The 57,671-nt window shown below is 67.1% G+C and carries 41 protein-coding genes (2 of these 41 running past the window's edge); 28 read left to right on the top strand and 13 right to left on the bottom strand.

What is annotated here, in order from left to right; all coding sequences use genetic code 11:
• The 8 genes from oxc to F3H57_RS15230 form a co-directional block, all read left to right on the top strand.
• On the top strand, window positions 1-672 hold the end of the coding sequence (gene oxc / locus F3H57_RS15265; RefSeq protein WP_149756783.1) for an oxalyl-CoA decarboxylase. The gene continues 1,104 nt to the left of window position 1, outside the view; only the last 672 of its 1,776 coding nucleotides appear in the window; its start codon lies off the left edge, out of view; its stop codon occupies window positions 670-672.
• A gap of 20 nt (window positions 673-692) precedes the next feature.
• Window positions 693-1,967 (top strand): formyl-CoA transferase, encoded by a 1,275-nt coding sequence (frc, locus tag F3H57_RS15260; RefSeq protein ID WP_149756782.1) that lies wholly within the window; start codon window positions 693-695, stop codon window positions 1,965-1,967.
• Between the two features lie 65 nt (window positions 1,968-2,032).
• The gene (locus F3H57_RS15255) at window positions 2,033-2,953 is read left to right on the top strand and encodes a methionyl-tRNA formyltransferase (RefSeq protein WP_223163093.1); all 921 of its coding nucleotides are present in this window, start codon (window positions 2,033-2,035) and stop codon (window positions 2,951-2,953) included.
• Window positions 2,954-2,981: 28 nt separating this feature from the next.
• Complete coding sequence (locus F3H57_RS15250; protein ID WP_149756781.1) at window positions 2,982-4,649, top strand: formate--tetrahydrofolate ligase; 1,668 nt, start codon at window positions 2,982-2,984, stop codon at window positions 4,647-4,649.
• A 2-nt stretch (window positions 4,650-4,651) separates the two neighbouring features.
• Window positions 4,652-5,515 (top strand): universal stress protein, encoded by an 864-nt coding sequence (locus tag F3H57_RS15245; RefSeq protein WP_149756780.1) that lies wholly within the window; start codon window positions 4,652-4,654, stop codon window positions 5,513-5,515.
• Window positions 5,516-5,663: 148 nt separating this feature from the next.
• Complete coding sequence (locus F3H57_RS15240; RefSeq protein ID WP_149756779.1) at window positions 5,664-6,647, top strand: Bug family tripartite tricarboxylate transporter substrate binding protein; 984 nt, start codon at window positions 5,664-5,666, stop codon at window positions 6,645-6,647.
• Between the two features lie 191 nt (window positions 6,648-6,838).
• Complete coding sequence (locus F3H57_RS15235) at window positions 6,839-7,327, top strand: tripartite tricarboxylate transporter TctB family protein (RefSeq protein WP_188129707.1); 489 nt, start codon at window positions 6,839-6,841, stop codon at window positions 7,325-7,327.
• A 42-nt stretch (window positions 7,328-7,369) separates the two neighbouring features.
• On the top strand, window positions 7,370-8,890 hold the full coding sequence (locus F3H57_RS15230; RefSeq protein ID WP_149756777.1) for a tripartite tricarboxylate transporter permease: 1,521 nt from the start codon (window positions 7,370-7,372) through the stop codon (window positions 8,888-8,890).
• A gap of 54 nt (window positions 8,891-8,944) precedes the next feature.
• Here the strand turns inward: F3H57_RS15230 and F3H57_RS15225 are convergent, their stop codons facing one another.
• Window positions 8,945-10,351: a helix-turn-helix domain-containing protein gene (locus tag F3H57_RS15225; RefSeq protein ID WP_149756776.1), complete on the bottom strand. Its 1,407-nt coding sequence runs from the start codon at window positions 10,349-10,351 to the stop codon at window positions 8,945-8,947.
• A 144-nt stretch (window positions 10,352-10,495) separates the two neighbouring features.
• On the opposite strand from F3H57_RS15225, the gene F3H57_RS15220 reads away from it, so the two are divergent.
• The 4 genes from F3H57_RS15220 (at window position 10,496) to F3H57_RS15205 (ending at window position 15,133) form a co-directional block, all read left to right on the top strand.
• Complete coding sequence (locus tag F3H57_RS15220) at window positions 10,496-11,548, top strand: ketopantoate reductase family protein (protein ID WP_149756775.1); 1,053 nt, start codon at window positions 10,496-10,498, stop codon at window positions 11,546-11,548.
• Window positions 11,549-11,583: 35 nt separating this feature from the next.
• A complete protein-coding gene (gene glyA / locus F3H57_RS15215) occupies window positions 11,584-12,900 on the top strand; it encodes a serine hydroxymethyltransferase (RefSeq protein ID WP_149756774.1) in 1,317 nt (438 codons plus the stop codon).
• 23 nt (window positions 12,901-12,923) lie between these two features.
• Window positions 12,924-14,114 carry an aminotransferase class V-fold PLP-dependent enzyme gene (locus F3H57_RS15210; protein ID WP_149756773.1) on the top strand — a complete coding sequence of 397 codons (1,191 nt, stop codon included), beginning with the start codon at window positions 12,924-12,926 and terminating at the stop codon, window positions 14,112-14,114.
• A 65-nt stretch (window positions 14,115-14,179) separates the two neighbouring features.
• Window positions 14,180-15,133: a D-2-hydroxyacid dehydrogenase gene (locus F3H57_RS15205; protein WP_149756772.1), complete on the top strand. Its 954-nt coding sequence runs from the start codon at window positions 14,180-14,182 to the stop codon at window positions 15,131-15,133.
• A 63-nt stretch (window positions 15,134-15,196) separates the two neighbouring features.
• Here the strand turns inward: F3H57_RS15205 and F3H57_RS15200 are convergent, their stop codons facing one another.
• Window positions 15,197-15,418, bottom strand: coding sequence for a hypothetical protein (locus F3H57_RS15200; protein WP_149756771.1), 222 nt, complete (start codon window positions 15,416-15,418; stop codon window positions 15,197-15,199).
• A 230-nt stretch (window positions 15,419-15,648) separates the two neighbouring features.
• On the opposite strand from F3H57_RS15200, the gene folD reads away from it, so the two are divergent.
• Complete coding sequence (gene folD / locus F3H57_RS15195) at window positions 15,649-16,542, top strand: bifunctional methylenetetrahydrofolate dehydrogenase/methenyltetrahydrofolate cyclohydrolase FolD (protein WP_149756770.1); 894 nt, start codon at window positions 15,649-15,651, stop codon at window positions 16,540-16,542.
• Between the two features lie 33 nt (window positions 16,543-16,575).
• Here the strand turns inward: folD and F3H57_RS15190 are convergent, their stop codons facing one another.
• The 5 genes from F3H57_RS15190 to F3H57_RS15170 all read right to left on the bottom strand — a co-directional run bounded on the left by F3H57_RS15190 (window position 16,576) and on the right by F3H57_RS15170 (window position 21,086).
• On the bottom strand, window positions 16,576-17,052 hold the full coding sequence (locus tag F3H57_RS15190) for a dihydrofolate reductase (protein WP_149756769.1): 477 nt from the start codon (window positions 17,050-17,052) through the stop codon (window positions 16,576-16,578).
• Complete coding sequence (locus F3H57_RS15185) at window positions 17,049-17,924, bottom strand: dihydroneopterin aldolase (protein ID WP_149756768.1); 876 nt, start codon at window positions 17,922-17,924, stop codon at window positions 17,049-17,051. Before F3H57_RS15185 ends, F3H57_RS15190 begins: the two co-directional genes overlap by 4 nt.
• Window positions 17,925-18,031: 107 nt before the next feature.
• Window positions 18,032-19,027: an NAD(P)H-quinone oxidoreductase gene (locus F3H57_RS15180; RefSeq protein WP_223163092.1), complete on the bottom strand. Its 996-nt coding sequence runs from the start codon at window positions 19,025-19,027 to the stop codon at window positions 18,032-18,034.
• Window positions 19,028-19,041: 14 nt separating this feature from the next.
• A complete protein-coding gene (sucD, locus tag F3H57_RS15175) occupies window positions 19,042-19,920 on the bottom strand; it encodes a succinate--CoA ligase subunit alpha (RefSeq protein WP_149756767.1) in 879 nt (292 codons plus the stop codon).
• Window positions 19,921-19,931: 11 nt separating this feature from the next.
• Complete coding sequence (locus tag F3H57_RS15170) at window positions 19,932-21,086, bottom strand: succinate--CoA ligase subunit beta (protein ID WP_149756766.1); 1,155 nt, start codon at window positions 21,084-21,086, stop codon at window positions 19,932-19,934.
• A gap of 167 nt (window positions 21,087-21,253) precedes the next feature.
• Here F3H57_RS15170 and F3H57_RS15165 point away from each other — a divergent pair, with 167 nt between their 5' ends.
• From F3H57_RS15165 to F3H57_RS15150, 4 genes are all read left to right on the top strand, one after another.
• A complete protein-coding gene (locus F3H57_RS15165) occupies window positions 21,254-22,141 on the top strand; it encodes a LysR family transcriptional regulator (protein ID WP_149756765.1) in 888 nt (295 codons plus the stop codon).
• Window positions 22,142-22,224: 83 nt separating this feature from the next.
• Complete coding sequence (locus tag F3H57_RS15160; protein ID WP_149756764.1) at window positions 22,225-23,916, top strand: NAD(P)H-dependent oxidoreductase subunit E; 1,692 nt, start codon at window positions 22,225-22,227, stop codon at window positions 23,914-23,916.
• A 1-nt stretch (window position 23,917) separates the two neighbouring features.
• The gene (gene fdhF / locus F3H57_RS15155; RefSeq protein WP_149756763.1) at window positions 23,918-26,692 is read left to right on the top strand and encodes a formate dehydrogenase subunit alpha; all 2,775 of its coding nucleotides are present in this window, start codon (window positions 23,918-23,920) and stop codon (window positions 26,690-26,692) included.
• A gap of 153 nt (window positions 26,693-26,845) precedes the next feature.
• Window positions 26,846-27,475, top strand: a complete 630-nt coding sequence (locus F3H57_RS15150) for a nucleoside/nucleotide kinase family protein (RefSeq protein ID WP_149756762.1) — start codon at window positions 26,846-26,848, stop codon at window positions 27,473-27,475.
• Here F3H57_RS15150 and F3H57_RS15145 read toward each other — a convergent pair.
• Complete coding sequence (locus tag F3H57_RS15145; protein ID WP_149756761.1) at window positions 27,472-28,500, bottom strand: histone deacetylase family protein; 1,029 nt, start codon at window positions 28,498-28,500, stop codon at window positions 27,472-27,474. The genes F3H57_RS15150 and F3H57_RS15145 overlap by 4 nt on opposite strands.
• Window positions 28,501-28,640: 140 nt before the next feature.
• Here F3H57_RS15145 and gfa point away from each other — a divergent pair, with 140 nt between their 5' ends.
• A complete protein-coding gene (gene gfa, locus F3H57_RS15140) occupies window positions 28,641-29,264 on the top strand; it encodes an S-(hydroxymethyl)glutathione synthase (RefSeq protein WP_149756760.1) in 624 nt (207 codons plus the stop codon).
• Between the two features lie 10 nt (window positions 29,265-29,274).
• On the opposite strand, the gene F3H57_RS15135 is transcribed toward gfa, so the two are convergent.
• Window positions 29,275-30,669 (bottom strand): phosphomannomutase, encoded by a 1,395-nt coding sequence (locus F3H57_RS15135; protein WP_149756759.1) that lies wholly within the window; start codon window positions 30,667-30,669, stop codon window positions 29,275-29,277.
• A gap of 138 nt (window positions 30,670-30,807) precedes the next feature.
• On the opposite strand from F3H57_RS15135, the gene F3H57_RS15130 reads away from it, so the two are divergent.
• The 8 genes from F3H57_RS15130 (at window position 30,808) to F3H57_RS15095 (ending at window position 50,829) form a co-directional block, all read left to right on the top strand.
• Window positions 30,808-31,779: a KpsF/GutQ family sugar-phosphate isomerase gene (locus F3H57_RS15130; protein ID WP_149756758.1), complete on the top strand. Its 972-nt coding sequence runs from the start codon at window positions 30,808-30,810 to the stop codon at window positions 31,777-31,779.
• Window positions 31,776-32,003: a hypothetical protein gene (locus tag F3H57_RS15125; RefSeq protein ID WP_149756757.1), complete on the top strand. Its 228-nt coding sequence runs from the start codon at window positions 31,776-31,778 to the stop codon at window positions 32,001-32,003. The genes F3H57_RS15130 and F3H57_RS15125 overlap by 4 nt, the downstream gene beginning before the upstream one ends.
• Before the next feature lie 130 nt (window positions 32,004-32,133).
• Complete coding sequence (locus F3H57_RS15120; RefSeq protein ID WP_188129706.1) at window positions 32,134-34,620, top strand: calcium-binding protein; 2,487 nt, start codon at window positions 32,134-32,136, stop codon at window positions 34,618-34,620.
• A 152-nt stretch (window positions 34,621-34,772) separates the two neighbouring features.
• Entirely contained in the window at window positions 34,773-37,487 is a 2,715-nt protein-coding gene (locus F3H57_RS22810) for a M10 family metallopeptidase (protein ID WP_149756755.1), read from the top strand.
• Between the two features lie 186 nt (window positions 37,488-37,673).
• On the top strand, window positions 37,674-40,916 hold the full coding sequence (locus F3H57_RS15110; RefSeq protein WP_149756754.1) for a choice-of-anchor L domain-containing protein: 3,243 nt from the start codon (window positions 37,674-37,676) through the stop codon (window positions 40,914-40,916).
• A 527-nt stretch (window positions 40,917-41,443) separates the two neighbouring features.
• Window positions 41,444-43,714: a VWD domain-containing protein gene (locus F3H57_RS22805; RefSeq protein ID WP_262504518.1), complete on the top strand. Its 2,271-nt coding sequence runs from the start codon at window positions 41,444-41,446 to the stop codon at window positions 43,712-43,714.
• 184 nt (window positions 43,715-43,898) lie between these two features.
• Window positions 43,899-47,348 (top strand): calcium-binding protein, encoded by a 3,450-nt coding sequence (locus F3H57_RS15100; protein WP_149756753.1) that lies wholly within the window; start codon window positions 43,899-43,901, stop codon window positions 47,346-47,348.
• A 577-nt stretch (window positions 47,349-47,925) separates the two neighbouring features.
• A complete protein-coding gene (locus F3H57_RS15095; protein WP_149756752.1) occupies window positions 47,926-50,829 on the top strand; it encodes an ELWxxDGT repeat protein in 2,904 nt (967 codons plus the stop codon).
• Between the two features lie 106 nt (window positions 50,830-50,935).
• Here the strand turns inward: F3H57_RS15095 and F3H57_RS15090 are convergent, their stop codons facing one another.
• Complete coding sequence (locus F3H57_RS15090; RefSeq protein WP_149756751.1) at window positions 50,936-51,817, bottom strand: sulfotransferase family 2 domain-containing protein; 882 nt, start codon at window positions 51,815-51,817, stop codon at window positions 50,936-50,938.
• Between the two features lie 61 nt (window positions 51,818-51,878).
• Window positions 51,879-52,697, bottom strand: a complete 819-nt coding sequence (locus F3H57_RS15085; protein WP_149756750.1) for an ABC transporter permease — start codon at window positions 52,695-52,697, stop codon at window positions 51,879-51,881.
• 198 nt (window positions 52,698-52,895) lie between these two features.
• On the opposite strand from F3H57_RS15085, the gene F3H57_RS15080 reads away from it, so the two are divergent.
• On the top strand, window positions 52,896-54,140 hold the full coding sequence (locus F3H57_RS15080; protein ID WP_223163091.1) for a sugar transporter: 1,245 nt from the start codon (window positions 52,896-52,898) through the stop codon (window positions 54,138-54,140).
• Between the two features lie 32 nt (window positions 54,141-54,172).
• On the top strand, window positions 54,173-54,838 hold the full coding sequence (locus tag F3H57_RS15075) for an ABC transporter ATP-binding protein (RefSeq protein ID WP_149756749.1): 666 nt from the start codon (window positions 54,173-54,175) through the stop codon (window positions 54,836-54,838).
• Here F3H57_RS15075 and F3H57_RS15070 read toward each other — a convergent pair.
• Together F3H57_RS15070 and F3H57_RS15065 are read right to left on the bottom strand one after the other, a co-directional pair.
• Window positions 54,835-55,680 (bottom strand): hypothetical protein, encoded by an 846-nt coding sequence (locus F3H57_RS15070; RefSeq protein ID WP_149756748.1) that lies wholly within the window; start codon window positions 55,678-55,680, stop codon window positions 54,835-54,837. The genes F3H57_RS15075 and F3H57_RS15070 overlap by 4 nt on opposite strands.
• On the bottom strand, window positions 55,677-57,671 hold the 3' portion of the coding sequence (locus tag F3H57_RS15065) for a rhamnosyltransferase WsaF family glycosyltransferase (RefSeq protein ID WP_223163090.1). 324 nt of this gene lie beyond the right edge of the window; only the last 1,995 of its 2,319 coding nucleotides appear in the window; the start codon falls outside the window, past its right edge — the gene reads right to left on this strand; the stop codon is at window positions 55,677-55,679. Before F3H57_RS15065 ends, F3H57_RS15070 begins: the two co-directional genes overlap by 4 nt.

The raw sequence follows: 57,671 nt of genomic DNA, 5'->3' as shown, positions 1-57,671 counted from the left end.
GTCCAGGGCAACATCGAGAAGATGGCGCCGCGGCTGAAGAACAACAATTCGCCGATGGACTACCAGGGCTCGCTCGGCGTCATCAAGGACCTGATGGCCGAGAACCCGGACGTCGTTCTGGTCAACGAAGGCGCCAACGCGCTCGACCAGTGCCGGTCGATCGTCGACCTGCACAAGCCGCGCAAGCGTCTTGACGTGGGCACCTGGGGCATCATGGGTGTCGGCATGGGCAACGCCGTGGCCGCCGCGGTCGAGACCGGCAACCAGGTCCTCGCCGTGGAGGGTGACAGCGCCTTCGGGTTCTGCGGCATGGAGGTCGAGACCGTCTGCCGCTACAACCTGCCGGTGTGCATCGTCATCATGAACAACAACGGCATCTACCGCGGTGACGGCGAGAACTGGGGCAACACCGACGATCCGTCGACCACGGTCTTCGTCAAGGACAGCAAGTACGAGCTGATGATGCAGGCCTTCGGCGGCGTCGGCGTGCGGGCCGACAGCCCGGACGCACTGCGCCAGGCGATCAACGAAGCATTCGCCAGCCGCAAACCCACGCTGATCAACGCGATCATCGCCGAAGATGCCGGCAAGGAAAGCGGCAATATCGGCAACCTGAACCCGTCCTCGGTCGTGGCGCAGCAGCGCTACCCGCAGGCACAGAAAATCAAGTGACTGGGGAGGCACTTAGTCAGATGAAGGCACTCGAAGGCGTCAAGATCCTCGATTTCACCCACGTGCAATCAGGACCGACCTGCACGCAGCTCCTCGCCTGGTTCGGCGCGGACGTGATCAAGGTGGAACGGCCGGGGGTCGGCGACGCGACGCGCCAGCAGCTGGTGGATGTTCCGGGGGCGGACTCGCTCTACTTCACCATGCTGAACCACAACAAGCGGTCGATCGAGCTCAACTCGAAGAACGAGACGGGCAAGGAAGTCCTCACCCGCCTGATCGAAACCTGCGACGTCATGGTCGAGAACTTCGCGCCCGGCGCGCTCGACCGGATGGGCTTCACCTGGGAACGCATCCAGGAGATCAACCCGAAGATGATCCTGGCCTCGGTCAAGGGCTTCGGCCCGGGCAACTACGAGGACTGCAAGGTCTACGAGAACGTCGCCCAGTGCGCGGGCGGCGCGGCCTCGACCACCGGTTTCCGGGACGGTCCGCCGCTGGTGACCGGTGCGCAGATCGGCGATTCCGGCACCGGCCTGCACCTCGCGCTCGGCATCGTCACGGCGCTCTATCAGGCGCAGCGCAGCGGCCAGGGCCAGAAGGTTCTCGCGCCGATGCAGGACGGGGTCATCAACCTCTGCCGTGTCAAGCTGCGCGACCAGCAGCGTCTGAAGGCGGGTCCGCTCAAGGAATACTCGCAGTACGGCGAGGGTATCGAGTTCGGCGAGGCGACCCCGCGCGCCGGCAACGATTCCGGCGGCGGTCAGCCGGGCCGGATCCTGAAGTGCAAGGGCTGGGAGGACGATCCCAACGCCTACACCTACTTCATCACCCAGGCCGCGGTCTGGGAGAAGATCTGCGACCTGATCGGCGAGCCCGAGTGGAAGACCAAGGAAGGCTACGCGACGCCGCCCGAGCGGCTCGACAAGCTGAACGAGATCTTCACGCGGATCGAGGACTGGACCAAGACCAAGACCAAGTTCGAGGTCATGGACATCTGCAACCCGCTCGGCATCCCGGTCGGCCCGATCCTGTCGACCAAGGAGATCATCGAGGACGACGGGCTGCGCAAGACCGGCACGATCGTCGAAGTCGATCACCCCAAGCGCGGGAAGTATGTCAGCGTCGGCTGCCCGATCAAGCTCTCGGGGAGCCCGGTGGAGGTCACCCGTTCGCCGCTTCTGGGCGAGCACACGGTGGAGATCCTGCGCGAGGTGCTCGGCTATGACGGGGAGGCTCTGGCCAAGGTCGTCGAGTCCGGTGCCGTCGGCGACGTGAACAAACAGGCAGCTGAATAGAAGACCACACATGGGGGGTGAGACCGACGCAAGAAGCGGACACCCCTCGTCCTGGGAGGACATTGATGCGACTGATCGTGATGGGTCAGCAGGCGTTCGGCAAGGACGCCCTGGCTAAACTTTTGGACACCGGAACCGACGAAGTCGTGGCCGTCTACTGCGAGCCCGACAAGGAGGGCAAGCCGGTCGACCCGATCAAGGAATTCGCGCTGGAAAAGGGCCTGCCCGTCGAGCAGCCGGCGAATTTCGATGACCAGGCGACAATCGACAAGCTCGCCAGCTACAACGCCGACCTGATGGTCATGGCCTTCGTGAACGTATTCGTTCCCGAGGCGGCGCGCGACACACCCACCCACGGCTCGATCTGCTTCCACCCGTCGCTTCTGCCGCTGCACCGCGGCCCTTCGGCGGTGAACTGGCCGATCATCATGGGCTCGACCAAATCCGGATACAGCTGGTTCTACCCGTCCGACGGGCTCGACGAAGGCGACAGCCTGCTGCAGTGGGAATGCGAGATCGGCCCCGACGACACGGTGATCGACCTCTACTTCAAGAAGATCTACCCCCATGCGGTCGACAGCGTGCTGACCGTCGTCGATCACTTCCGCGACGGCAATCCGCCGCGTATCGTGCCCGACGAGAGCCAGGCGACCTACGAGCGCCGCTGCAACAAGAACCACGCGCGGATCGACTGGCACAAGCCGGTCGGCCAGGTCTACAACCTGATCCGCGGCACCAACCCGGCCCCGGGTGCCTGGACCACCTACAACGGTGACGAGCTCGGCATCTTCGACAGCGAGCGGGTGCCCGGCGACGGCATCTCGGGCCGGATCCGGGAAATCACCGATGCCGGCATCTCCGTTCAGGCCGTGGGCGGACGTGTCCTGATCAAGCGCGTGCGGCCCGCGGGCGAGGCCAAGAAGGTCGCTGCCAGCGAATGGGCCTCTTCCGTCGGGCTCGCGCCTGGCGATTCTTTCGGCAAATGATCCAACGAAAACTTCGGGAAGCAGTTCTATGAGCGACATCGAAATCGCCCGCGCAGCGAAAAAGAAACCGATCCAGGAGATCGGTGAAAAGCTCGGCATTCCGTGGGAGCATCTGCTGCCGTTCGGACATGACAAGGCCAAGGTCTCCGAGGACTTCATCAAGTCCCTCAGCGACCGCAAGGACGGGCACCTCGTGCTCGTGACCGCGATCAACCCGACGCCGGCTGGCGAGGGCAAGACCACCACGACCGTCGGTCTGGGCGACGGCCTGAACGCCATAGGCAAGACCGCGGCGGTCTGCATCCGCGAAGCCTCGCTCGGCCCGTGCTTCGGCATGAAGGGCGGCGCGGCCGGCGGCGGCTACGCGCAGGTGGTCCCGATGGAGGACATGAACCTCCACTTCACCGGCGACTTCCACGCGATCACCAGCGCCCACAACCTGCTGGCCGCGATGCTCGACAACCACATCTACTGGGGTAACGAGCAGCAGGTGGACATCCGCCGCATCGCCTACCGCCGCGTGATGGACATGAACGACCGGGCCCTGCGCCAGATCGTCTGCAACCTCGGCGGCGTCGCCAACGGCTTCCCGCGCGAGGCCGGCTTCGACATTACCGTGGCGTCGGAAGTGATGGCGATCCTCTGCCTCGCCACCGACCTGGCCGACCTTGAGCGTCGCCTCGGCGACATCATCGTGGCTTACCGCCGCGACAAGACCCCGGTCTTCTGCCGCGACATCAAGGCCGACGGCGCGATGACCGTGCTTCTGCAGCAGGCGATGCAGCCCAACCTCGTGCAGACGCTGGAGAACAACCCGGCCTTCGTGCACGGCGGGCCCTTCGCCAACATCGCGCACGGCTGTAACTCGGTCGTCGCCACCACCACGGCGCTCAAGCTCGCCGATTACGTGGTCACCGAAGCCGGCTTCGGCGCGGACCTCGGCGCCGAGAAGTTCATGGACATCAAGTGCCGCAAGGCCGGCCTGAACCCCGAGGCGGTCGTGATCGTCGCGACGGTGCGGGCGATGAAGATGAACGGCGGCGTCGCCAAGGCGGACCTCGGCGCCGAGAACGTCGAGGCGGTGAAGGCCGGCTGCGAGAACCTCGGCCGTCACATCGACAACGTGAAGAAGTTCGGCGTGCCCGCCGTGGTCGCCATCAACCACTTCGTCACCGACACCGATGCCGAAGTGAAGGCCGTCCAGGAATACGTCGCCACGCAGGGGACCGAGGCCGTGCTCTGCAAGCACTGGGCCGAGGGCTCCAAGGGCACCGAGGACCTGGCCAACAAGGTCGTGGAGATCGTCGAGAGCGGCAAGGCGTCTTACAAGCCGCTCTATCCCGACGAGATGCCGCTCTTCGAGAAGATCGAGACCATCGCCAAGGAAATCTACCACGCCGACGAGGTGGTCGCTGACAGCAAGGTCCGTGCCCAGCTCAAGGAGTGGGAAGACCAGGGTTACGGCAACCTGCCGGTCTGCATGGCCAAGACGCAGTATTCGTTCACGACCGATCCCAGCCGGCGCGGTGCTCCGACGGGTCACAGCCTGCCGGTGCGCGAAGTGCGCCTGTCGGCCGGGGCCGGGTTCGTCGTGGTCGTCTGCGGCGAGATCATGACCATGCCGGGCCTGCCCAAGGTGCCGTCCGCAGAGTCGATCTGCATCAACGACGACGGCCTCATCGACGGTCTGTTCTGATCATGGCGCAGAGCAGCCTGCATACGATCATGATGCCGGTTCGGGGCGATGGCAAAGGGCCCAAGCTCTTTGCCCACGCCTCGGCGCTGGCCAAGCGCTTCGGTGCACATGTGAAAGTCGTGCACTGCCACCCGAAGATGGAAGACCTTATGCCCATGGGCGTGGTCATTCCCAGCTTCCTGCGCAAACAATTGCAGGAGGCCTCGGAAACGAGTGCCTCCAGCGAAGAGGACTTCCTGCACGAGAAGTTCAGCGCTGACGCCGTGAAACACGGTGTCAGCGAACAGGACCCGGAAACGGGCAAGCCGACGGCGAAATTTTACGAATACGTCGGCAAACAGGTGGAGGCGGTTCGCCACTTCGGCCGGCTGTCGGACCTGATCTGCGTCGCCAAGCCGTCCAAGACCGAGAACCTCGGCTTCAACACGCTGAAGGAGGCGCTGTTCTCCTCTGGCCGGCCGGTGATGATCTGCACCGAAAGCGATGCGACGGACATGCAGATCGGCCGCCATGTCTCCATCGGCTGGAACGGATCGCTGGAAGCCACCCGCGCGGTGGCTCTCACGATGCCGCTTATCGAGACGGCGGAAAAGGTGACGATCCTCACGGGAGGAGGGTCCGAGCATTCCGCCACGGCGACCGAGTTCCAGGAATATCTGGCAAACCGCAGCGTAACCGCGGATATTGTTCAGTTCGACGTCCGCGGAAACGCAGGGCGTCAGCTTCTTAAGAAGTCAGGCGAGGTAGGGGCCGATCTGCTGATCATGGGCGCCTATCACGAGAGCTATGAACGCGAGACACTGCTGGGTGGAAACTCGGCGGCGGTCGTCGAGGAGGCGACGATCCCCGTGGTCATGGTGCACTGACACGACGTTTCTAGGGAGGACAGGAAAGGAGGAAACGGAAAGACGGACGACGACATATCGGGGCGCAAGATAAACCAACAAGCGTCGATCCCGACGGGAGAGACAGCGAATTCGCTCCGACACAGTTCCAATCAAGGGAGGAAGACCAATGAAATTCTTGAAAACTCTGACGATGAGTGCCGCTGCGCTCGCCATCACCGCGCCCGCGGCGCTTGCCGAATGGCAGCCGCGCAAGCCGGTCGAGTTCATCATCATGGCCGGCACCGGCGGCGGCGCGGACCAGATCGCGCGCCTTCTGCAGGGTCTCATTCAGTCCAAGGGCATGAGCCCGCGCCCGTTCATTCCGATCAACAAGCCGGGCGGCTCCGGTGCGGAAGCGCTGTCCTACATGGCGGGCAAGGAGGGCGATAACCATACGCTCCTCGTGGCGCTGAACAGCTTCTACACCACGCCGATCATCCAGGAAGACCTGGCGATCGACATCACCGAGCTGGCGCCGATCGGCCGGATGGCGATGGACACGTTCCTGCTCTGGGTGAACTCGGAGCGCGACGACATCACCGACCTCGACAGCTACGTCGAGAAGGTGAAGGAAGCGGACAGCGCATGGCGCGTCGGCGGCACCGGCTCGGGCCAGGAGGACTCCATCCTCACCGCGATGATGGAGAAGGAAATGGACTACGAGGTCACCTACATCCCGTTCCCGGGTGGTGGCACCGTGGCCAAGAACCTCGTCGGCAACCAGGTCGATTCGACGGTGAACAACCCGGCCGAGCAGATGGAGTTCTGGCGCGCCGGCAACACCAAGCCGATCGTGCAGTTCAACGAAGAGCGCGAGCCGCCCTACGAGGACGTGCCGACGGCTCAGGAGCTGGGTGTGGACATCGTCTACTACATGCAGCGCTCCATCGCCGGTACCAAGGGAATGGATCCCGAGGCGATCGAGTGGTACCAGAACCTCTTCCACGAACTGTTCCAGTCCGAGGAATGGCAGAACTACTGCGAGACCGACGGTTTGACCTGTGACGAGTGGCTGACCGGCGACGATCTCGCGGCGTTCCACGAGTCGCAGATGCAGCGTCACCGGGAGCTGATCGAAGAGGTCGGCGCCGAAAGCATCACTAACAAGTAACCAAGCCTAAAATTGCCGGGCCGCCCCGCGTGGCCCGGCAATCATCAGACAACAACCCGCAGCAACCGATCCAGCCCGAGTGTCCGACGGACACGACGTGGGGAGAAGACAGGGCGCGAGAGTCGTGGGCCGTGCGGGAGTGGAGGAACTAAATGTCTGTTCGTACGGCTGAATTGCTTATGGCGTTGGCCATGCTTCTAGCGTCTATCGGCCTGATGGCGGATGTCTATTTCGGCGACCTGGTGGTCGGATGGGTGCCCGGACGCGGACCCGGCTCCGGGATGTGGCCGTTCTGGCTTTCCCTCGGAATGGCGCTTGCGTCGGTCTGGACGCTCTGGCGCTGGTATACCGGGGTCACCCCGGAATCGCGGAATAACAATCCATACATCGACCCCGAAACGGTGTTCATGGTCGGTGTCACTGTTGCGGCGCTCTTCTTCCTGCTGCTGCTCAGCAACTACATCGGGCTCTACTTCTCGATGATCCTGTTCCTGCTGTTCTACGTGAAGGGGATCGGGCGTCACGGATGGGGTGTCACCATCGGTGTCACGCTCGGTGTGCCGATCGGGATCTACCTCCTGTTCGAGGCCGCGTTGAACAAGTACCTGCCCCGCGGCCTGCCGTTCTTCGAGAACATTATCCTGTATATCGACGATTTCCGCTACTCGATCATGTATTGAGGGCGGTCCTCGCCAAGCAGCCTTCCAACAGTGGACACGACAATGGACACAATTCTCAGCTTGCTCGGCGCGGGGCTCCTTCAAGCCTTCGAGCCGCTAAACTTCGCGATGATCTTCCTCGGCTGTCTGGCCGGTCTGTTCATCGGTGCAATGCCCGGCCTGGGGTCAGTCAACGGGGTGGCGATCCTGCTTCCCGTAACGTTCCTGGTGCCGCCGACGGCCGCCATCATCTTCCTTGCCGCGCTGTACTACGGCGCAATGTATGGCGGGGCGGTCTCGTCGATCACGCTCGGTATTCCGGGCTCATCCACCGCCGTTGCGACGGTCTTCGACGGTCGGCCAATGGCGCAATCCGGCAGGGCCGACCAGGCGCTGATGGCCGCGGCCATCGCGTCTTTCATCGGTGGGACGATCTCGGTCATCCTGTTCACCGGTTTCGCGCCACCGCTCGCCGCCTTCGCGCTGAAATTCGGCCCGCAGGAGGAATTCGCGCTGATGCTTGTGGCCTTCGCCACCTTCATCGGCCTCGGCGGTGACGACATACCCAAGACGATCTTCTCGATCCTGATCGGTCTCGTGCTTGCGGCCGTCGGCTTCGACATCATCTCCGGCAATCCGCGCCTGATCTTCTTCGACATGGTCGAGTTCCAGCGCGGTATCGAATTCCTCGTGCTTGCCATCGGCATCTACGGCATCGGTGAGATGATCTGGACGCTCGAGCATACCAAGGGCGCGGTGCAGATGCACAAGGTGCAGATCACGCTCAAGCGGGTCTGGGACAACTTCAAGCAGATCAAAGAGTACTTGCCGACCACCGCCATGGGCTCCGTTGTCGGCTTCTTCGTCGGCACTCTGCCGGCGGCCGGCGCGACGCCCGCGTCGCTGATGTCTTATGGCCTGGCGAAGTCGTTCTCCAAGGACGGTGACAGCTTCGGCAAGGGCAACGTGGCCGGCGTCGCGGCGCCGGAGGCGGGCAACAACGCGGCCTCCACCGGCTCCATGCTGCCGATGCTGACGCTGGGCATTCCCGGCTCGCCGACCACGGCGATCCTGCTCGGCGGCATGATCATCTGGGGTCTGCGCCCGGGGCCGCTGCTGTTCTCGGAAAGCCCGGACTTCGTGTGGGGCCTGATCGGGTCCATGTACGTCGCGAACTTCGTGACGGTGGCACTGAACATCGCGCTGATCCCGGTCTTCATCCGGGTGCTGGCGATGCCCTTCACCATCCTCGCTCCGATCATCTTCGTGCTCTGCGTCGTCGGCGTGTTCGCGACCACCGACCGGATGTTCGACACCTGGCTGATGCTTCTGCTGGGCTGCATGGGCTACCTGATGCGCAAGCTGAACTACCCGGTGGCGCCGGCGGTTCTGGCCATCGTGCTCGGCCCGCTCACCGAACGGTCGCTGCGCCAGTCGCTGATCTCCAGCCAGGGCGATCCGATGACCTTCATCGAGCGTCCGATCTCGCTGGTCTGCATCCTGATTGCGGTGGCGCTGGTCAGCTATCCCTTCGTGCAGAAGATGATCCGCAAACGGAAAGAGCCGGCCGAGGCCGCCGAATAGCCGGATCCAGATCTCTGAGACCTGAAAGGGGCCCTTCCGGGCCCCTTTCTTTTGTCAGCTTTCGTAGCGTGTGTTGCCGCGCCTGTTCTCGTCGATCGGCAACTCTGTGAACAGCGGCTGATGGGCGCGTTGCAAACAGTTCTGCCGCGGGCAGAGGTGACAGTTGATGCCGATAGGTGCGTAGAGCTTGGGATCGTCGATCTTGTAGCTGGACGCATAACGGATCCGATGCGCGTACCCGGCTTCGCAGCCGAGTGCGAGCGTCAGACGACGGTCCTGGGTCTCTTCGGAAAAGACCGGGCGGTGGACCGTCCGGCTGATCGTGAAATAGCGGTCGCCGTCGGGCAACTCCACGAATTGCGGCATGATGACCCCGGGGGTGTAGAAGGCCGTGTGGATATTCCACACCGGGCACGAGCCGCCATGTTCGGCGAGGTGGAAGGAGGTGGAGTTGAACCGCTTGGTGACGTTGCCGGCCTTGTCGATGCGGATGAAGAAGAACGGCACCCCGCGCGAGCCTTCGCGGTTCAGCGCGGTCACTCTTTGGCAGACCTGCTCGAACGTCGCACCGAAGGCCGCCGCGACGCGGTCGAAATCGTAGCCGGTGCTTTCGACCTCCGCGAAGAAAGCGTCGTAGGGCATCAGGAAGGCCGCCGCGAAATAATTCGCCAGCTCCACGCGCAGACGCGCGAGAGCGGGCTGCGCGGTGATGCCGCTGGTGTCCGCGATTTCCGCGATCAGGTCGGGAAATTGCACGGCGCACAGCACGTGCGCCAGCTGGAAGACCCGATTCGCGTTGTTCAGCGCCTGCGAGAGATAGATGATTCGCGCGTTCTCGTCGTAGTAGCGCAGAGCGTCGCCCATCGAATCGATTCGCTGCACCTCCACGCTGATGCCGTGATTCACCATCAGCCGGTCGCGCAGTTCGGCATAACGATTCTCGGGGGAGGTGAACCGACCGTTCCAGACCTCTTCAGCCGCCGCCTCGAGTGCCGGGAAGTGATTCTCGTGATCGCAGAAGAAGTCGTGAATCAGCGTCTCCGGCGACGTCCGGAGCAGCTCACCCCCGGTTTCCGATCCGCCCATCTGCATCACCTTCTCGAGTGCCGAGCGATGAGCGGTGTGGAGTTGCAGGAACTGGTCGACCAGGCGCGGGGCATGGTCGATGGCGCCGCGAATCTCCTGAAGGTCGGGTTTGTCGCCCGTGAAGATCGGGTCCTGTACGGCGCTGCGCAGGGCGGCGATGCGCCGGCTGCTGTCATCTTGCGTGAGCTCGCGCCAGTCGATGTCATAGTTGTCGGCGATCCGCGTGAGCATCTCCACGGACAGCGAACGCTGGTTGTTTTCAAGCAGGTTGACGTAGGACGCGCTGATCCCGAGCGTCTTGGCCATCTGCGCCTGGGTCTGTTTGCGCTCGCGGCGAAGCTGGCGCAGCCGGGGGCCGATCAGGGTCTTGGACATGGCGTATTTACAACATTACGGAAAGTGGTGTTAGTAAGGTTTACTCTACACACATTTACTTTTTTTTCATAGCGGATTTCGCTCACGCAATTACATTACGCGCACGATTTGATGACGTGGCGGCGAAACAGGAGGTATTTCCCGATGGCCCACAAGATCCTGATCCTCGGCGCCTCTTACGGCTCTCTTCTCGGCACCAAGCTGCTCATGGCCGGCTACGACGTGACGCTGGTCTGCCGGCGCGGCACCGCCGATCTGATCAATGCCGAAGGCACCGACGTCCGCATTCAGCTTCGCGACGAGGACGAGCACCGTTCGTTCAGGTCCGCCGACATGCCCGGCACGCTCGACGCGATGCCCCCCGAAGAGGTCCAGGTCGGCAATTACGACATGGTGGCGCTGGCGATGTCCGAGCCGCAATACGCCTCGGACTCAATTCTCGACCTGCTGCACCGCGTGGCCGAGGCCGGCCTTCCGTGCCTGTCGATCATGAACATGCCCCCGCTGCCCTACCTGCGGCGGATCGAGGGGCTCGATACCGGCCCGCTGGAGCCCAGCTTCAGCTGCCCCGAGGCTTGGAACGCGTTCACGCCGGGCTGCGTGACGCTGTGCAGCCCCGACCCGCAGGCCTTCCGCCTGCCCGAGAGCGGCGCGAACGTGCTGCATGTCGGCCTGCCGACCAACTTCAAGGCCGCGCCCTTCGAGAAGGAGGAGCACACGGCGTTGCTTCGCGAGATGAGCGAGGCGATCGACGAGCTGCGCGTCGACGGCAAGGACATCCCGGTGAAGCTCAAGGTGTTCGATTCGCTCTTCGTGCCGTTCGCGAAGTGGTCGATGCTCCTGACCGGTAACTACCGCTGCGTTCAGCGCGACGGCGTGCGCCCGATTCAGGAGGCCGTGCACAGCGATCTTGAGCGGTCGCGTCGGGTCTACGAGCAGGTCGACAACATCGTCACGCGCCTCGGTGCCGATCCGTCCGACCTCGTGCCGTTCGAGAAGTACGCCAAGGCAGCGGAAGGGCTCCTCAAGCCGTCCTCCGCGGCACGTGCCATCGACAGCGGCGCTGACGCGATCGAGCGTGTGGACCTTCTGGTCAAGCTAATCGCGGACCAGGTCGGCGCATCTTCGGCGGAGCTCGACGACATTTCGGCGACCGTCACCAAGCGGCTTTCTGAGAACCAACGCGCCGCCGCCTGACAGGCAGCGCCGGCACACCCTCGGGGGAGGACAGAATGGAAGACTTCGCGGATACCCCGCTCGGCCCCGATGCGACCGACAGCTTCTTCCGCAGCCGCCTGGATCGGACCGATCCGGCGCTGTCGGCGATGATCGGCCGCGAGCTTGGCCGCCAGCGCGACGAGATCGAGCTGATCGCGTCCGAGAACATCGTCAGCCGCGCGGTGCTCGACGCCGCCGGCAGCGTGCTGACCAACAAGTACGCGGAAGGCTATCCGGGCCGGCGCTATTACGGCGGTTGCCAATACGTCGACGAGGTCGAGACGCTGGCCATCGAACGCGCGACAGAGCTGTTCGGCTGCGGTTTCGCCAACGTGCAGCCCAATTCCGGTTCGCAGGCCAACCAGGGCGTGTTCCTCGCGCTGGCCAAGCCGGGCGACACGATCCTCGGGCTCAGCCTCGACGCCGGCGGGCACCTGACCCACGGCGCCCGGCCGAACATGTCGGGCAAGTGGTTCAACGCGGTGCATTACGGCGTCGACGCCGAAACCCACCGCATCGACTACGACGCGATGGAGGCGCTGGCGGTGGAGCACAAGCCCGCCATCATCATCGCCGGCGGCTCGGCCTATCCGCGTCACATCGACTTCGCCCGCTTCCGCGCGGTGGCGGACAAGGTCGGCGCCTACCTTCTGGTGGACATGGCGCATTTCGCCGGGCTCGTCGCGGCGGGGCTGCACCCCTCGCCGTTCCCGCACGCGCATGTGGCCACCACCACGACGCACAAGACCCTGCGCGGCCCGCGCGGCGGCATGATCCTGACGGGTGACGAGGCCATCGCGAAGAAGGTGAACTCGGCGATCTTTCCGGGTCTCCAGGGCGGCCCGCTGATGCACGCGATCGCCGGCAAGGCGGTGGCCTTTGGCGAGGCGCTGCAGCCGTCGTTCAAGACCTACGCGGCAAGCGTGATCGAGAACGCGCAGACCCTGGCGAAGACGCTGGTCGACGCGGGCTTCGCGATCACCTCGGGCGGCACGGACACGCACCTGATGCTGGTCGACCTGCGCCCCAAGGGCGTGACCGGCAACGAGGCCGAGAAGGCGCTCGGCCGGGCGCACATCACCTGCAACAAGAACGGCGTGCCGAACGATCCCGAAAAGCCGACCGTGACCAGCGGCATCCGCCTTGGCACGCCGGCCGGCACCACCCGCGGCTTCGGCACGGAGGAGTTCACGCGGGTCGGCACGATGATCGACAAGGTGCTGACGGGCCTGGCGCAGAACGGACCCGACGGGAACGGAGAGGTCGAGGCGGCCGTGAAGGCCGAGGCAATCTCGCTCTGCAAGACCTTCCCGATCTACGGCGACATGTGAATACGGACGACGGAGGACAAAAGATGTCTGGATTCAAAGGACTGGCCGTACCCGGCCCCACCAATATGCCCTTCGAGGTCCGTCAGGCGATGGACGTGGCGCTCGAGGATCACCGTGCCCCGGATTTCCCGGAGTTCACGCTGCCGCTGTTCGCCGACCTCAAGAAGGCGTTCAAGCTCGAGAACGGGCACGTCTTCGTCTATCCCGCCTCGGGCACCGGCGGCTGGGAAGCGACCGTGGCCAACCTGCTGGCCCCCGGCGACAAGGTGCTCGCCTCGGTCTTCGGCCAGTTCTCGTATCTCTGGGTCGACATGTGCCAGCGCTTCGGACTCGATGTCGACGCGATCGACTGCGAATGGGGCACCGGCGTTCCGGTCGAGCTTTACGAACAGAAGCTCGCCGCCGACAAGGAGCACAAGATCAAGGCCGTGCTCGTCACCCACAACGAGACCGCGACCGGCGTGACCAGCGACGTCAAGGCGGTGCGCGAGGTGCTCGACAGCCTCGGCCACCCGGCGATGCTGTTCGTGGACGGCGTCAGCTCGATCTGCTCGCTGCCCTTCGACCAGGAGGCGTGGGGCGTCGACGTCGCCGTGTCCGGCTCCCAGAAAGGGCTCATGCTGCCCACCGGCCTCGGCATCGTCGGGGTGAGCCAGAAGGCGCTCGACAACCGGCCGAAGCAGGGCTTCCCGAAGTGCTTCTTCGACTTCGACGACATGCTGAAGACGAACAAGGACGGCTTCTTTCCCTACACGCCGGCCACCACGCTGCTGCGCGGTCTGCGCGCCTCGCTCGACATGCTGTTCGACGAGGGGCTGGAGAATGTCTGGGCGCGGCACCATCGCCTTGCCGAGGGCTGCCGCCGCGCGGTCGACGCCTGGGGCCTGTCGCTCTGCGCGAAAGAGCCGAAGTGGAACTCCGACACGGTCAGCGCCATCGTCGTGCCCGAGGGGCATGACGCCAACGACGTGATCAAGGCCGCCTATCACAAGTATGACCTGTCGCTCGGCGCAGGCCTGTCGAAGGTGGCGGGCAAGGTCTTCCGCATCGGTCACCTCGGCTACATGAACGAGCTGATGGTGATGCAGGCGCTGTCCGGCGCGGAACTGGCCATGCGCGACGCGGGCATCCCGTTCGAAAGCGGCGCGGGTGTCGGCGCGGCGGTGGACTATTACGCCTCGACCGAACAATCTGCGGCTCTGGCGGCCCAATAAACGGTCGCTGCGGCGCGCGTCCTGTCGGCGCGCGCCGGTCCCTTCAAGACCAGAGAGCGGAACACATGCGCATCGTCTTTCTCGACCGCGGGACCATCGGTCCCAGCGTTGAGCTCAATCGTCCGTCCTTCGACCATGAATGGATCGAATACGACCAGACCGCCCCGGATCAGGTGGCCGAACGGCTCGCCGATGCGGACATCGCCATCTCCAACAAGGTCCCGATCCGCCGCGATTCGATCGAAGCTTGCCCGAAGCTGAAGATGATCGCGATCCCGGCCACCGGCTACGACGCCTTCGACCTCGACGCCTGCCGCGAGCGCGGTATCGTCGTGTCGAACGTGCGCGGCTACGCCGTCAACACCGTGCCGGAACATACCTTCGCGCTGATCCTCGCGCTTCGGCGCAGCATCGTCGGCTACCGGCAGGACGTGATCGACGGCGAATGGCAGAAGGCTGGGCAGTTCTGCTTCTTCAACCACCCGATCAAGGACCTGTCAGGCTCGAAGATCGGCATCGTTGGCGAAGGCGTGCTCGGCCAGGGTGTTGCCACGCTGGCCCGTGCCTTCGGGATGGAGGTGATGTTCGCCGCTCACAAGGGCGTGGAGGGGCTCGGCCCGCTCTACACGCCGTGGGAGCAGGTTCTCGAAACGGCAGACGTGATAACGCTGCACAGCCCGCTCATGCCCGCGACCAAGGACATGATCGCGGAGCCCGAGTTCCGGAAGATGAAGCAGAAGCCGCTTCTGGTGAACTGTTCGCGCGGCGGTCTCGTCCACGAGGGCGACCTGGTGAAGGCGCTGGACGAGGGGTGGATTTCCGGCGCGGGCTTCGACGTGGTGACGTCCGAGCCGCCGGCGGCGGACAATCCGCTTCTGAAGGTGCTGGATCGTCCCAACGTCATCGTCACGCCGCATGTCGCGTGGGCCAGCGAAGAGGCGATGCAGACGCTCTGGAATCAGGTGCGCGATCACCTTGAGAACTTTGCCCGGGGCGAACCGAGCAACGACGTCACCTGACGTCCTTGGGCCCGCCCCGTCGCCGTTCGGGCGAAGGGGCGCGGCCGCTTCCGGTGCGGCAGATCAGAACAGGCCGGCGTTGCGGCGCACCGCGTCCGGGATATCTTCGCGGGTCAGGCCGTTGCGGGCCAGGGCGCCGTCGGTCTTGTGCGACATCTGCTCGTAGTCGCGGGCCATGACGTTGCAGGCGCGGATGTAGTTGATCGCCTGAACGACGGCGCGCACCGGCGACAGCAGGGATTGGCCGAAGCCGGCGCGAGCGGGGGTCGAAGAGATGAAGGCCATGGCTGGCACCTTTCATGCAGTCGGTAAATTCTTGTTCGGATCGGCTATGCCGCAACGCGGCATCGCGAGCAACGGACAGCGCTGCATAACCGATATGACTGGTCAGCAAGCGTTACCTACTGGCTTGAAAAACTACGGGAAATCAGACAGATGGTGATCCGTTGTTTGTCTAGTGAATACCGGTTCCTGGTATCCCACATCCCAGAATTCCACCGAAGAGGGAGAGTTACGTGACCGCAGACATCATTGACGGGAAAGCTTTCGCCGCGGATGTACGTGCACGCGTCGCCGACCATGTCGCCCGCCTCAGCGCCGATCACGGGCTCACGCCGGGGCTGGCCGTCGTCCTCGTGGGCGAGGACCCGGCGAGCGAGGTCTACGTCCGCAACAAGGGACGGCAGACCCACGAGGTCGGCATGCATTCCGTGGAGCATCGCCTGCCCGTCGACACGTCGGAGGCCGACCTTCTCGCGCTCGTGGCGCAGCTGAACGTCGATCCTGCGATCCACGGCATCCTGGTGCAGCTGCCGCTGCCGGATCACCTGAACTCCGACCTCGTGATCAACTCGATCGAGCCGGCCAAGGACGTGGACGGCTTTCACATCTCCAATGTGGGGCTACTGGGCACCGGGCAGAAATCCATGGTGCCGTGCACGCCGCTCGGGTGCCTGATGATGCTGCGCCATCATCACGGATCGCTCTCGGGGATGAATGCCGTGATCGTCGGCCGGTCGAACATCGTCGGCAAGCCGATGGCGCAATTGCTGCTGGGCGATAGCTGCACGGTGACCATCGCGCATTCGCGGACGAAGGACCTGCCTGAGGTCGTGCGCCGCGCCGACATCGTCGTCGCCGCCGTGGGCCGGCCCGAGATGGTGCCGGGTGACTGGATCGGCGAGGGGGCCACCGTCATCGACGTCGGCATCAACCGTCTTCCCGGCGAGGGCGGCAAGACCCGGCTGGTCGGGGATGTCGATTATGCCAGCGCGGCAGAGGTCGCCGGCGCGATCACGCCCGTGCCCGGCGGCGTCGGCCCGATGACCATCGCGTGCCTTTTGGCGAACACGCTCACCGCGTGCTGCCGCGCCAACGGTCTGCCGGAACCCGAGGGCCTGACCGCCTGAGGAAGCGTTCGCGGGGGCCTCTGCCCCCGCGATTCACGCGCGCCGAAGCTCTCGCAGAGTGCAGACCGGATTGCGGTCGCGCAGCACCGTCTCGTCCTCGAGCCGCCATTCGTTTTCGTCGATCTCGGGAAAGAAGGTGTCGGCGTCCGGCACCGACAGGTCCACCTCGGTGATCAGAAGGCGGTCGGCGCGCGGCAGCATCTCCGAATAGATGCGCGCGCCGCCCATCCCGAAGACATGTTCGTAGCCCTCCGCCTCGGCCCGCGCGAGCGCGGCGTCGATGCCGGGCACCACGTGTTCCGACAGAGTCGGGTCCGAGGACACGACGAGGTTCAGCCGGCCGGGCAGGGGGCGGACCGGCAGGCTCTTCCATGTGCGCGAGCCCATGATCAGCGCGCCGCCCTTGGTCGCCGTCTTGAAGAAGGCGAGGTCCTCCGGCAGGTGCCACGGCATTGTGCCGTCCCGGCCGATGGCGCCATTCCGCGCCCGCGCCACGATCAGCGTGATCATCGGTCGGACAGCGGGCGCGCCGCGCCGGTCGGGCCGCCCCCGTCGATGACCCGCACGCTGTCTGCGCCGAGGCTGCGCGCGAACCAGGAGGTCAGCGCGAGTCCCTTCAGATCGTCACGCACCGGGGCCTCGCGGGCCCGGCGGACCATGCGGCTCGGCGCCCAGATCGCCAGAAGGCCGGTGTCCATGGCGTGCTGCAGCTCCGTCCGGCTGTCGACGACGCAGGCGCGGGGATCGCGGGCGGCGATGCTCCAGGCCGCCTGCTCCATCGCCAGAAGGTCGACCTGACGCTGCGCCTCCGCGGTGGAGGCCGGGCTGGCGCTGCGCGCGGCGCAGGCGGTCAGCACCACGGGGCGGCCCGGCTCCGCCAAACGGTCGAGCCAGTCCGGAAGGCGCGGATCGCCCGCCGCCTCGGGCGTGACCATCGCCACCACCGGAACCGGGCCCGCCGAAATCCGGTCGGGCAGCGGCGCCAGCCCGGCGGGGGCCGAACGCTCGATCTCCACGCCCAGCGTGAACGGGCCGCGGTCGAGCTTTTCCACCCGCAGCTGCACATGGCCGACAGTGGGCAGGCCCAGCAGGCGGTCGGCGACGCGGTCGGCCAGCGTCTCCAGCAGGTCGAGCCGCTCCGCCCCCAGCACGTCGTCGATTGCCTGAACGAGCGTGTCGTAGCTCAGGATCGTGTCGACATCGTCGTCCGGTCCGGGCGCGCCGGTCTCCACGGTGACGTTGAAGCGAAGCGTCTGCTCGATGCCGCGCTCTTCACCGAAGGCGCCGATCTCGGTCTTGCGGACATAGTCGCCCAGAAGCAGGCGGTTCACCCCCGCGGGTTTCGGGGCGGCCTCCCGGCGAAAGTCGACCAGGGTGTTCATCGGCCGCTCCCCGCGTGTCGGGGCGGTGCGCTGGGCGTGGTCATGGCGTCATCCTTGTCTTGCAGGCGGGGCGGCCCGCCGCATTCGGACGGACTGGCCTTTATGGGTCAGGGCGTCAGCAGGATCTTCCCGTGATGCTTGCCGCCTTCCATCATCCGGTGGCCCTCCGCGGCGTCCGCCATCGGCAGGACCTCGTGGATCACGCTGCGCAGCGCGCCGCTGGAGAAGAGCGGCCAGACCTCGGTGCGCAGTTCCTCGGCGACGCGCGCCTTGAACGCGTCGGAGCGCGAGCGCAGCGTGGATCCGGTATATTGCAGCCGCTTCAGCATGATCGGCATCAGGTCGATCTCGACCTTCGATCCGCCGTTGAAGGCGATCTGCACGATCCGTCCGTCGGCGCGCGAGGCCTTCACGTTGCGCGCCACGTAATCGCCGCCGATGATATCGAGGATCACGTCCGCGCCGCCCGCCTCGCGCACGATGGGCACGAAATCTTCGTCCTTGAACAGGATCGTGCGTGTCGCGCCGAGGGAGGTGGCGAAGGCCGCGGCTTCCTCGGATTCCACCGTGGTGAGCACGTTCAGCCCCATCGCCGCGCCGAGCTGGATTGCGGTGGAGCCGATCCCGCCAGAGCCGCCATGGACGAGGAAATTGCCGCCTTCCGGGATGACCTGGTCGAGGAACACGTTGCTCCAGACGGTGAAGAACGTCTCGGGCAGGCTCGCCGCGTCGATCATGCTGAGGCCGGACGGGACCGGCAGGCAGTGATCGGCGCGCACGGCGACGTATTCGGCATATCCGCCACCGTTGGTCAGCGCACAGACCGTGTCGCCGGGCGACCAGAGCGCCTGTTCGGACCCGACCGCGACCACCTCGCCCGAGACTTCGAGCCCCAGGAGGTCCGACGCGCCCTTGGGCGGCGGGTAGTGTCCGCGCCGCTGGACGAGATCGGGGCCGTTGATGCCGGCGGCGACGACGCGGATCAGCACCTCGTCGGCTTTCGGTTCGGGCAGCTCGCGCGTGGCCGGGATCAGCACTTCCGGCCCGCCGGAGCCGTCCATGTCGATCACGTTCATCGTCTCGGGCAGGTCGGCGCGGGTCATTTAAGTCCTTTCGGTCAGGCCGCCTTGCGCAGACCGCTCAGGGCGGCGACCACGCGGTCGGCATTTTCTGCGACGGTCGCGCCGGCCTTGCGCAGCACGTCGATCTTCTCGGCCGCCGAACCGCCGCCGAAGGCGGAGACGGTGCCGGCATGGCCCATCCGGCGACCCTGCGGCGCGTGGCGCCCGACCACAAGGGCGACCACGGGCTTGCCGAAATCCACGGACCGCAGATAGTCGGCGGCATCCTCTTCGGCCCGGCCGCCGATCTCTCCGATCAGCACCACGGCCTCGGTTTCGGGATCGTCCTTGAAGCGGGACAGGCAGTCGACGAAGTCGACGCCGTGCAGGTTGTCGCCGCCGACGCCGACCGTGGTCGTGGTGCCGAGCCCCGCGCGGCCGCACTGGCTCAGGATCTCGGAGGTGAGCGAGGCCGAGCGCGAGGCGATGCCGATATTGCCGGGCTTGACGTCCGCCGTCGGCATGACGCCGATCTTGCACTGGCCGGGTGTCAGGATGCCCTGAGAGTTCGGCCCGATGAGGCTCGTCTCCGATCCGCGAAGGGCGGCCTTCACGCGGCTCATGTCGTGCTGCGGTACGCGTTCGGTCACGCAGACGACGGTGCCGATGCCGGCCTCGATCGCCTCGATCATCGCGGCGGCGGCATTGTGCGCCGGCACGATCACGAGGCTCGCGTTCGCGTCCGTCCGATCCTTTGCCTCGGCGACGGTGTCGAACAGCGGCAGGTCGAGGTGCTTGCGGCCGCCCTTGCCGGGACGCACGCCGCCGACATAGGTCGATCCGTAGCGGATCGCCTGGTCGGTATAGAACGTGCCGGCGCGTCCGGTCATGCCCTGGACGAGCACACGCGTGTCCGAATTGACGAAGATTGACATTTGACCCTCCCTCAGCGCGCGATTTCGACGGCACGCGCAATGGCGTCGGTCATTGTATCGTGAATCTCCACCGGAATCTTCCGGTCTTTCAGGATGCGCAGGCCCCATTCGGCGTTTTGCCCGGCCAGCCGCGCGACAACCGGCAGCTTCCGCTCCGACCGCGAATAGGCAAAGGAGATCCCTTCTGCCACCGTATCGCAGGCGGTCATGCCGCCGCCGTGGACGTTCAGCAGGATCACCTTGGCGCGTGGCTCCTCCAGCAGCAGCGTCACGCCGCGGGCGATGTCGAGGCTGGTGGCGGTGGTGCGGATGTCCATGAAGTTGGCCGGCTTGCCGCCGTCCGCGAAGATCATGTCGTTGGTCGCAAGGCCCAGCCCCGCCCCGTTGACGACGACACCGATGGTGCCGTCCATGCGCACGAGGTTGATGTCGTTCTTCTGCGCCTCGAGTTCGGTCTGCGTGAGACCCTGCTTCTCGGCCAGCGCCTCGAATTCCGGATGCCGGAAGAGCGCGGCACCGTCGAGCGCGATCTTGGCGTCGACGGCGACCCACTTGCCGCCATCGGTTCGGGCGAAAGGGTTGATCTCGAGCAGCGTCATGTCGTTTTCGATGAACGCCTTGCGCGCGGCCATCACGATCCCGACCGGCGCGTCCGCGGTGATGCCGATGCCGGACAGGAAGCTCTCGAGCTCGCTTCGCGCTTCCGGCGTGTCCGACGCGATCGGCAGGGCCTTGACCGTGCTGGGGTCCATCTGGGTGCGCTGCTCGAATTCGACCCCGCCTTCGGAGGAGGCCAGCAGCATCGGCGCACCGCTCACCGTGTCGAGCACGAAGGCAATGAAATAACTGGCCTCGAGTGTCAGTGCCTCCTCGACCGAGACGGCGGACACCAGCTCTCCCGCACTGCCGGTCTGCGCTGTCACAAGGGTGGAGCCGAGAAGCCGCCCCGCCTCGTCGGCCACCGCAGAGGGAGTCGCGGCGAACTTTACGCCGCCGGCAAGACCGCGGCCGCCTGCGGTAATCTGGGCCTTGACTACGTACTTGCGAGCGGGAATCTCGCTGCACCGTCGTTCGGCGTCTTCCGACGACTTAGCCAGCCGCCCCGCCGGGACGGGGACGTCGTATTGCGACAGCAGTTCCTTGGACTGATGCTCCGACAGAAACATGGCGCACTCCTCCCCGAATGCCTGCGCAAGTTCGCTTGCGCATGTGGTACTTGGTATGCCACAAATTGCGATGTGTCAACGCAACCGGGCGGGGACACGAACGGCGGGCAGCGTAGACGATGGTCTTGTTCTGACAGCCGCGTCCGGTCCGGCGGCGGGGAGGAAACGTGATAGATCTCAAGGACCTGCGGTGCCTCAGCGCGCTCGCACGGCACAAGCACTTCGCACGCGCCGCGAATGAATGCGGGATCTCGCAGCCGGCGTTCTCCATGCGCATCCGCAAGATCGAGGACCGCCTTCAGACCCCGATTGTACGACGTGGAAACCGTTTCCAGGGGCTCACCGAGGACGGCATGATGATCGTCCGCCACGCCCGCACGATCATCGACGAGGTGGAGCTTTTCGAGCAGGAATTCCGCTGTCAGAGGGGCCAGATCTCGGGCTCCTTGAAGCTGGGCGTGATTCCCACCGCCGTCGGCTATGTCAGTCTTCTGCTGATCGAGCTGAACCGGCAATATCCCGATATCGTTGTGCGCCTCGAAACCGCGTCCTCCCTGGCGATCCAGCAGGGCTTGGAGGACGGCCGTTACGATGCCGGCATCACTTATACCGACGGTGCCCCCGCCGATCTTCTGCACGTGGAGCCACTCTACGACGAGGCCTACATGCTGCTGGTGCCCCGCGCCCTCGCCCCGCGCGAGGAGGGGGAGATCGCCTGGGCCGAAGCGGCGCAGATCCCGCTGACGCTTCTGGAGCCGGCAATGCAGAACCGGCGGATCATCGACCAGATCTTCGCGCAGGCCGGGGCGACGCCGCACGTGGTGGCGGAAACCAGCGGTTTCACCTCCAGCATCGTGATGGCGGTGCAGGGCCTGTCGGCCACTGTCCTGCCGCGGGTGCTGGTGGATTCTCTCGGTCCGCTGTCGGGCGTGGTCGCGTTGCCACTGGTGGACCCGGTGCAGGAGAAATCCGTCTGCCTGGTTTCCGCTTTCCGGGAGACCGGGCTGCCAACGCTCGAAGCCTTGCGCAGCGTCGCCGAACAGGCCGAACGATAACGAGCCGTTATCACGGCTTAAGGACTCGAAAATTTACAATCCACTGCGCCGATGTAAAGCTTCACCGGTCAAGGGAGGACATGATGGCACCTTTGGATGATCAAAAAGGCATCTGGAAAAAGCAAGGCACCGGAAAGTCGCGGAAAACCCCGAAAGGGCGTCAATTCAGCGACGAGGCCCTCTCGGAAGTTCAGGCGCTGCTGGGCGACCGGCCGCGGCGGCGGGACCTTCTGATCGAGTTCCTGCACTTGATCCAGGACGAATACGGCCACCTGTCGGCCGACCACATCGCTGCGCTTGCCAGCGAATTGAAGATGGCCCAGACCGAGGTCTACGAGGTCGCGACCTTCTACGCGCATTTCGATGTCGTGAAGGAGGGCGAGACCCCGCCGCCAGCGCTGACGATCCGCGTGTGCGATTCGCTGTCCTGCGAGATGGCCGGCGCGGAGTCGCTGCAGAAGGCGCTGGAAGACGGCGTCGACCCGTCCGAGGTCCGCGTCGTGCGGGCGCCCTGCATGGGCCGCTGCGACACCGCGCCGGTGGTCGAACTCGGTCATTACCACGTCGATCACGCCACGCCCGAAAACGTGCTCGCGGCCGTGGCCGAGAAGAAGACCCATCCGGTGATCCCCGAGTACCGCGCGCTCGACGAATATGTCAGCGACGGCGGCTACGAGGAACTCGAACGTCTGCGTACTTCAGGCGACTGGGAGGACGTGCAGGCCAAGGTGGCCGAGGGCGGACTTCGCGGCCTCGGCGGTGCGGGCTTCCCGTCCAACCGCAAGTGGGGCTTCGTGCGTGCCAATCCCGGCCCGCGCTACCTTGCCGTGAACGGCGACGAGGGCGAGCCCGGCACCTTCAAGGACCGCTATTTCCTCGAACGCGATCCGCACCTCTTCCTCGAGGGCATGCTGATTGCCGGCTGGGCCGTCGAGGCGCAGACCTGCTTCATCTACATGCGCGACGAGTATCCGGCGGTCCTGCACATCCTCGCCAAGGAGATCGAGGCGCTGGAGGCCGCGGGCATCGTTCAGCCAGGATATATCGAGCTGCGCCGCGGCGCGGGCGCCTATATCTGCGGCGAAGAAAGCGCGATGATCGAATCGATCGAGGGCAAGCGCGGCATTCCGCGTCACCGTCCGCCCTACGTCGCGCAGATCGGCGTGTTCGACAGGCCGACGCTCGTGCACAACGTGGAATCGCTCTACTGGGTCGCGCAGATCGTGCGCTACGGCCCGCAGGTACTCAATTCCGTCGAGAAGAATGGACGCCAGGGACTGCGGAGCTACTCCGTCTCCGGCCGCGTCAAGAACCCGGGCGTTCACCTGCTGCCCGCCGGGTCCACCATTCTCGACATCGTCGAGGCGGCAGGTGGGATGCTGGACGGCCATGTTCTCAAGGCCTACCAGCCGGGCGGCCCGTCATCCGGACTCCTCCCTGCGTCACTCGATGACGTGCCGCTCGACTTTGACACGCTGCAACCTCACGGGTCCTTCATCGGGTCGGCCGCCGTCGTGGTCCTGTCCGATCAGGACAGCTGCCGGGATGCCGCGCTCAACATGCTGCGCTTCTTCGAGGACGAAAGCTGCGGGCAATGCACGCCCTGCCGCGTCGGCTGCGAGAAGGCGGTGAAGCTGATGGAAGCCGACACCTGGGACCGTGACCTGCTCGAGGAGCTGAGCAGCGCGATGGTCGACGCCTCCATCTGCGGTCTGGGACAGGCGGCGCCGAACGCCATCCGCCTGACCATGAAACACTTCAGCGACGAGGTCTGATATGCCTGATGGAACGCAGACGGCCATGGTGACCTTCAGCCTCAACGGCGAGGACGTCACCGTCCCCGAAGGACTTACCATCTGGGAAGCCGCGCATGGCCGCGGGCTTGTCATCCCGCACCTGTGCCACAAGCCGTCACCGGGCTACCGCCCGGACGGCAACTGCCGGGCCTGCATGGTCGAGGTGGAGGGCGAACGGAACCTTGTCGCCTCCTGCATCCGGCAGGCGGCCGACGGCATGGTCGTGAGCACCGATACTGATCGGGCGGAGAAATCCCGCAAGATGGTCATGGAGCTTTTGCTCGCCGACCAGCCCGAGCAGGAAGAGGCGCACGACAAGTCGTCGCATTTCTGGGACATGGCCAAGCTCAACGGCATCGAAACGAGCCGTTTCCCGCGCCTCGAAGACCGCCGCGTGCCCGAGCTTGACGCCAGCCACGTGGCGATGACCGTCAATCTCGATTCCTGCATTCATTGCAACCTGTGCGTCCGCGCCTGCCGCGAGGTCCAGGTGAACGACGTGATCGGCATGGCCGACCGGGGCCACGACGCCAAGATCGTCTTCGACCAGGACGATCCGATGGGCGACTCCACCTGCGTCGCCTGTGGCGAATGCGTGCAGGCCTGCCCGACCGGCGCGCTGATGCCGTCGAGCGTGGTCGACGAGAACCAGGTCGGCGACAGCAAGGACTTCGACCGCGAGGTCGAGAGCGTCTGTGCTTATTGCGGCGTCGGCTGCCAGCTGTCGCTCAAGATCAAGGACGACAAGGTCCTCTATGCCGAGGGCATCGACGGGCCGGCGAACGAGAACCGGCTCTGCGTCAAGGGCCGCTTCGGCTTCGACTACATCCACCACCCGCACCGGCTGCGCAAACCGCTGATCCGGCGCGACGACGCCCCGCCCAAGGGCCTCAACGTGGAGCCGGACCAGATCCACACGCACTTCCGTGAAGCCACTTGGGACGAGGCGCTCGATGTTGCCGCCAACGGCATGAAGGGCCGCGGGCGCGAGGTCGCAGGCTTCGGCTCGGCCAAGTGCTCGAACGAAGAAGCGTATCTCTTCCAGAAGATGATCCGCCAGGGCTTCGGTCACAACAACGTCGATCACTGCACCCGTCTGTGCCATGCCTCCTCTGTGGCGGCGTTGATGGAGAACATCGGCTCGGGCGCCGTGACCGCGACCTTCAACGAGATCGAGAACGCCGACGTGGCGATCATCATCGGGGCCAACCCGATCGAGAACCATCCGGTGGCCGCGACCTACTTCAAACAGTTCACAAAGCGCGGCGGCAAGCTCATCGTGATGGATCCGCGCGGCACGGCGCTGATGCGCTACGCGTCGCACATGCTGCAATTCAAGCCCGGCGCCGACGTGTCGATGCTCAACGCGATCATGCACGTGATCGTCGAAGAGGGGCTCTACGATCGCCAGTACATCGAGGCGATGACCGACAACTGGGATGCGATGAAAGAGCATCTCAAGGGCTTCCCGCCCGAGGAGATGTCGAAGATCTGCGGCATCGAGCCGGACGTTCTGCGCGACGTCGCCCGCACCTTCGCGGACGCGCAGGCGGGCATGATCTTCTGGGGCATGGGCGTGTCGCAGCACATCCATGGCACCGACAACTCGCGCTGCCTTATCAGCCTTGCGCTGATGACCGGCCATGTCGGCCGCCCGGGCACCGGTCTGCACCCGCTTCGCGGCCAGAACAACGTGCAGGGCGCGTCCGACGCGGGCCTGATCCCGATGTTCCTGCCGGACATGCAGCCGGTCACCGATGACGGCGTACGCAAGGCCTTCACCGATGTCTGGGAATCCGAGGACTTCTCGTCCGAGAAGGGCCTGACGGTGGTGGAGATCATGGACGCGGTCCATGCCGGCGACATCAAGTCGATGTATATCCTGGGCGAGAACCCGGCGATGTCGGACCCCGACGTCGACCACGCCCGCGACGCGCTCGCCAAGCTCGATCACCTAGTGGTGCAGGACATCTTCATGACCGAGACGGCGAACTACGCCGACGTGATCCTGCCCTCCGCCGCCTGGTACGAAAAGAGCGGCACGGTCACCAACACCAACCGGCAGGTGCAGCTCGGCCGCGCCGCGGTGTCGCCCCCGGGCGAGGCGAAGGAGGATTGGTGGATCGAGGTCGAGCTGGCCAAGCGCCTCGGCCTCGGCTGGACCTACACCGATCCGAGCGAGGTCTTCGCGGAGATGAAGTTGAACATGAAGTCGTTCGACAACATCACGTGGGACCGGCTGCAGAAGACGGCGGTCACCTATCCGTCGCTGTCCGAGGACGATCCGGGCCAGCCCATCGTGTTCGGCGACGGCTTCCCGCGGCCCGAGGGCCGGGCGAAGATGACGCCCGCGAGCGTGATCCCGCCGGCGGAGTTCCCGGACGAGGAATATCCGTTCGTGCTGATCACCGGCCGGCAGCTTGAGCACTGGCACACCGGGTCGATGACCCGCCGCGCCAGCGTGCTCGACGCGGTGGAGCCGGAGGCCAACTGTTCGATGCATCCCAAGACGCTGCGGGCCCTGGGCGTGGAGCCCGGAGACTACATCCGGCTGACCACGCGCCGCGGGTCGGTCCGGGTGATGGCGCGGTCCGACCGCGCTGTGGCCGAGGACAACGTCTTCCTGCCCTTCGCCTACGTGGAGGCGGCGGCAAACATCCTGACCAACTCCGCTCTGGACCCCTACGGCAAGATCCCGGAGTTCAAGTTCGGTGCCGTCCGGGTCGAAAAGGCCGAGGCCATCGCCGCCGAATGATGGCAGCGGCCACCCGGCCCCGATAGAAAGCAATCCGAAACGAGGCCCGGCCCGCCGGGCCTCGTTTGCGTTCCGGGGGACGTCATCCCGGCGATTGCTCCGCCGCGCCGCTCCCGGTACGCTCCGCCCGACGGAGGCGGGCAACGAGAGGCGATGACGCAGACGGTAACCCAGGACGCGCTCGCTCAGCGCATCGCGGCCCTTCCACCGGGGCGCCGGATCATCGCCATCGTCGGTGCGCCGGGATCGGGCAAGTCCACCACCGCAAGCAAGCTGGCGGAGGCGCTCAATCGCGACAGCCCCGGCCGTGCCGCGGTGCTGGCGATGGACGGCTACCATTATGACGACCGACTGCTGGTGCCCCGCGGGCTGCGCCCCCGAAAGGGCGCGCCGCACACCTTCGATGTCCCGGGCCTCGCCCACATGATCGCGCGCCTGCGCGACAACGCGGAGGACGAGATCGTCGTGCCGGTCTTCGACCGCGAGATCGAGATCGCCCGCACCGGCGCCGCCGCGATCCCGTGCAGTGCCGATCTGGTTCTTGTCGAGGGCAACTACCTCCTGTTGCAGGATCCGCCCTGGGACCGGCTCGCGCCGCTCTTCGACCTGACCGTCCTGATCGACGTGGATGAGGGGGAGCTGCGCCGCCGTCTGTCCGCGCGCTGGGAAGGGCACGGGCTCAGCGACGTGGAGATCCGCGAGAAGCTCGAAGAAAACGATCTGCCGAACGGCCGCACCGTGATTGAGCGCAGCCGCCCGGCGGACCTGCGCCTCGTGCCCTAGGCGTCGCTCTCTAGCCAACCCTCGAGGAACGCCGCCATCGCCGCCGTCAGGCTGTCCGACAGGTAGCCGCCCTCCTGCACCAGCACCGTCGGATAGCCGGCCTCCCGGATCATTCGTGCCGCCCGCGTGAAGCCCGCATCGCCGACGCGCATCCCCTTGAGCGGATCGTCGCGATGGGCGTCGAGCCCGAGGCTCAGCACCAGCGCGTCCGGCGCGAACGCGGCGATCCGCTCGAGGCCCACGCCGATGGCCGCGCACCAGTCCTCCTCCTCCGTCGTCGCGGGGACGGGCAGGTTCAGGTTGAATCCCTCGCCCTTCCCGCGCCCCGTCTCTTCCGCGTAGCCGGTGAAGAAGGGGTAATAATTCGCCGTGTCGGTGTGGACCGACACGAACAGCACGTCTCCGCGCTCGTAGAAAATGTCCTGCGTGCCATTGCCGTGATGGGTGTCGATGTCGAGCACGGCCACCCGCCCGTGCCGGCTGCGCAGCCGCTCTGCCGCGATGGCCGAGACGTTCATCAGGCAATGGCCGGCCGCCACCTCCGCGCTGGTGTGGTGCCCCGGCGGACGGGAGAGCGCGTAGGCGGACCACGCCCCGTCCAGCACCGCGTCCGCAGCGGCGAGCGCGCAATCGGCGGCGCGCTGAGTCGCCTGCCAACTTCCCGGCCCGATCGGGGCCGACACGTCGCCCGCGTGCCATCCGGCGCGGCCCACGAAGCTTTCGGGATAGCGTTGCGTGCCAAGCCGGGGAAAGGCGTTGGGGATCACCTCCTCTGATGCGCCGGGCAGGGTCTGCCACGTCTCCCACGCGGTCTGAAGGAAATCCAGAAAGCGCGGCGTGTGCACCGCTTCGTACGCCGCGCGATCGAAGGCTGGCGGCTCTTCGGTGGTGAGGCCGGCCTGGTCCAGCGCCGCGCGCAAGAGCCGCGCGCGCTCCGGCCGTTCGGCGTTCTGCTGCACCCGTCCGTTGGTCAGGCGGAAGGACGGGTCGTGCGCTTCGGTCTCGGGGGCGTAGAAGCAGCGCATGGGACGATCTCCGGCATCGGCTCAAGGTCAGAGAACGCGCCCCGCGCGCTTCGGTCAACCGTGCGTGTCCCGCGCCGGCTTCAAAGCCGGCGCCGGGCACGCTAGGAGGGCGGAACAGCGAACGCCAGAGCGAGGGCCAGATGCGATTTCTCTCCACATTGTTCGGCTCCGAGTCCGACGTGACCGAACGGTTTGACCATGTCGCGCTGCACCCTCTCTTCGATGCAGGCCTGCCGGAGCGGGCCGAGAATTTCCCCGGCAGTGCCCTGCGCTGTCACTGTCCCGAGGACCGCGTTGTGATCGAGGTTGCGGCGCAGTCGGTCCACCCGCATCTGTGCGGCTGCACACGCTGCTGGAAGCCCGTGGGCGCGCTCTTTTCGCTCGTCGCCGCGGTTCCGCGCGGGAAGGTCACGATCATGCAGAACGAGGACAAGCTGGAGGTGGTCGATCCCTCCGTACCGATCCTGCGCCATGCCTGTACTGGCTGCGGCGTGCACATGTTCGGGCGGATCGAGGACGAAAAACATCCGCTGCACGGTCTCGACTGGGTGCATCAGGAACTCGCCGATCTGGCCGGATGGTCCCGGCCGACCTTCGCGTCCTACGTCTCGTCGATCATCGAAGTCGGGGTTGAGCCGGACCGCATGGCCGCGGTTCGTGCTCGGCTGACCGAGCTGGGCCTCACCGCTTACGATTGCTGGCCGCCCGAGATCATGGACCAGGTGTCCACATGGCGCGCGCGGATGCGCGGCGTGCTGCTCTGACCCGCCGGGCTCAGCCCTTCAGGGCAGCTGCGAGCGCGGCGATGTGGCGGGCCACCAGCGCCTCCGCCCTCTCTGCCGTTGCCGCCTCGGCGTAGACGCGTGCCTCGGGCGCGTTGCCCGACGCGCGCAGGTGCACCACCTCGCCCGATCCGAACGACACGCGCAGCCCGTCGGTCAGATCGATGGCCGATTCGGGGCTGCCGGCGTCGAAGATCTCGGCACGCCGCCCCGAATCTTCCGCCAGCGCGGCAAGGAAGGCCGTGGAGGCGTCGCTCGGCACGTCCTTGATGCGGTCAGCGGCGGTGAAGCGCGGCGGCAGATCCGCGACGAGTGCCGCGATCCCGCCCGCCTCGCGCGCGGCGGCGAGCGGGGCAAGGATCGGCAGCAGACAGTCGCGGGTCATCAGCGGCGCCAGCGGTCCGGCCGGCCCTTCGGCGGCAAAGCCGAGGAGGAACCCGCCATTCGGCTCGTAGCCGACCACCGGGGCGGCGGGGTCCGCGCTCAGCACCTCTTCCATTGCCGCGATCACGAACGGCGATCCGATGCGCGTGCGCTTGATCGCGGAGAAGTCGGGCATCTCCGTGATCATCGAATTGGCCGAGACCGGTGTGCACAGGATCTTCGCCCCCAGCGCCCGCGCCGTCAGCGCGCCCAGGACATCGCCCGGCACCACGCGGCCGGTGGCATCGGCCAGCATCGGGCGGTCCGCGTCCCCGTCGGTCGAGATCACCGCGTCGAGCCCATGCTCGCTGCACCAGCCGGCGAGCATCGCGCGCATCTCGGGCTCCAGCGCCTCGGTGTCCACCGGCACGAAGCTGTCCGACCGGGCCAGCGCGACGGCGGTGCCGCCGAGCGCCTCGACCACCTCCACCATCACGTCGCGCGCGACGGAGCTGTGCTGGTAGACCCCCACGCGAAGCCCGTGCAGCGCCTCTGGCCCGAAGGCGGCGGCATAGCGGTCGCGGTAGCGGTCAATCGCGCCGGGATCCTCCGCCAGCGGCGCGTGGGCCGCGTCGGGCGCGCCGGCGCCGAGCGCGGCAGTGATTGCCGTCTCGTCGGTCTTGGCGATCTCCCCGGAGGGGACATAGAACTTCAGCCCGTTGCGGTCGGCGGGGATGTGGCTGCCGGTGACCATCACCGCGCCTTCGCCGGCGTCCATCGCCGCGAGCGCCAGCGCCGGTGTCGGCAGCACGCCGCAATCGGTGGCCCGGACCCCGGCGCCGCGCAGCGCGTCGATCACCGCGCCGGCGATCGCCGGGGAGCTGTCACGCAGATCGCGCCCAACATGCACGCCGCCGCCCACAGGGCAGGCGGCGAGAAAGGCGCGGACGTAATCGGTGACGAGCTCCGGCGTCAGCTCCGTCGCGAGGCCGCGCAGGCCGCTCGTGCCGAACTTGGGGGACATGGGGGCCACTCCTGCAAAATGGGGTCGGCGACGTGATGCGCCATCCCGCGTGTGCGCTCAAGCCCCCGCTTGCCGCCATTCCGCTTTGCGGCCGCGTTTGCTATGCCCGCGAGCACATTTCCGCGAAAGGTGCGCCCCATGCCCGACACCGCCTCCGAATTCGACGCCGCCGCCAGCGCACGCCGGGTCCTCGCGCTCGAGGCCGAGGCGCTGGGCGCGCTGGGCGACGCGCTACCGACGGATCTGCCGGCGGTGGTCGATCTGTTCCTGGGGCTGACGGGCCGCGTGATCGTCTGCGGCATCGGCAAATCGGGGCATGTCGGGCGCAAGATCTCAGCGACGCTCGCCTCGACCGGCACGCCGTCCTACTTCGTGCACGCCGGGGAGGCGAGCCACGGCGACCTGGGGATGATCGCACCGGGCGATGCCTGCCTGATGCTGTCCAACAGCGGCGAGACGGCGGAGCTGGCCGACGTCATTGCCTATTGCGCGCGCTTCGACATTCCCGTCATCGGCCTGTCCTCGCGGCCGGATTCGACGTTGATGCGGGCGGCGTCGCTGCGCCTGACCCTGCCGCCGACGAAGGAGGCTTGCCCGATCGGCATGGCGCCGACCACGTCGACAACGCTGATGATGGCGCTCGGTGATGCCATCGCCGTTGCGCTGATGACCGCGCGGGGCTTCGAGACCCGGCATTTCCGGGACTTTCATCCGGGCGGCAAGCTCGGGGCGCAGATGATGCGGGTGTCGGACCTGATGCACGGTCCGGACGCGCTGCCGCTGGTCGATCCCGACACCCGGATGACCGAGACGATGCTGGTCATGTCGGCCAAGGGCTTCGGCATCGCCGCGGTGGTGGCCGAGGACGGGAGGCTATTCGGCGTCGTGACGGACGGCGACCTGCGGCGGCACATGGAACATCTGTCCTCGCGCACCGCCGGGCAGATCGCCACGCGTCATCCTGTGACCGTCACGCCCGACGAACTGGCCGCGGGGGCGCTGGCCCGGCTGAACGAGCGCAAGATCTCCGTGTTGCTGGTGGTCGATGACGACGGACATCCGCAGGGCGTTCTGCATATCCACGACTGCCTGCGCGCTGGCGTGGCATGATCGCGCGATTGGTGCTGGCAGAGGTGTTGTCCGCCATCTCCGTCGGATCGGCGCAGCCGGGCCATATCTGCCGGGCCGGGGGCGCGAAGACCGAGCTTCCCGGCGGCCTCTGCGACCGCTTCGGCGCGCGGCGGGCCGCCGCCGGGCACGGGCAGCCGACGGCCTGCGTCCTCGTGGCCGAGGCCGAAAGCCCGCAGCGCATCGTCGCGCTGCCAGGTCGCTGAGCGGGCCGCCCGCATCAATTTGAGATGTATTGCGGCGATTGTTCGCCGTTCCGCCCCAATCTTCCCCCAGCAGTGTCGCCGCGCCCCGGCATTGCCTGTCCCGTGGGAAAATTTGGGGTGAGGGCGGGCCATGCCGGTCTCTTTCAGCGCTTCGGGCCGCGAGTCCGGGGGCGGGTTCGATGTGCCGGCCGGTCCGGTCTCGATGAGCGCCGTTCTGGACGGTGGCGCGGTCCGCATCGCGGTCGCCGACGACGTCCATGGCGGCACGGACATGCTGTCGCCGTCCGGTGGCGGTCTCGCCCGTACCGGCGGCACCGACTGGCACACGCCGGCCAGCCGCGTGGCGCTCGCGGTCGAGGGTCATGCCGGCAGCCTGCCGCAGGTGGTGATCGACACCGCAATGGCGCATCTCGCCGCCGGCGGCGGCAGCGGGCAGAGCGCCTACCTGGACGAGGGCGGCCTCGCCGCCGACCGCGCGACCGTGATCGCGGCCGAGGCCGGCGGCGGCACCTATCTCTACGTCGCGCCGGCGGACGGGGCTGGCATCACAGGATTCTCCCTCTCGGCGGCGGGGCGCCCCGGCGAGCGACAGACGACGTCGGACAACGGTGCCCGGTACCTCGACGCGGTCGCCGACCTCGCCGTGGTGGAGACGGGGCAGGGCACGTATCTTTACGCGGGTTCGGCCACCGGAAACGGCATCAGCGGTTTCCGAATTGGCGCGTCCGGTCGTCTCGGGGCCGAAGCGCATGTCGGCGCCGAGGACGGATTGCCGGTCCAGACCGTCTCCGCGCTCGCCCCGGCTGAGATCGGCGGCGTCGCCTACCTGATCGCCGGGGCTTCGGGCTCGTCGAGCCTGACGGTCATGCGTGTGCGGTCGGACGGCGAGCTGGTGCCGACCGATCACGTCCTCGACACGCTGGACACCCGGTTCCAGGGGGTCGGCCACGTCGAAACGGTAACGGTGGGCGGGCATGTCTTCGTCGCCGCCTCCGGTATGGACGAGGGCCTGTCGCTCTTCCGGCTGACGGTGGAAGGCAAGCTTGTCCATGTCGAGACGCTGGAAGAGACCGGGACCGGCATGCTCGACGATCTGGTCGCGCTCGCGGGTGTGCCGACAGCGACCGGCGCGGTCTTCGCCGGCCGGGCCGAGGGGCAGGTGGGCGCGGGGATCTTCACGCTCGATCTCGGCACGGTCGGCCGTGTGGCGCGTGCCGATTCCGGCGCGCTGACGGGGACCGCCGGCGCCGACCTTCTGTCGCTGGTCTCGGGCAGCGGCACGATCGACGGCGGCGCGGGCGACGACGTGCTCTTCGACGGGCCGGGCAGCGACGACTTGCGCGGCGGCGCCGGCGCCGACACCTTCCTTCTGCGCCACGACGGGCGGAGCGACCGGATCGCGGACGTGACCCCCGGCCAGGACCGGATCGACCTGTCGCTGTGGCCGTTCCTCTACACGCTCGACCAGATCGACGTGAGGGAGACGGGCACCGGCGCCATCCTGCGCTTCGCGGGCGAGGAGCTGGTCCTGACCAGCGCCTCCGGCACGACGCTCAGCGCGGCGGACATCGCGCGGCTGGTGACGCTGGAGACGAGCCGCGCGCCGGTCACGCTCGGCCCGGTGCAGACAGCGGAGCCCGCGCCCGCGCCCGATCCGTTCCCGGACACCGTGCCCGGCCCGGTCATGCCCCCCGACGCCGGCGGCTTCGACGGTGACGATCCGGATTTCGAAGCGTCCGACCCCGACCCCTCGCCGCAGCCGGTCGATGACGGCAACCGCGGCGAACGGCTCGAGGGTACCGAGGCGGGCGACCGCCTGACCGGCACTGCCGGCGACGACACGCTGCTGGGGCGCGGTGGGCACGACACGCTCAATGGCGGGGCGGGCGACGACGTGATCGCGGCCTCGCATGGCAATGACCTCGTCCATGCCGGCGACGGGCGCGACAATGTCGGCGGCGGCCGTGGCAACGACACGCTGAACGGCGGAGCGGGGCGGGACACGCTGGGCGGCGGTCACGGCGACGACAGCATCGACGGGGGCGGCGGCCATGACGTGATCGCCGCCGGCGCCGGCAACGACCGGCTGCAGGGCAACGGCGGAGACGACACCATCGGCGCCGGCTACGGCGACGACCGGGTGCAGGGCAATGCCGGCAACGACGACCTCGGCGGCGGCACCGGGCGCGACGTCCTGTCGGGCCATGACGGCGACGACCGGCTCGGCGGCGGCGAAGGCGACGACACCGTGAAGGGCGGCAACGGCAGCGACTTCCTGGCCGGCGGCGGGCGCAACGACCGGCTGGAGGGCGGCGCCGGCGCCGACACGCTGAACGGTGGCGAGGGCGACGACGTGCTCGAGGGCGGCCTCGGTGCCGACACCTTCGTGTTCAACCGGATGACGCAAGGGGAGCGGGACGTGATCCTCGATTTCCAGCCGGACCTCGACACGCTCCTGATACGCGGCATCGCCGGACAGGGCGCGGCGGGCAAGTACTCCGCGCTCGAGATCGAGGCCGCGCAGGGCGGGGCAAAGGTGATCTACGACGGTCACGCCATCGTCCTGGATGGCGTCGCGCCAGGCGCTCTCGACCAGCAGGACTTTCTATTCCTTTGAAAATTGGCCGGCAATGGCGGCCGCATGCCGCAGCCAGACCACGAATTGGCCAGAATGCGCGGCGAAAAATCCCCCGATGAACTGAAATCTGACCTGCCTCGGCGCGCACCCGGGCCGGGCGGTCCGAAATGGGACGACAGGCGACAAGCTTCATGTGCACCATTTGCGACTCTCGCGATTACATCCTCCGCAAGGCCGCGCTCGGCCAGGACATCGACGACATGACGGGCGCGGCCACCCTCGGCCTGGTGGCCGAAACGCTGCCGGCCACCGGCGCGGCAGAAGAGGCGGACGCGCCGGCCGGCACGGGTACCGGATACGCGGTCTCGGTGGACGGCATCTTCGAGGGCGAGATCGCCACCGGCAGCGACACAGACTGGATCAGGGTCGAGCTGGAGGCTGACGAAACCTACGTGCTGCTCGCCTGGGGCACGGGAGGCGAATACGCCGGGCTGAACGACACGGTGTTGACCCTGCGCGGCGCCGACGGCACCGAACTGGCATTCAACGACGACATATCCGGGCATGGTAACGCCTTCTCGGCCATCACCTACACCGCGGTGCACGGCGGCACCCATTTCCTCGAGGTCGCCTCGTACGATACCGAGACCGGGACCTACCGCGTCGTCGCCACGCCCGAGGAGGTGAGCGCCGAGACCGCGGCAGTGTTCCTGACCGAGTACGAATGGGGCGCGCCGATGCCGCTGCGCTTCGACCCCGGTCCGAGCGGGGTGCTGACGGTCAGCCTCACGGGGCTGACCGAGGCCGCCCAGACGCTCGCGCGGTGGGCGCTGGAAGCCTGGGAGAGCGTCAGCGCGCTGAGTTTCACGGAGGTCACTGGCTCCGCCGACATCACCTTCGACGACGAGAATTCCGGGGCCTTCGCCGGGCCCGACGCCTATTGGCTGTCGTCGGGGATCAACACGCGGTCGAGCGTCAATGTCGGCAAGGAATGGGTCGCGGATTACGGGACGACCTACGACAGTTACAGTCTCGAGACCTACCTGCACGAGATCGGCCACGCGCTCGGCCTCGGTCACATGGGTCCCTATTCCGGTTCTGCCATCTTCGGTACCGGCAATATCTTCGCCAATGACAGCACGCTGTTGTCGGTGATGAGCTATTTCCACCCGGACGAGAACCCCAACGTGGCGGGGGACCACGTTATCGCGCTGACGCCGATGCTGGCGGACATCCTGGCGATAGAGGCGCTCTACGGCCCGGCGGAGGCGCATCCCGGCGACACGGTCTGGGGCGCCAATTCCAACGTCGGCGGTACGCTCGGCACCGCCTTCGGCATCCTTTACGACAGTGAAAGCGCACCGGCCTCGTTCTGGAGCAGAGGCCGCGTGACCTTCACGATCCACGACACCGGCGGCGACGACCTACTGGACCTGTCGACCGTGACCGAGGCACAGCGGATCGACCTGCGCAGCGGGGCGGCCTCGGATGCCGGGGGCGTCGCGGGCGGGCTGGTGATCGCCACGACCACGGTGATCGAGGCGGCGCGCACCGGCAGCGGCGACGACTGGCTGCGGGGCAACAGCGCCGACAATCGGCTCGATGCCGGGGCGGGCGACGACACAGTGCTCGGCGGCGCCGGAACCGATGTCGCGGTGTTCGCCGCGACGCTGGCGGGCGCGACCGCCGTGGAGGAGGGGGCCGGCGTGCGCGTGACCTCCGCTGCGGGCAGCGACTATTTCGAGGAGGTTGAGCGTTTCGCCTTCTCCGACGCGACCGTGTCTTTGTCGCAACTGCTGACCGCGGCGGCGCCGGAGCCCGAGCCGGAACCTGCGCCAGAATCCGGCCCGACACCGCAACGTGAGCCGTCCCTGGAACCTGCCCCCGCGCCGGAGCCAGTGCCGTCCCCGGAGCCCGAAGCGACCCCGGAGCCCGATCCGGCGCCGGACCCGGAGCCATCTCCGGAACCTGCTCCTGCGCCGGACCTAAGCCCGACGCCGCAGGTGGTGGTCGAACCACCGCTCGGATCGGACCCGGCGGACAGCGGCGGCGCCTCCGGCGGCCGACGGATCGCCGGAACCGACGGCGCAGACACGCTCACCGGCACGGAGGGTGACGACACGATTCTGGGTGGAGAGGGACTCGACAGCCTCTTCGGCGGCGGCGGTGACGACGAAGTGGCGGGTTCCGGCGGAAACGACACGATCCACGGGGGCGACGGAAACGACAATATCGGCGGCGGCTTCGGCGCGGACGGGATCCATGCCGGTGACGGCAGCGACACCGTTGGCGGTGGGCGCGGCGAAGACACGATCTTCGGCGGATTCGGCCACGATATCGTCAACGGCGGCTTCGGCGCGGATGAACTCGACGGCGGATCCGGCAACGACACTTCCGGGGCCGGCGATGGTACGGACCGTGTGCGCGGCGGTGTGGGCGACGACAGCCTTGGCGGCGGCGGCGGTATCGACACCTTGTCCGGTGGGCGCGGCAACGACCGGATCGGCGCAGGCGACGGCGACGACCTGGTCGATGCGGGCGACGGCGCCGATTTCGCGGCGGGCGGCGCCGGAAACGACCGGATCGATGGCGGTGCCGGCGCCGACACGCTGAACGGTGGGCTTGGCGACGACACGCTGATCGGCGGCAGTGGCCGCGACGTGTTCGTCTTCAACAACCTGACGGCCGCGGAGCGCGACGTCATCGCGGACTTCGATCCCGGCAGCGACCTGCTGCGTCTGAGCGGCATCGACAACGCACCGGGATCGGGGCACGCGGGGTATCTTGACGCGCTTTCGCCCGCCGCGGTCGCCGGGGGTACGTTGCTGAGCTACGGCGGGCACGAGATCTTCTTGACTGACGTGTCGCTGCCGGAGCTGGGTCCGGAGGACTTCGCCTTCTCCTGACCGGAGCGCTGTGGCGGCTCGGTCTCGGTCGGGGCCTTTCGGAACCGGGCCGCCGCCTTGCCGTTTGACAGCGTCGCGCGGGCCTTCCTACCGTTCCGGCAATCGCCCGCGCCGGGAGACAACCCCGCCGGCCGCGCCCGCGGGCCCGGCCGCAAAGCGGGCCCGGGGCAGAGCGGTGAGCGAGACATGGCAACGATCGACGGGACCAACGGGACCGACACGCTGGACGGCGTGGCCGGGGAAAGCAACGTGCTCAGCGGACTCGGCGGTGCCGATCTCCTGACCGGGCGGGACCGGACCGACTTCCTCTTCGGCGGCTCCGGCGACGACACGCTCTCGGGCGGTGGCGCCGGAGACTTCATGCAGGGCGACGCGGGCGACGACACCTTCCTGCTCGGGCCCGGCGACGACGTGATCCACGGCTTCGCGCCTGCGGGCAGCGAAACCGTCGGCAGCGACGACCGCTCGCGCGACTTGATCGACGCTTCGGGTCTCAGCTTCGCGGACGGCGCGAGGGACGGCCTCTCGGTCGCGTTCTCGGGCGCCGGGGCGGGCACGATCCGGCATGCCGGCGATCGCCCGGAGGGCGAGTCCTCCTATAGCGTCGACTTCAGCGGGATCGGGATTCTGATCGCCACGGACCTCGACGACTCAATCCTCGGTGGCGAGGGGGCGGAGACGATCCTCGCCGGGGCGGGCGACGACACCGTCTTGGCCGGCGCCGGCGGTGGCGACATCTCGGGCGAGGCCGGCGACGACAGCATCGTCGCGGGCGCCACCGACGGGGTCTATTCCGGCGGGCTCGGCGCCGACACGCTGTCCGGCGCGGAGGTCGGCGCCGCGATGGAGCTGACGCTCGACGCGGGGGGAAGGGGCAGTTTCACAGCCTCGGGCCAGACCAGCAGCTTCTCCGGCTTCGAGGCGTTCGTCGGATCGGACGAGGGCGACAGGTTCATTGGCAGTACAAGTGGCGACCGGTTCGAGGGCGGCGCGGGCGACGACGTCATCTCCGGTGGCGGTGGCACCGACGTCGCGGTCTTCGACGCCCGCGCCGTCGAGGCGCAGTTCTTCGTGACCGAAACCGGCGATTACCGCGTGGTCACGCCCGATCTGGGCGACGACCTTTTGCGGGGGATCGAGCTTTTCGAGTTCGCCGACACGACCCTGACGCTGGAGAACGTGGCGCTGATCGCCGAACCGGCGCCGGAGGACGACGGCGGCGCGGACCGCCCGGACGACGGCGAGGAGGACGACCGGGAGGAGGATGGCGAGGACGGCGGCACGGCGGTCTCGGGCAATCCGTCCATCGGCACCGGGATCGAGACCCGCAGCGACCGCGGCATCGCCGCCGCGATCTTCGGCGAGGACGGTATCGACCCGACGTCCATCGACTATGCCGGCGCCGGGGATGCGATCGCGCTCCTGCCGGGCGGGTTCGAGATCTCGGACGGAGAGACGGCGGTCTTCATCGAGAGCGGCATATTCCTGACGAACGGCGGCGGCCCGGGCACGGAGAACACCGAGAACGGCTTTTCCGTCGATCTCGGGGAGCCGGGCGACGCGCGTCTGACGGCCACGGCCGCTGCCGCCTTCCCGGAAGCGGGCAGCACCAACGACGCTGCCGTCGTGACGCTGACGGTGGACGGCTCCGAGGTGCCGACGGGCACGCTGGCGCTCGATCTCTTCTTCGGGTCGGACGAATATCCCGAATATGCCGACAGCGCCTTCGTGGATATCGCCGCAGTCTACGTGAACGGCGTGAACTATGCGCTTTTTGCCAACGACCCGTTGCAGCCGCTGGCGATCGTGGGTGACGCGATCAACACGCCGGGCAACTTCTTCGACAACCAGGAAGGCGCCTTCAACACCGAATACGACGGATTCTCGACCCTGCTCACAGTGCTGCTTCCGATCGCGCCGGGCCTCAACGAGATCGTCATCGGCATCGCCGACACCGGCGACTCGGTGCTCGATTCAGGGCTTTTCGTCGGCGACGCGGAGGCGACGGACATCGATGCGACCGGCAGCTTCGTGAACGTCATCGGCACCGGAACGGCCGATGCGCTCCAGCTCAACGCCGCGCCGCAGATCGTCGCGATGAACGGAGGCGCCGATACCGTCACCGGCAGCGCTGCGGGTTTCGACCGCGACATCATCGAGGGCTGGAGCGACAACGACCTGCTCGTGGTGACCGGCGATCTGGATCCGGACGAGATGCTGACCGAGGTCACGGCCTCCGGCCTCGAGATCGGCTTCGACGCCAACGGTAACGGCATACCCGAGGACGTGTTCACCCTGCTGGGCGATTTCGAGCTCGCCGAGGTGATCGTCACCGAGACCGGCGCGGGCCTCGAGATCCGCACGACCGGTGTGCGCCCCGCCCCCCCGGTGATCGAGACCGGGACGGCGCGGAGCGAGCGTTTCTTCGGCGCCACGGGCAACGACGAGATCGACGGCGCCGGCGGCAACGACACCATCGCCGGGGACGAGGGCGCCGACACGCTGCGCGGCGGCGCCGGCGACGACAGCATCCTCGGCAGTTCCGGCATGGACCGGATCGAGGGTGGTGAGGGAAACGATGCGCTGCGTGGCAACGACGATGCCGACGTCGTGCTGGGCGGCGCCGGCGACGACACGCTTTCGGGCGGGGTGGGGGCGGATTCGCTCTACGGTCAGGACGGCGACGACGTCATCGCCGGGGGCGCCGGGGCCGACACGATCGGGGGCGGGGCCGGCGGCGACCGGATCGACAGCGGCGCCGGTGACGACTTCATCGGCGGCGGCAGCGAAGGCGACCGCATCTTCGCGGGCGCCGGCCGGGACACCATCGGTGGCGGCGACGGCGACGATTTCGTCGTGGGCGGCGCCGGGGCTGACGTGATCGCCGGGGGCGCCGGCGACGACGAACTCGACGGCGAATACGGCAACGACGTTGTCGCCGGCAGCTACGGCGAGGACTTGGTGTTCGGCGGGCGCGGTGACGACAATCTCGGCGGCGGCGCCGGGCGGGACACGCTCATCGGCGGTCTGGGAGACGACACGATGGGCGCCGGGCGGGGCGATGACAGCCTTGCCGGCGGTGCGGGCGACGATTTCGTAGCCGGCGGCGGGCGCAACGACGTACTGGTCGGGGAGGACGGGAACGACACGCTGAACGGCGGCGCGGGCGACGACACGCTCACCGGTGGAGCCGGAGCCGACCTCTTCGTGTGGAACGGCATGGGATCGGGCGATACCGACATCGTCACCGATTATGCGGCCGGCGAGGATACGCTCCTGCTGATAGGCGTCTCGCCCGTGAGCTTGTCCTTCTCGCAGATCGTGCTGGGCGGAACTCTCTACGCGGTGGCCGAGGTCGGCGATCAGAGGATCCTGTTCGAGGGCCTCTCGGTCGAGGAGATCGGGCAGACGGATTTTCTCTTTATCTGAGGGGGCGGGCTCAGGATCTGCCTGGGCTCCGAGGCCCGTTGACCGGGGCGATCCCGGCGCACTAACGTCGCGTCATCGGGAGCCCGCGTGCCACTTGGGTTGGCGCGGCCATCGTCGGGTATTCCGGACTTTTCCGTGCTGTACGGCATGGCAGGATAGCACGAAGAACTGGCCGAACTGGACCCGCCCAATGCTCCGATCGCGCACAGCCGACACGTTCCGCCTGATCCCGCACGGACAGGCCGGCCATCTTTCCATTGCTGTCGGGGTGGCAGAGGCGGGCGCGAAGTATCCGGCACGGGCGGTCCCGACGGACGCTTCGCGACCGGGTGGCGTCCCGCCTGCCTGCTATGGCCGGATGGCCGGGTTCGCGTGCGTCCTGTGGATGCAGGACAGGATCGTGTTCTGACGAACGTCCCGCGTCCCCGTGACCTGCGGGGGCGTGGCCGGGCGGGGCGCCACCGGGGGAGATTTCCAGGCGCAGCCGTCACCTTAGAAACCCACCGAATTACCAGGGAACCAAGACCATGCTTTTCGAAAATCCGGATCTCGACTCGCTCGACGACTTCCTTGCCTGGGCCAGCCTCGCCGGAATCGCCGTCGGCTTCACCGGCAACGAGGCGCTGGAGGACCTGGTCACGTCCGACTTGACCACGGTGACGGTCGGGGAGTATCGCGCATTGCTGGATGCGGCCGAGGCCAATCTGGCCAGTGCCGACTTCAGCCAGCTCGAGGCTATCCTGCCGTCGCTCGAACAGAGCCTGCGGCAGTTCGTTACCGATGAGACCGTGCCCGACAACACCGATGTCGATACGGTCATCAACCAGATCCTCGATCTCTTCAACGAACTTGTCTCGCGCGATTTCTCGACCTTCACGCAGGCCTTCGACGCGATCCGCGAGTCGCTGGCCGGGCTCGACGATTCGGTCCTCCTGGCCGAGGCGTTCGACATCGATCCGGGCGAACCCGCGGAGCCGGGCGAACCGGCAGAGCCCGTCGAACCCTTCGATCCGTTCGGAATCCTCGACCTGGTACTGCCGACGCTGCCGGATGATCTGCTTGTCGGCTGGGCCGCGGGCGATCCGCACCTGCAGACACTCGACGGCGTCGGTTACGACTTCCAGGCGGTCGGCGAATACGTCCTGCTGCAAACGGCGGATGGCGGAGACTTCCAGGTCCAGGCCCGGATGGAGCAGGCCGGCCCGAACGCCTCGCTGATCTCGGCGGTCGCGACCGAGGTGGACGGCAATGCCGTCCAGATCGACGGCACCGACGAGAACCCGCTGAGCATCGGTGGCGAAGTCGTGGTGCTCGAGGACGGCGAGGGGATCGATGTCGGCAACGGCGCGATCTTCCGCACCGGCAACGAGTATCGCATCGTCTACCCGGGCGGGGACGGCGTCGTGAACAACGGCGACAGTCAGGTGATCGTGCGCGTCTCCGACGGGCGGGTCGATGTCGACCTGCGCCTCAACGACGAACTCCTCGGGTCGCTCGAGGGGCTGCTTGGGGACGGCGACGGCAACCAGGACAACGATGTCGCCCTGGCCGACGGCACGCCGCTGGCCCGCCCCTTCGCCTTCGCGGATGTCTACGGGCAGTACCGCGACGACTGGCGGGTCGGCGAGGCCGAGAGCCTCTTCACCTATGACTCGGGCGAATCGAATGCCGGCTTCTACGACGCGGCCTTCCCGGCGGCTGAAGTGTCGATCGACACGCTCGATCCCGCGGTGCGGTCCGCGGCCGAGGAAGCAGCCGAGGCGGCTGGCCTGACGCCGGGCACGGCGGCGTTCGAGAATGCCGTGCTCGATTTCGCCCTTACCGGCGACGAGTCGTTCCTCGACTCCGCGGCCTCCGTGCCGCTGGTGCAGACCGGCACCGACGGCAACGACGTGCTGACGGGCGGTGCCGGTGACGACAACCTAAGCGGCGGTGCCGGCGACGACCGGGTCGACGGCGGCGCGGGCGACGACAACCTGTCGGGCGGACCCGGCGATGACGGGGTGATCGGCGGCGCCGGCGGCGACGTGATGACCGGCGGGGCCGGGAACGACAACATGGCCGGCGGCGACGGCAACGACGACGTGCGCGGCGGCGACGGCGACGACTTCATGGGTGGCGGCCTCGGCAGCGACTTCATGCTGGGTCAGGCCGGCGACGACACCATCGGGGGCGGGTTCGGCAACGACACGATCAATGCCGGCATCGGCGACGACGTGGTCGCGGGCGGTGCCGGGGACGATGTCATCAACGGCGGTGCCGGCGACGACGTCATGGGCGCGTCCTTCGGCGACGATACCGTGGACGGCGGCGTCGGCAACGACGATCTCGGCGGCGGCACCGGGCGCGACGTCATAGATGCCGGCGACGGCGACGACAGCGTCGGCGGCGGCGAAGGCGACGACACGATCGACGGCGGCGACGGAGACGACTTCCTCGCCGGCGGCGGCCGCAACGACAGTATCGAAGGCGGTGATGGCGCGGACGTGATCAACGGCGGCGACGGCAACGACACGATGGATGGCGGCGACGGCGCCGACGTCTTCGTCTGGAACGAGGGCGATGCCGGCGCGACCGACGTGATCCTGGATTTCGAGGACGGCATCGACTCGATCCGCCTCACCGGGGTCGAGAACGCGCCCGGTAGCGGCCTTCAGGGCCGGGTCGATGCGCTGATGATCGAGGACGCCGTGATCGACGGCGAGGCCGGCGCTTCGCTCACCTACCAGGGCCAGACGATCCTGATCGAAGGTGTTGCCGCCTCCGACCTGACGGTGGACGACTTCGATTTCCTCTGAAGCGGCGCGCTCCGCAACCAGGAGGGGCCTCGCTCGGGGCCCCTCCTCTCGTTACGCGGGATATGCTCGTGCGGCAGCCCGAAGCGGGCGGAACAAAAGACTTTTTTTACCGGTCACGGCTTGTATGACTTGAATGTGGCATGCCCAGGCAAGCCCACGCATTTTGAGCAATACCGGAGTTTCCATGCAGATCACGTATTTCGGCCCGACAGTGAACGTCGTCGGCGACGCCTTCGTGTCCAACGACAACCTCTTCGAACCCGACGTCGGCTTTTTTTCCGCCACCGAGATCGTGCTGCAGAACCCCGATACCGGTATGGTCAGCACGCTTACCGGGTCCGGCTTTGCCACCGACGATGACGGGGAACCCGCGGCCGGCACGATTTCCGCCATCACTTTCGCCGTGGAGAGCGAGACTGTAGCGACCTTTACCGGCCTGACCTGGGGCCTGGTCGATTTCGTCGCGGCCCTCGACAGCGCGATCGAAGCTGATGATACCGCACAGCTCTCCGCGCTTTTCTCGCAGGACGGCACCGTCGAGGTGGATGCCGCCGGCGCGATCAGCCGCTTCGACATGGACGATCTCGAGGACGTGTTTCTCGGCGTCACGCAGCCCGTCGATATTGTCGGCAGCGCCTTCGACGACGAACTGATCGGCGGCAGGACGGGGGATACGATCGACCCGGGCACGAACACCGGCTACGACCGTCTGCACGCCACGCCGGGGAACGATCTCTACACCTTCGCCCAGGCCGCCGCGGGCAGCTATTACGAGATCGAATACGACTACATCCCCGGCCCTGTCACCGTGAGCGTGGACACCGGCGCCGGCACGGCCTCCGTCACCGACGGAACTTTCACCGACAGCTTCGCCGCGTTCACTGCGGCCTCGACCGCCGAAGGCGGCGGCTTTGGGGTCGTCGGCTCCGGCGCAGACGACCGCTTCGACCTGACCTTGACCGCGGGTCACTGGGTGCCGGTCTCGGGCGGGGCCGGGGACGACCGTTTCGACCTCGACCTCGGCGAAGACGCGTTCCTGCGGATCTTCTATTCCTGGGACGGCGTGGACGGGCCGCAGACCGGTATCGTCGCCGACATGGGCGCAGGCACCATCGAGGACGGGCTCGGCGGGACCGACACGATCACGCGCAGCGGTCCCGGTGGACTGGAGATCGGCGGCACCGATTTCGCCGACACGCTGACCGGCGGAGAGGGCGACGACTTCTTCATCCCGCGCGGCGGGAATGACAGCATCGACGGAGGCGGCGGCTTCGACCGGGTGCGCTACGATACCAACGGCGTCGGCGCGGTGACCGTAGACCTGGCCACGGGCAGTGCCAGCGGCAGCCGGAACGGCAGCGGTTTCATCGACACGCTCGCCAGCATTGAGTACCTGCGCGGCAGCGCCGAGGGCGACACCATCCTCGGCGGCGATGCCTCGGAACGTCTTTTGGGCCGGGCGGGCGACGATTCCATCGCCGGCCGCGGCGGCGATGACGACCTTCGCGGCGAGGCCGGCAACGACACGATCCTGGGTGGTGCGGGCAACGACACGATCGAGGACGGCGCCGGCGACGATTCGGTGAACGGGGGCGCCGGCGATGACGTGATCGAGGCCGGCACCGGCGCCGACACCTTTGCCGGCGGTGCCGGCCGGGACGAGTTGCGCTACACCCTGCCGGACGCCGAAGCGGGCGATTTCGTGGTGGTCGCAGACCTTGCCGCCGGCACCGGCGGCCTGCAGGGCGATCCGGCCGAGGCAGACGACCTTTCGGGCATCGAGGACGTGACGTTCGTCGGCGCGGTCTCGGCGGTGCTGACCGGCAACGGCGGCGACAACCGGCTCGTCTCGGGGTCTGGCGCGGACACCCTGACTGGCGGCGGAGGCCGCGATGTGCTGATCGGCGGGGCCGGCGACGACCTCATCGATGCCGCCACCGGTCGCGCCGACAGCCAGGGTTTCGGCGATTACGTGCGTCCCGGCATCGGCAGCAACACCGTCATCGGCCACGAGGCCGCCTTCGCCCTCGGCGGCGGCCGCGGTCTCGACCTCAGCTACGCCGATATCGATGACGTGGGCGGCGTGACCGTGACCATCGGTGCCAACGGCTCCGGCACGAGTGTCGCCACGAATGGGGAGGTAAACGACACCTTCACTTTCGTCGACTACGTGGAGGGCACGCAGCAGGGCGACGTCCTGACCGGCTCCGACCTGGACGAAGGCTTCGCAGGACAGGACGGTGCCGACACGATCGACGGCGGCGGCGGTTTCGACATCCTCTACATGCAGGCGGACGGCGTCTTCGGTACCGCGGGAGAGACCGGCGTCACCGTGAACGTTGCGGCCGGAACCGCGATCGACGCCTCCGGCGCGACCGACACGTTCAGCAATATCGAGGAGGTGCGGGGCACCTCGGCCGGCGACCGGATGGTCGCCACCGGGTACGCCGCAGACATCTTCCTGCGCGGCGGGGCGGGCGACGATACCCTGCGCGGTGGCAACGGCGACGACCTCATCGACGGCGATGCTGGCGACGACACCGCGGTCATCGGCCTGGCGCTGACCGAGGTAAGGGTTTCGGAGGCGCAGAACGGCGACATCGTCCTGACTTCCGCCCTGGGCGAGGACAGCTATCGCGCGATCGAGAGCTTCGTGTTCACCGACGGCGCCCGCACCGCGGCAGATCTTCTGGAGACCATGGGCGGCGGCGGTGGCACGCAGGGAGAGGTCATCATCGGCACCGACGGACCGGACACGCTGACCGGCACGGACGACGACGACCGCGTTGCCGGCGGCGCCGGCGACGACAACCTCGACGGCGGCGCGGGGAACGACGGTGTCCTCGGCGAAGGCGGCAGCGACACGCTGCTCGGCGGCGCCGGCGACGACAACATCTCCGGCTCCACCGGCGATGACGTGATCGACGGTGGGCCGGGCGACGATTTCATTGGCGGCGGCCCCGGCAACGACACCGTCACCGGCAGCACCGGCAACGACACCGTTGGCGGCGGCCAGGGGAATGACAGCATCTCCACCAATGCCGGCGACGACGTGATCGCGGGCGGACCCGGCGACGACCTGCTCGAGGGCGGGGCCGGTGACGACACCATCGGCGGCTCCTTCGGCGCCGACAACGTTCGGGGCAATGCCGGCGACGACAGCCTCGGCGGCGGCACCGGCATGGACAGCCTCGTCGGCGGGGCCGGAGCAGATTCCATCGGCGGGGGCGAAGGCAACGACGTCGTGGTCGGCGGCGACGGCAACGACTTCCTCGCCGGCGGCGGGCGCAACGACACGGTCGACGGCGGGGCAGGGGCCGATACGCTGAACGGCGGTGACGGCGACGATCTGCTCACCGGCGGGATCGGCGCCGATCGCTTCGTGTGGACCTCCGGAGAGACCGGGGCCGTCGACACGATCGCCGACTTCCAGGACGGCGTGGACACGCTCTTCCTTGTCGGGGTGGAGAATGCGCCGGGCACCGGCCTGGCCGGCAAGCTCGACACGCTCGCCATCTCGGACGTGACGGTCGCCGGCGCCAGCGCCGCGCAACTCAGCTACGATGGCCAGTCGATCCTGCTGCTCGGCGTTGCTGCCGAGGACATCGGCCTCGACGACATCGCGTTCCTCTGAGAGCGCTTAGGAGGCGCTTCGCTTTGGTGCCTGGGCCGGCCCGGCCGCGCGCCGCGACCAAGCGGATCGCGCGGCCGCAATGCCCGTGACGCGGCGGCGCTCCGCCGTGTTCCATTGCTGTCGGAGTACACGGGAGGCGGACGCTCATGGCGGGCTCGTCTCCGCCCCGCGCCGATCGAGGGTTGGTCGAGTCCGGTCTCGACACTCTCATCCTGACAGGTGTGACGAACGCGCCGGGATCGGGATTCGCGGGACGGTTCGACGCACGCGACCCCGGCAATTGTCGTCGGCTGCCCGGTGATCTCGCTCGGCTACAAGCGCCAGACGATCCTCATCGCGGGACTGGAGGCGGGAACCGGACGCTCGACGACATCCACTTCTTTCAACACGCATAGCGTGCGTCAGTCCGGGCCGGATACACCTAAAGACTGATACAAATGACAGGCCGGTGCCACTCAAAGAATCCTTCGAGAAGAAGTTTTCGTAGGGTAAACTCGGGCACATCCTGGTGTTCTCCGCACCGTTCCGTACGGGGCGCCGGGGTATATTTGAAAAATGCATACTGAAAGGATTTGTCATGACCGAGTTGCTTTTCTTCACCGCCAACAACGGCGCCCTCGGAAATGAGCCGTACGTGGTCAACCCTGACGGATCGGTGTCGCTCGTCGCCGATATCGAGGCAGGGGCCACCGGCAGCTTCCCGGTCCTGACGACCTCCATCGGCGAAAGCGTGGTGTTCCGCGCGACCCGAACCGATGTCGGCCAGGAACTCTTCGGCTCCGACGGCACGCCCGGCGGCACGCAGTTGATAGAGGACATCCTGCCCGGCACGAACAACTCGTTTCCCGGTCCCTTCACCCAGGTTGGCAACCGGGCCTTCTTCGCCGCTTCGAATTCCGGTGTGACCGGAAACGAACTCTGGGTGACGGACGGCACGTCGAACGGCACGTCGCTCGTGCGCGATATCCGCCCCGGCGCGCTGAGCAGCAGCCCCTTCGGGATCGTCGCCTTCCAGGACGGCGTGCTGTTCCGGGCGCAGGATCCCTCCCGCGGGCAGGAGCCGTTCATCTCCGACGGCACGACCGGCGGAACGGTTCTTCTGAAGGACATCAATCCGGGTGCCACCGGGTCGAACCCCACCACGTTCCCGGACGCCGTGAGCGACACGGTGGCCTATTTCAGCGCCAATGACGGGACGAATGGAACCGAGCTCTGGAAGACCGACGGGACGGAGGACGGAACCGTCCTCGTTTCGGATATCCGCGCCGGCGCGCTCAGCTCCTTCCCCGGCGACATGGTCCTTGTCGGTGACACCCTGTTCTTCGACGCCAACGACGGCGCGAACGGATCGGAGCTGTGGCGCTCCGACGGCAGCGCGGTGGGCACCTTCCTGCTGGCCGACATTGCGCCTGGCGGCAGTTCCTCGGGCATCACCGGGATGGTGGAGTTCGGCGACGGCGTGTTGTTTCGTGCCGATGACGGCACACTCAACGACGAGCTCTGGATCTCGGACGGCACCGCGGGCGGCACGGAGCTCGTGCTCGATATATTCGCCGGGGCGAACGGGTCCTTCCCGACCGAAATCACGCCGTTCGGGGACGGCACGCGCGCGGTTTTCGCGGCGCAGAACGGGACAGATGGCCGGGAACTCTGGATCACCGATGGCACACCGACAGGCACCATGATGCTAAAGGACATCAACCCGGGCAACGCAAACTCGAATCCGGGTCAGTTCCTGGAGGTCGGCGACTACGTCTACTTCAGCGCCACGACCGGCGACGAGGGCAACGAGCTGTGGCGCACCGACGGGACGGAGGATGGCACCGTTCTCGTCGACGATCTGCGAAACGGCACCCAGGGTTCCTTCCCCACGCAATTCGCCGTGCTCGATGTGAACGAGGCGCCGACGATCGACGGATTGTCGAACCAGAGCATCGACGAGAATGTCGCCCCCGGCACGCAGATCGGCAGCCTCGCCGTGACCGACCCCGACGGCGACCCGATCACCTATACGCTGACCGACGACGCCGGCGGACTTGTCCAGTTCGACGGCAACGCGCTCGAGACGGCTGCGGCGCTGGACCACGAGACCACGCCCTCCTTCGACATCACGGTCGAGGTCAGCGACCCCGACGGTGAGACCGACACCGAGACCTTCACGATCTCGGTCACCGACGTGAACGAAGCGCCCGAGAACCTGGCGCTGTCGGGCAATTCGGTGCCAGAGGATGCCGGCCTCGGCACCACGATCGGCACGGTTTCGGCCACCGATCCAGAGGGCGACACGATCACCTACAGCCTGACCGACGATGGCGGCGGGCGTGTCACGCTCGACGGGACGAGCCTTGAGACGGCTGCTCCGCTCGACTTCGAGACCGCGGCGAGCTTTGGTGTCACCGTGCAGGCGGTGGACGGCAACGGCGGCACCGCGACCCGGACCTTCACCGTCAACGTCACCGACGTCGAAGAGGCAGTGCCGACCGAAGGCGCAGATCTGCTGACCGGTACGCCCGGCGCCGATTCCATTGCCGCGCTCGGCGGCAACGACACGGTCATCGCCGGGGACGGCAACGACACCGTGGACGGCGGCGCAGGAGACGACTCGATCCAGGGCGGCGACGGCTCCGACCGTCTGCTCGGCGGGGCCGACGACGACACGATCGAGGGCGGGAACAATTCCGATGGCCTGATCGGCAACGACGGCGACGATCTGCTGAACGGCGAAGGCGGCAACGACAACATCGCCGGCGGCAACGGCAACGACACCGCGAACGGCGGCAGTGGCGCTGACTTCATGGGCGGCGGGTTTGGTGACGACGAACTGAACGGCGGCATCGGCAACGACACGCTTGGCGGCGGACAGGGCGACGACGAAATCGACGGCGGTCCCGGCAACGACGTCGTCGCTGGCGGACCCGGCAACGACCTGATCGAAGGCGGCGAAGGCAGCGACACGATGGGCGCCTCCTTCGGCGACGACACGGTCCGCGGCGGCGGCGGCAACGACGATCTCGGCGGCGGCACCGGCCGGGACGACATCGAGGCCGGCGCCGGCAACGACAGCGTCGGCGGCGGTGAAGGCGATGACACCATTCGCGGCAATGGCGGCAACGACTTCCTGGCCGGAGGCGGACGCGACGACATGATCTTCGGCGGCGACGGAAACGACACGATCAACGGCGGAGACGGCAACGACACCGTGACCGGCGGGGCGGGCGAGGACGTCTTCGTCTTCAACGGAGGAGAAATCGGCGCAGTGGACGTGATCGCCGACTTCGAGGACGGCGTGGACGTGATCCGGCTTCTCGGCGTAGGCAATCCGCCGGGCACCGGGCTCGCAGGTAAGGTGGCCACACTGAATCCTACCGAGACGACCCATGACGGCGATCCGGCGGTTGCGCTGACCTATGCCGGCCAGACCATCATCGTCGCCGGGGTTTCCGTCGCCGACCTTACACCCGAGGACTTCCTCTTCGTCTGAAGGCCGCGCGGGTCGAGCCAGATCGCAGGGGGCGGATGATCCGGTCCTTGCGGGGTCGCAGAATACCTCGTGAGCCGGCGGTCCCGCACCGGGCCGGACCAGACGATCACCGTGACCTGCGCGAGGGAGGCCGATGTCGGGCCGGGCGATCCCGCGTGAGCAGCGCGCCAAGGCGGTCGCGCAGCCGCGTGGTCGGCTTGGGCGGCCCCAGCGGTCCGCCGGGGACACGCGGGTCGGGATCGTAGCCGAAGGTCTCGAAATCGCGGGCATAGAGCTGCGCGATCCGGTCGATCGTCGCGTCGGTCAGGAAATTCTCGTAGCCGAAGGCGTATTCGTTGATCCGCCGCGCCTCCACGTCGCCCAGATACCCGTCGTGGGGGGCTGTCTCGGCCACCGGCGTGCGGTTCTCCGTCTTTTCCGCGTAGCGCATGCCGAGCGCACCGGCGAGGCCGCGCATCTCGGTGCCGAGACGTTCGACGTGTACCACGTGATCGTAGCGGAACGCCGGGTCGCGGCGGATCATCGGCGGCACCTGGGTTTCCCAGTGTCCGTTTACGGGCGTGTCGGGGCCTGGCCTCCGCTCGAAAAGCGCCTCCACCGTGTCGAGGTAATCCTCGAAGCTCATCGTGTTCCAGACCGGATCGGCACCCGTGCGGTCGCAGTAGAGGTCGTGCAGATCCCGGGCGAAGGGCTCCAGGAAGGGGCGGCGGCGCAGCGGACGGCCGCGGTAGACACAGAACTTGTTGAAAAACGCGCTGATCGTGCGCAGCGTGGGATGCCGCACCAGGATAACGGAGCGGTAGCCCTCGTCCACCACCAGCGGGCGGCAGACGTGGAATGGCTGGCTGGCCTGGTGGAAGTAGATCTTCTTCTCCGGCGGCTTAGCCATGTTGTCGGACAGAAACCCGAACAGCGAGGTGCATGCCGCCTTCTGCGACCAGAAGAACACCGCCCTGCGGTCGTTGTCGACATATCCGCGCCAGCCCATCCGGCCCTCCTGCCCGTATCCTACCGCGCCCCGGCCGAGGCGCTGCGCCGCGATGGCGGTGCTAGACGTTGATCATGTCACGGTGGTAGCGGCGCAGCAGGACAAGGCCGGCCGCGAAGGTCACCGCGGAGATCGAGAAGATGTAGACATAGGACACGTAAGAGCCGTCATATGTCGCGAAAACGCCCGAGCGGGTCTGCCCGACAATGTGGATCAATGGGTTCCACCAGAGCCAGTCGCGATAGGGCTGGGGAACCGTGTCGTAGAGGAAGATCACGCAGGAGATGATGAAGAGCGGCCTGTTGAAGATCGCCCAGATCTTTTCCCAGATCGGGTAGATGGTCAAAAAGTACGAATTCAGCGTGCCAATGCCGATGGAGAGGCTGAAGGCCATGACGTAGCCCAAGGCGATCGCAGGGACGTTCAGGATCATGTCGAGGTCGAACATGACGATGATGCCGGTGAACAGAATGAAGCAGATCAGGGACTGAGTGATCGCGTTCAGGATGACGCGCGACACGATGGTGTCGATGAAGGTCACGCCGGGGTAGGACAGCAGCGGCTTGGAAAAACGCTGCGCCGTGGCAACCTTGTTGTTGAGGTCAACATACGCAAGAAACGGCAATACGCCGGAGGCGAAGAAAATCGCGAAGTTGGTGCCGATCGGCGGCGAACGAAAGCCTGCCGCGAAGACGAGCGACAGAAGCGCGATGCCGGCGACAGGCTCCAGAATCGCCCAGAGATAGCCCATGGGCGACCGCCCGTTGGTCGTGGACATCTCGCGCAGCATCAACGCCACGATGACCCGCGGCGTCGCGAAGCGGCGGGTTGGCGGGCGTGCGGCGCCGGCAGGCGGCCTGGGGACCGAAATCTCGCTCATGTGCGGTCTCTGGCATAGCCCGCGAGGCTTTGCTAGAGAAGACCGCAACCATCGGCTGCCCGAGTCCGGGCGCCGCGAGCGGAAGGAAAGAGCGCCCAAGTGGACCAGTCCAGAGAGCACGGCCGCGACGATGACGACGCCGCGGAACAAGGTAACCGTGACGACCTTCCCCGTTGGCTGCAAGGCAAACCCACGAAGATGAACGCCCCGAGGGCCGCGAAGGCTGGTGCCGCCAAGCCGGCCCCCTCGGTGCAACCGGCCGGCGGCGGTGCCGCCCAGCCCCCCGGCGCCGCGCCGGGGGCCATCCGCCCACCCGCGCAGCCGGCCCGCGTGCAGCGGCGCCATGTGCTTCTTGCGCTCTCATTCCTGCTTTGGGTCGTCGGACCGGCGTTGTTCTGCGCGTTCTACCTGTTCGCCATAGCGCATGACCAGTACGCCAGCCGCGTCGGTTTTTCGGTGCGCACCGAAGAGGTCGGGTCGGCGGTGGAGCTGCTGGGCGGCATCACGGAGCTCTCGGGCTCCTCGTCGTCGGATACCGACATCCTCTATGAATTCATCCAGAGTCAGCAGATGGTGCGGGGGCTCGCCGAAGAGCTGCCCTTGCGCGAAATGTACAGCGTCGATGGCGATCCGTACTTCACGCTCGGCGAAGATGCCCGGATCGAGGCGCTGTGGCGCTATTGGCAGCAGATGGTTAAGGTCTTCTATGATCGGGGATCGGGCCTGATCGAAGTGCGTGTGCTCGCCTTCGATCCGGAGGATGCGCAGACGGTGGCGGCCGCGATCTACGACCAGAGCAGCCAGATGATCAACCAGCTGTCGACCATCGCGCGGGCCGACGCCATGCGCTACGCCGAGGAAGAGCTGGAACGCGCCGAGGATCGGTTGCGCGAGGCACGGCAGGCCACGACCGCCTTCCGCAATCGCACCGGCATTATCGACCCGCAGGCCGACATCCAGGGCCAGATGGGTGTGGTCAACGCGCTGCAACAGCAGCTTGCCGAAGCGTTGGTGGAACGCGCCACGCTGCTGGAGAGCAATTCGTCCGATCCGCGCGTCGCCGACATCGACCGCCGGATTCGCGCCATCCGCGGCCAGATCGCCGACGAACGGTCCCAGCTTGGTCAGGAAAGCGGCGCCGAGGGCACGCAGACGGGCCCGAACGGGCAGTCCTATTCCGGTCTACTGGAGGAATACGAGGCGCTGCAGGCCGATCTGGAATTCGCTGAACAGGCGTATCTGTCGTCTCGCGCCGCACGGGACGGCGCGTTGGCCGAAGCGCAGCGGCAGTCACGATATCTTGCAAGCTACGTGCAGCCGACGCTGGCGGAGACGCCGGAATTCCCGCGCCGCTGGGTGCTCCTGGGGATGGTTGCCGGGTTTCTGTTCATCACCTGGGTGATCGGCACGATGATCTACTATTCGTTGCGCGACCGGCGCTGAAGCGCCGGACCGGACACGGGATCGAGGCGCCGATGATCGAGCTGCGCAATCTCTGCAAGACCTTCGTGCTGCACGGCCGCAGAAAGACGGTGGCCGACAACATCAACGCGGTCTTCCCCGCGGGCAAGACGGTCGCGATCCTCGGCCGGAACGGCGCGGGTAAATCGTCGCTGCTGCGGATGCTCGCCGGCGCGATGGAACCCGATTCGGGGGAGATCATCGCCCACGGTACGGTCTCCTGGCCTGTGGGCTTTGCCGGGTCCTTCCACCCCGAGCTGTCGGGGCTGCAGAACACCCGGTTCATCGCGCGGGTCTACGGTGTCGATACCGACGAGCTTGGCGCCTTCGTGGAAGAGTTCGCGGAGCTCGGTGACCATTTCAACCTGCCGTTCCGGACGTATTCGTCAGGCATGCGTTCGCGGCTCGCCTTCGGGGTCTCCATGGGCATCCACTTCGACACCTATCTCGTCGACGAGGTGACCGCGGTGGGGGATGCAGCCTTCAGCGCGAAGTCCGATGCGGTGTTCCGCGAACGGATGAAGACCTCCGGCGCGGTGATGGTCAGCCATGCCATGCCCAAGGTGAAGAAGTTCGCCGACCATGCGGCCATCCTCGAGGACGGCAACCTGACCTTCTACGAGGACGTGGAGCAGGCGATCCGCGATCACCAGCAGCTGATGCGCCCCAAGAGCGCCTAGGACGGCTGGAGGGTCGCGATATCCGCGTCGGGCAGGCGGTTGTCGTAGCCGTATTGCTTCAGGATCAGCGCGTTCTCTTCCGCGAAGAGGGTTTCGATCACCCGCCGCCGCGCGGCGCTGCGTCCGGCATCGGGCCGGTCCACCTTGTGAAAGGCATCGCGGTACATCTGTTCGATCACCTCGCGCGGCACCCAGGGGCGGCGCAGGGCGTCGGCGATGCGCTCGCAATCCTCCATCCTGAGGGACGGGTTGGTCGCGTGCCGCTCCACCGTCCAGTCAAGCGGCAGCGGCCCCAGCAGATCCTCCATCGTCGCGCGGATGTCGCGATGTCCTGCCACGCGGACCCTGGTGCCTCGCACCGCCGACTGCCAGTTCCGCAGGAACCGCGCCGGTTTCAGTCGCCGTAGCCGGCGGTCGATCACGTCCCGGAAGCTTTCCCCGTCATAGGGATTGCGGGTTTCGAGGTAGCGCCAGAAGTTCTGTTTCATGAACTGCGAGTAGTCGCCGAACAGGAAATCCGAGAAAGGCCGCAGGAAAACGACGACCTGAACCTGGGCACCCTCGGCCTCGGCGGCCTTCAGAAGCGGCTTGGCGAAATTCGGCTTGGAATAGAGATCCTCGTGACTGAGCAACACGGTTTCGATTCCGCCCTCGAACAGCGCGTCGTAATCCGTCTGGGTCCAGTTTTCGGTGTCGCCTGCATTGCCCGGGTGGGTCTGTCCGCCATGCGGATAGCGGATGCCGTGCGCCAGTAGTGTATCTGCGTTCTGCAACATGACCCTTTGCAGGTAGGTCGACCCGCATTTGGGTGAGCCGACGTGCAGCACGATCCGGCGGCTCATGCGGCATCCTTGTGCAGAAGCGGCAGGATCTTTGCGGCCAGAAGCTCGATCGCCCGCTCCTTCGGGACACCCAGGGTGCCGAGGTCGAACTCCCGTTCCGCCTGTGTGACCGGGGGCATGTCCCACGCCGTCTCGAGCGCGGCAGCGAGCGCGCGCGCCTCGGGCTCGGCCGAGAGGATCGCCGGGCTGAGCCGGCTGAGATCCTTCGGCCCGAAGGTGTTGGTGACCACCCGCATGCCCGAGGCGGCCATCTCGATCGGCGGGTGCGAGGGGTGCGGGCTGTACATCAGCGACAAGCCGAGGTCGCAGCCCGCGAGGTAGCCGGGATAATCCTCCCACGGCAGCTTGCCGAGGCTCTCCAGCAGCAGCCCGTTGGGCATCTTCAGCGGCGCGTGGGGCAGCCCGATGGACACCAGCTGAATGTCGTCCGGGCCGAGGTCTCGCGCCCGCACGAACCGAGCGAGCGCCTCGACGGCGGTGCCGTACATGTTGCGCGCCACCTCCGGCCGCCCGTAGAGCGCGAGCCGCCGCGGCGTTCCGCCGCCGGTGCGCGGGCTGCGGGCATAGCGCGCAACGTCGATCGAGGGCTGAAAGGCCAGCGCCGAGGGATTGGCGAAATCCCAGCCCCTTTCGGCAAAGTAGTCGCGCAGCAGCGTGGTGTTGAAGATCGGTTCGAAGTCGAAACCGTAACTTGCCACCGCGTCGGCATATTCCATGCCCCAGGCATAGAAATTCGGCTCGTAGTCCTGGATCAGATAGAAGAACCGCGACTGGTCGAGCCCGTTCCGGCGGATCAGTGTCTCGGCCAGGTGCGCCGACCACCAGGCGGTGGCCAGGAAGACGTCGCCGGGATGCGCCGGTATGGTTGTCGACTGCACCCCGCAATGGATGGAGATCCGGTCGCCCGCGCCGGCCGCCCGCGCCGCCGCCGACAGGCGCTTGGCCACGAAGCTGCGCGAGGCGGCGTTCGAGGAGACCGGCAGGTCGGTCGCAACGAAGCGCACGCGCGCGCCCCGCTCGGCCAGTCCCAGCCCGAAATCCAGCGCGGTGACGATACCTGCGAAGATCTCGGAAGGGTTGAGCGTGGGGACCAGCACGACGAAGGCCGGCTCCGGAGCGGTCAGGTCCGGGCTCCATCGCGGCGATTTGCGCGGATCGATCTGGCCCTCGTGATTGTGCGGCGAGATCTTCGGTGGCTTGACCGATTGCGGCGCCCGCGGGCGCTGACCCGGCGACAGCGAGAAGAGCCGCTCGTCGAACCTTTCGATGGCGAGGCTCCGGCCGGGGCCGAGCGCTTCGCGCAGGGTCCAGACGGTGCGGCCGACGCTCGTGATCCAAAAGCCCGTGGCGATCCGCGCCAGCGCCAGGTGCCCGGTCGCCGCGAGCCGGGCCGCGTCCAGCAGATGAACGCCGGCCCCGAAGGTCCGGCGAAGATAGGGCCGGAGAGGGCGCAAGTGGGCGATGCCGACCGGCAGATTTCCGTCGGCTACGGCGTCGACGATCCGGTTGTGCGTCGATTGGGCGAGATAGCGCGCAAGCGCATAGGCGGCGGCCTCGCGCCGCAGCCACATCTTGTCGGGCAGACGGCGCTTGTCGCCCGCCGGTTTGCCGCGCAGCCAGCCAGCCTGCCGATCGACCGCCCCGATGGCGTTCTTGCCGTGCTGGCGGTAATCGACGAGCGGCGCGTCGATATAGCCGATCCCGCCCGTCGCCGCGGCGATGAGGCCGAGCCAGAGATCGTGGTAGAAGTGCACCCCCGATTGCGGTGGGAAGGGCACCGCAAGCTGCGCCACCCGCAGCCGCATCAGCAGCGTCATCCCGGTGATGTTGTTGCGATAGAGCAGGCCCCGCAGGCCCGGCTTGCGCTTGCGGCGCTCGAAGCGGAACATCGACGGCGCGATCTCGGTGGTGCCGTCCCCGGCGACGAGCCGGGCATCCGAATGCACCAGTTGCAGGTGTTTGTCGCGCAAGGCCGAGATGCCGCGCGACAG

The sequence above is a fragment of the Roseivivax sediminis genome, from assembly GCF_900112685.1.
GTDB lineage: Bacteria > Pseudomonadota > Alphaproteobacteria > Rhodobacterales > Rhodobacteraceae > Roseivivax > Roseivivax sediminis.
The sequence above is the reverse complement of the archived record's forward strand: the minus strand, read 5'-3'. Positions and strand labels throughout refer to the sequence as shown.

Bases quoted from the DNA above. Each gene is read 5' to 3' on its own strand.
- F3H57_RS15200 (WP_149756771.1), bottom strand. From the start codon at position 15,418: ATGGCCTTCATCTCTTCGACCCCCGCTCGCGCCGGCTTCGGCCAATCC.
- F3H57_RS15220 (WP_149756775.1), top strand. From the start codon at position 10,496: ATGGCCCACAAGATCCTGATCCTCGGCGCCTCTTACGGCTCTCTTCTC.
- F3H57_RS15185 (WP_149756768.1), bottom strand. From the start codon at position 17,924: ATGAACACCCTGGTCGACTTTCGCCGGGAGGCCGCCCCGAAACCCGCG.
- glyA (WP_149756774.1), top strand. From the start codon at position 11,584: ATGGAAGACTTCGCGGATACCCCGCTCGGCCCCGATGCGACCGACAGC.
- F3H57_RS15160 (WP_149756764.1), top strand. From the start codon at position 22,225: ATGGCACCTTTGGATGATCAAAAAGGCATCTGGAAAAAGCAAGGCACC.
- F3H57_RS15120 (WP_188129706.1), top strand. From the start codon at position 32,134: ATGCCGGTCTCTTTCAGCGCTTCGGGCCGCGAGTCCGGGGGCGGGTTC.
- F3H57_RS15250 (WP_149756781.1), top strand. From the start codon at position 2,982: ATGAGCGACATCGAAATCGCCCGCGCAGCGAAAAAGAAACCGATCCAG.
- F3H57_RS15180 (WP_223163092.1), bottom strand. From the start codon at position 19,027: ATGACCCGCGCCGACCTGCCCGAGACGATGAACGTGATCGACATGGAC.
- frc (WP_149756782.1), top strand. From the start codon at position 693: ATGAAGGCACTCGAAGGCGTCAAGATCCTCGATTTCACCCACGTGCAA.
- F3H57_RS15100 (WP_149756753.1), top strand. From the start codon at position 43,899: ATGCAGATCACGTATTTCGGCCCGACAGTGAACGTCGTCGGCGACGCC.
- gfa (WP_149756760.1), top strand. From the start codon at position 28,641: ATGCGATTTCTCTCCACATTGTTCGGCTCCGAGTCCGACGTGACCGAA.
- F3H57_RS15210 (WP_149756773.1), top strand. From the start codon at position 12,924: ATGTCTGGATTCAAAGGACTGGCCGTACCCGGCCCCACCAATATGCCC.
- F3H57_RS15110 (WP_149756754.1), top strand. From the start codon at position 37,674: ATGGCAACGATCGACGGGACCAACGGGACCGACACGCTGGACGGCGTG.
- F3H57_RS22810 (WP_149756755.1), top strand. From the start codon at position 34,773: ATGTGCACCATTTGCGACTCTCGCGATTACATCCTCCGCAAGGCCGCG.
- F3H57_RS15235 (WP_188129707.1), top strand. From the start codon at position 6,839: ATGCTTCTAGCGTCTATCGGCCTGATGGCGGATGTCTATTTCGGCGAC.
- F3H57_RS15085 (WP_149756750.1), bottom strand. From the start codon at position 52,697: ATGAGCGAGATTTCGGTCCCCAGGCCGCCTGCCGGCGCCGCACGCCCG.
- fdhF (WP_149756763.1), top strand. From the start codon at position 23,918: ATGCCTGATGGAACGCAGACGGCCATGGTGACCTTCAGCCTCAACGGC.
- F3H57_RS15095 (WP_149756752.1), top strand. From the start codon at position 47,926: ATGACCGAGTTGCTTTTCTTCACCGCCAACAACGGCGCCCTCGGAAAT.
- F3H57_RS15150 (WP_149756762.1), top strand. From the start codon at position 26,846: ATGACGCAGACGGTAACCCAGGACGCGCTCGCTCAGCGCATCGCGGCC.
- F3H57_RS15125 (WP_149756757.1), top strand. From the start codon at position 31,776: ATGATCGCGCGATTGGTGCTGGCAGAGGTGTTGTCCGCCATCTCCGTC.
- F3H57_RS15080 (WP_223163091.1), top strand. From the start codon at position 52,896: ATGAACGCCCCGAGGGCCGCGAAGGCTGGTGCCGCCAAGCCGGCCCCC.
- F3H57_RS15135 (WP_149756759.1), bottom strand. From the start codon at position 30,669: ATGTCCCCCAAGTTCGGCACGAGCGGCCTGCGCGGCCTCGCGACGGAG.
- F3H57_RS22805 (WP_262504518.1), top strand. From the start codon at position 41,444: ATGCTTTTCGAAAATCCGGATCTCGACTCGCTCGACGACTTCCTTGCC.
- F3H57_RS15130 (WP_149756758.1), top strand. From the start codon at position 30,808: ATGCCCGACACCGCCTCCGAATTCGACGCCGCCGCCAGCGCACGCCGG.
- F3H57_RS15075 (WP_149756749.1), top strand. From the start codon at position 54,173: ATGATCGAGCTGCGCAATCTCTGCAAGACCTTCGTGCTGCACGGCCGC.
- F3H57_RS15090 (WP_149756751.1), bottom strand. From the start codon at position 51,817: ATGGGCTGGCGCGGATATGTCGACAACGACCGCAGGGCGGTGTTCTTC.
- F3H57_RS15205 (WP_149756772.1), top strand. From the start codon at position 14,180: ATGCGCATCGTCTTTCTCGACCGCGGGACCATCGGTCCCAGCGTTGAG.
- F3H57_RS15230 (WP_149756777.1), top strand. From the start codon at position 7,370: ATGGACACAATTCTCAGCTTGCTCGGCGCGGGGCTCCTTCAAGCCTTC.
- F3H57_RS15245 (WP_149756780.1), top strand. From the start codon at position 4,652: ATGGCGCAGAGCAGCCTGCATACGATCATGATGCCGGTTCGGGGCGAT.
- F3H57_RS15255 (WP_223163093.1), top strand. From the start codon at position 2,033: ATGCGACTGATCGTGATGGGTCAGCAGGCGTTCGGCAAGGACGCCCTG.
- F3H57_RS15240 (WP_149756779.1), top strand. From the start codon at position 5,664: ATGAAATTCTTGAAAACTCTGACGATGAGTGCCGCTGCGCTCGCCATC.
- F3H57_RS15170 (WP_149756766.1), bottom strand. From the start codon at position 21,086: ATGTTTCTGTCGGAGCATCAGTCCAAGGAACTGCTGTCGCAATACGAC.
- F3H57_RS15225 (WP_149756776.1), bottom strand. From the start codon at position 10,351: ATGTCCAAGACCCTGATCGGCCCCCGGCTGCGCCAGCTTCGCCGCGAG.
- F3H57_RS15145 (WP_149756761.1), bottom strand. From the start codon at position 28,500: ATGCGCTGCTTCTACGCCCCCGAGACCGAAGCGCACGACCCGTCCTTC.
- F3H57_RS15070 (WP_149756748.1), bottom strand. From the start codon at position 55,680: ATGAGCCGCCGGATCGTGCTGCACGTCGGCTCACCCAAATGCGGGTCG.
- F3H57_RS15190 (WP_149756769.1), bottom strand. From the start codon at position 17,052: ATGATCACGCTGATCGTGGCGCGGGCGCGGAATGGCGCCATCGGCCGG.
- sucD (WP_149756767.1), bottom strand. From the start codon at position 19,920: ATGTCAATCTTCGTCAATTCGGACACGCGTGTGCTCGTCCAGGGCATG.